The organism is Streptomyces sp. NPDC033165, from assembly GCF_055577965.1.
Genome location: NZ_JBVIPK010000008.1, coordinates 286,639 through 341,839 on the forward strand (window position 1 = coordinate 286,639; position 55,201 = coordinate 341,839).

Here is a 55,201-nt window from a genome sequence, read left to right on the forward strand (position 1 = left end):
CCCATCTCGACCACGATCGTGTCCGGGCGGGCCGCCAGCAAGGCGTCGAGCGCCCTGCCCATCCAGGCGTGCCGGTGCTCGTCGCGGACGACGGCGACGATGCGACGGTCCCCCGCCGCCGCCAGGGCCGCGGCCACCGGGTCGGCGCTCTCGTCGGTGTACGTGTCCGCTTCGGTACCGGGCAGCAGACCGGTCAGGGCGGTCGCGATGCCCCACGGGGTCTCGGCGCCGACCGCGATGTTCGCCACCGGGCTGAACGTGGCGACGTACGCCGCCTCCGTCAGCCGGTCGCCGGAGCCGGTCACCCGGACCGCGCGGCGGGCGGCCACCAGGCCGATGTCGGAGCTGACTCCGGTGCCGGGCGCGGTCCCCTCCTGCACTTCCGCGCCCGGCTCCGGGACATCCCCCCGGGCCCTCTGCGTCCAGGACGCGAGGGCTCGTACTCGGGCGGCCGCGTCCGCGAGCCGCTCTTCGGCCAGTTCCCCGCTGCGTACGGCGCCGACGATGGCGTCGCGGAGCCGCAGCACCGTCTCCTCGTCGCACAGACCGCCGCCGACACAGATGGCGTCGCAGCCCGCGGCGATGGCGAGGACGGAGCCGCGCTCGATGCCGTAGGTCTTGGAGATGGCCTCCATCTCGATGCCGTCCGTGACGATCAGGCCGTCGTAGCCCAGCTCCTGGCGCAGCAGTCCGGTGAGGATCTGCGGGCTGACCGTGGCCGGGCGGTCGGGGTCGAGTGCGGGAAGCAGGATATGCGCGCTCATCACCGATTGGGAACCGGCGGCGATGGCCGCCCGGAAAGGCACCAGCTCACGGGCGTGCAGGGTGTCGAGATCCACATCGATACGGGGGATCGCGTGGTGCGAGTCGACCGCGGTGTCGCCGTGTCCGGGGAAGTGCTTGGTGCAGGCGGCGACGCCGGCGGCCTGGAGACCCTCGACGTACGCCGCGGTGTGCCGGGCGACCAGCTGGGGGTCGGCGCCGAAGGAACGTACGCCGATGACCGGGTTGCCCACGTTGGCGTTGACGTCGGCGGACGGCGCCCAGTTGAGGTTGACGCCGCACTCGGCGAGCCGACGGCCCAGCTCCTGGGCGACGGACCGGGTGAGGTGGACGTCGTCCACCGAGCCGAGGGCGTAGTTGCCGGGGAACGAGGACCCGTGCACGACCTCCAGGCGGGTCACGTCCCCGCTCTCCTCGTCGATCGCGACGAGGATGTCCTCGCGCTCCGCGCGCAGCCGCTCGGTGAGCGCGGCGAGCTGCTCGGGCGAGTGGACGTTGCGGCCGAAGACCCCGACGGCTCCGAGGCCCTCTCCGACGCGGCGCAGCAGCCAGTCGGGTGCGGTGGTTCCGGCGAATCCGGGCTGGAGCACCGCGAGCGCGTCGCGGGTCAGGGTGTCGGAGCCGTGTACGAGTGTGGTCATGAGAAGCCCTTTATCCCTTCACCGCGCCGGCGGTCATGCCGCCGACGGCCTTGCGCTGGAGGAAGAGGAAGACGACGAGCACGGGGAGTGAGAAGAGCGCGGAGGCGGCCATGGTGGCGCCCCAGTCGTTGCCGAACGCGGTCTGGAACTGCGTCAGCCAGCGCGTCAGGGTCTGCGCCTCCTTGTCCTTGTTCAGGACCAGGACCATCGCGAACTCGTTCCAGGCGGTGATGAAGCCGAAGAGCGAGGTCGACATCAGGCCGGGGGCGAGCAGCGGGAAGATCACCTTGCGGAAGGCCTGGCCGCGGGTGCAGCCGTCGATCTGCGCGGCCTCCTCCAGCTCGACCGGGACGGCGGCGATGAAGCCGCGCAGGGTCCAGATGGTGAAGGGGAGGACCATCACGAAGTAGATCATCGTGAGCAGCGGGATGCTGTTCAGCATGCCGCCGTCGCGGGCGATCATGTACATCGCGATGACCATGACCTCCCAGGGGGCCATCTGCGCCATCATCACGATGAGGACGATCCCCTTGCGGCCCTTGAACTTCATACGGGCGATCGCGAAGCTCGCGGCCAGGGCGACGAGGAGGGCGAGGATCACCGCGCCGAGGGTCACCAGGAGGCTGTTGGTGACGTACGTCCAGAACAGGTCGACGCCGGTCGCCGTCGTGTAGTTCTCGAAGGTCGGTGTGAAGACGAAGACGGGGTCCTTGGTGAGGATCTCCTGCTGCGGCTTCAGCGAGGACGAGACCATCCAGTAGACGGGGAAGATGAAGAGCCCGGTGAGGAGGAGGGCGGCGAGGTTCTTCGCCACCGCGGCCGGCCGGAGGGGCTTGCGGGTCCGCAGCTTCTGGGGGGTCTGCGCGGTCTGCGTGGTACTCACTGCTCATCCTCCTGCTTCAGGATCAGGCGGAAGTAGAAGGACATGGCGACGATCAGCATGATGATCGTGAGGATCGAGATGGCCGCCGCGAGGCCGTAGTGCTGCTGTCCGAGGCCCTCGATGTAGGCGTAGACGGGCAGGGTCTCGGAGCCGCGGTCGGGGCCGCCCTGGTTCATGGCGTAGACCTGGGCGAACGCCTTGAAGACCCAGATGATCTCCAGGAACGTGGTGATCAGGAAGAACGGCTTCAGGTTCGGGAAGACCACCGACCAGAAGGTGCGCCAGCCGCTCGCGCCGTCCATCTTGGCGGCCTCGTACAGCTCCGACCCGACGGTGGTGAGGGCCGCGTACATGTTGAGGGCGACGAAGGGGACCGAGCCCCAGACGAGTAGCACCAGGACGATGGTGAGTGCGTCGAAGCCGGTCTCGAACCAGTTGTGCTGCTCGTAGCCCGAGAAGCCGAGCGTGCGCATCACCCAGTTGGCGACGCCGAACTGCTCGTCGAAGAGCCATCGGAAGACGGTGACCGAGGCGATGATCGGCATGGCCCAGGCGAACATCAGGCCCAGGGAGAGGACGAGCCGCATCTTCTTGCCCAGGCGGTTGAGCAGCAGGCCGATCAGGGAGCCGACGACCATGATGAGGGCGACGTTGATCGCGGTGAAGACGACCGAGCGGACGACGACGGTCCAGAAGTCGGGGTCGCTCAGGAGCTTGGTGTAGTTCTCGAAGCCGACCCAGGGCGTCTCGCGCCGGATCATCTCCCGCTTGTTGACCCCCTGGAAGGAGAGGACCACGTTCCGGAACAGCGGGTAAAGCAGCAGCACCGCCATGGACAACAGTGCCGGCGCGACGAGCAGGTACGGCAACAGCCCGCTGGGCAGGGAGCGTCTCCCGCGCGAGGGCTTAAGGACTTCCTTCGGGCCGGAAGGGGGTGGCGGAGTCTGAGACTTCCCTGCCGCCCTCCCGGGCGCGTCCTGGGTAGCGGCATCCGCCGCCCCCTGGGAGTCCACGGTCATGGTCTTATTCCTCGCGGTTCTGGGGCTCCCGCGCCCACCGGGACGCGGCCCGGGGGAACGGGCCTCTGATCACTGCAAAGCACCGGTGGTGCGGCCGCTGAGTAACCGGCCGCACCACCGGACTGCGAACTACTGCTGGTTGACGCGCTCGTTGATGACCTTGTCGGCCTCCTCGGCCGCGGCCTTGGCGTCCTGCCCCTTGAGGACCTTGGTCATGTAGTCCTTGATCGGGTTCGGGTCGGTCTCGACGTTCGCCCAGCCCGGCGTCACCGGGGTGATCTTGCCGGAGACGGAGGAGAGGGCCATGGCTTCGGCGAAGGAGCCGGCGGCGGGCTTGAACTGCGCCGCGTCGCTGTTCGGAAGCAGCGCGCCCTCGGTGGCGGCGGCGTACTTCGTCATGAACTCCTTGCCCGCGGCGAGGGCCAGCCACTCCTTCGCGAGTTCCTTGTTCGGGGAGCGCTCGGCGATGGCGAGGTTCGAGCCGCCGAAGAACACGGATCCCGGCTTGTCGGCCGTCTTGCCCGGGATCGGGAAGTAACCGAAGTCGGCAGTCTTGCCGGCCTTCTTCATGGCGTCGATCGCGCCGCCGGCCTCCCAGCCGAGACCGATCCAGGACGCCACGCCGCCCTTGGGGATGATGTCGGTGGACTGCTGCGGGGTCGCCTCGTCCTTGTCCTTCGGAGCGGTGGAATAGGACGCCAGCTCCTTGTAGAAGTTCATGGCGCTGAGGGCCTCGGGGGAGGACAGGTTGCCCTTCCACTCGTCGCCGTCCTTGACCGCGAGGTCGCTGCCCTCGTCCCAGACGAATCCGGCGAGAACGTACCAGCTCTGGCCGGGCAGGTAGATCGGCTGGGTCTTGGCGTCGGCGGCCTTGAGCTTCTTCAGGCCCTCGATCCACTCGGCGCGGGTCTTCGGCGGGGTGACGCCCGCCTTCTCGAAGGCCGCCTTGTCGTAGACCACGACACGGTTGGCGGCGTACCACGGGGCGGAGTAGAGCTTGCCGTCCAGTTCGTTGGACGCCACCATGCCCTTGTTCCAGCCGTCGTAGCCCAGCGCGGCCTTGTCGCCGGTCAGGTCGGCGAGGCCGCCGGTGTCGGCGTAGCCGGCGGTCTGGGTGTTGCCGAGCTCCAGGACGTCCGGCGGGGTGTCCTCGGAGAGGGAGGTGGTGATCTTCTCCTGGATGCCGTTCCAGACCTGCTTCTCGACCTTGACCTTGACGCCCGGGTGCTTGGCCTCGAAGGCCTTGTTCACCTCGGCCATCCATGCGTCGGGGGCGGAACCGTCCATGACCCAGACGGTCAGGGTCTTGTCTCCACCGGACGCCTTGCCGCCGTCCTTGCCCGTGTCGCCGTCCGTACCGCACGCGGCGATAGAGACCATCATGCCCGCGGCACCGATAGCCGCGATGAGCTTGCGCTTCACGTCAAACCCTCCTCAGGGATGCTGCAACCCCACCCACCGTGAAGACTTTCGACGAGTTCCACCGGGGCTGGACCTGGTCTTTAATGGTTTAGACCAGTACCGGGAGCTTGGCCTAGACCTTTGGGGGTGTCAAGGGTGTATAAGAAGTGCACTCGCGTCCGTTATCGGACCGACACCTGAGGGAGGGCGAGGACCCGTGACCGGACCGTGCCACCATGTGAGCCGCAACAGACGGAGGAGCCGGTGACGGCAGCAACGCAGCAGTCGGGAAGGCGGGCCATGGGTGCCGACGGGGGCAGTACGGGGAACGAGGCGGGTACCGGTACGCGCACGGCGCGCGTACCGAAGTACTACCGGCTCAAGCGGCATCTCCTCGACATGACGGACACCCTGCCGCCCGGCACCCCGGTGCCGCCCGAACGCACCCTGGCCGCCGAGTTCGACACCTCGCGCACCACCGTGCGCCAGGCCCTCCAGGAGCTGGTCGTCGAAGGCAGGCTGGAGCGCATCCAGGGCAAAGGCACCTTCGTCGCCAAGCCGAAGGTCTCCCAGGCCCTCCAGCTCACCTCGTACACCGAGGACATGCGCGCCCAGGGACTGGAGCCGACGTCCCAGCTGCTGGACATCGGCTACGTCACGGCGGACGACACGCTCGCCGGTCTGCTGGACATCTCGACGGGCGGCCGGGTGCTGCGCATCGAGCGGCTGCGGCTCGCCAGCGGGGAGCCGATGGCGATCGAGACCACCCACCTTTCGGCCAAGCGCTTCCCGGCGCTGCGCCGTTCGCTGGTGAAGTACACCTCGCTCTACACCGCGCTCGCCGAGGTGTACGACGTCCGCCTCGCCGAGGCCGAGGAGACCATCGAGACCTCCCTGGCCACCCCGCGCGAGGCGGGTCTGCTGAGCACGGACGTGGGCCTGCCGATGCTGATGCTCTCCCGTCACTCACTGGACGCCCAGGGCGAGCCGGTCGAGTGGGTGCGGTCCGTCTACCGCGGCGACCGGTACAAGTTCGTGGCCCGCCTGAAGCGCCCCAACGACTGAGCGGAGCCGCAGGACCGGACGAGGGGGGCGCCGAACCCACGGCGCCCCCCTCCTTTCGCTTTTCCGGCCACGCACGCGCCGGACCCGGCCGCACCCGCCCCCGGAGCCTCGGCACCTTGTACCCGGCAGGAACGTGACACCACCCGCGATCGCCCTGGTGGGGCCGTCCCGGGACGGGAGGCCGCGAGGTGGCGCCAAACGCCCGGGCGGTTACTGCCAGCGGTGGACGCTGACACTCCGGCCCCGTTCGAGCATTCTTGAACATGTCGAAAGGGCCCCACGAACGGGCAATCGACACATTCCGCAGAATCCCGAACCCCAGAGGTGTCTCCGTCATGCGCTCTTCCGCCCGCCGTCTCGTCCTCGCCGCCGCCCCGCTCGCCGCCCTCGGCGCCCTGCTCGCCACCGCCGGACCGTCCGCCGCCGCCACGGCGGGCCCGGACGCGACCACGCCGCGGGCCGTCGCCACCACCTCGGCGGCCGATCAGGCCCCGGCGCCCACACCGGCGCCGTCCGCCTCATCCGACGGCTTCTCGTGGGGCTGACCGGCACACGTCGCGCCCGGCCGGCACTACGCTCCCCGCAGGACCCGCCATCTACCTCATCGGCATATCGATGTCCGCGCCCGCCGCGGCGGACCCCGAACACCCCACCCCCGGCGGCGTGCTGGCGGCGCTGTACCGGTCCATCGAGCCGACGGAACCGGTCGAGACCGCCCGCGCGCTGGTCGGGGACCGCTCCGTCCGGATCGCACTGTGCCTCGACTGCCCGGACGAACTCGAAGCCATCGGGCGCGCGCTGGGTATCTGCCTGCGCATGCTGGCGCGCTCCCCCGAGGTCAGCGGCTACGGCATCACCGACTGCAGGCTCCTGTGAGACCTCCCGCCCCCTCCCGCAACCCCTCCGCCGGTCCGGCACAGGACGTGCCGACCGGAGAGAACAGAGAAGTGAACGGGGAATTCAGCCGTGTTCGTCCATATTCTGGGCCCCCTCCACGCCACCGTCACCGACCGTCCCGTGCCCCTCGGGGGCAGACGGACGCAGACCGTCCTGGCCGCTCTCGCGCTGGAGGCCGACTGGGCCGTCTCGGTCGAGGGCCTCGTCGAAGCGGTCTGGGGCCCCCACCCCCCTGCCAGCGCCCGTGCCCAGATCCGCATCTGCGTCTCCGCGCTGCGCCGGGCCTTCGCCGCCGCCGGAGCCCCCGGGCTGATCGAGACCCACTCGTACGGCTACCGTCTCCGCCTCGGCCCCCACGACCTGGACTCCGCCGTCTTCGAGAGCCGCGTGCAACGCGCCCGCGTGCTGTCGGGCGAGGGCCGCAGGGCCGAAGCCGCGCTGGAGCTCCGCAACGCGCTCGCCCTGTGGAACGGGCCCGCGCTCGCCGGGCAGACGAGCCCGGCCCTCGACCCGGGTATCCGGCGCCTTGAGGAACTGCGGATCCGGGCGACCGAGGAACGCCTCAGCCTCGAACTGGACCTCGGATGGCACGAGGACGTCGTCGGCGAGCTGATGGCCCTGACGTCGACGTACCCCTTCCGCGAGCGGTTGCACGCCCAGCTGATGCTGGCGCTGCACCGCTCCGGCCGGACGGCCGAGGCGCTGGCCGCGTACCGGCGCATCCGTCTGACCCTCGTCGAGGAGCTGGGGATAGAGCCCGGTCCGAAGCTCAGCTCGATGGAGCGGTCCATCCTCCTCGGGGAGCGCCTGAGCGCGTGACCGTCCCGGCGCGGGCGGCCCCGCTCCCCCGCCGGACGGCTCAGAAGGAGATCCACAGGTCCTGCATCCGGTGCTCGGACAGCCCGTCGGTCGGCACGAACGCGTACCGGTGCGCCTCGGCCCCGCCTGCCGTGAAGGCCCAGTCCAGACGGAAGAACGGCAGGGGCCGGTCGAGTACGCCTCCCAGGGAGAACTCTCCCGGGGAGGCGTACTTCCAGCTCAGCGGGAGGAACTCGTCGCTCACCGGAGTGGCGTCCGTGGCGGTGGCGCGCAGCCCGTCGAGCGCCCTGCTCGCGGCGGTGGTGTTGAAGTCCCCGGCGATCACCGACGGGTGGGGGTTGGCCGCCACGTCCCGTTCCAGTCCGCGCAGCTCCTCCCGCCGCCAGGCGTCCTTGCGGCGGAAGTAGGCGTCGTGGTCGAACTCCGAGAAGGGGTTCAGGTTGTCCAGGGCCATGGGCACGGTGATGTGCACGTTGTACGTGCTGAGCACCCGGTCACCGACCGCGAGGTCGGTCCGCAGCACCTTCTCCCGCAGGAACTCCCGGCCGAAGTCGTCCCTCCCGTCGGTGGCGGGAGGGACGCCCACGGAGGTCTGCGACAGGACGGGGAAGCGCGAGAGGGTGAGGAGCTCGCCCCTACGGGCGATGTGGTAGCCGGGGAACTGCCGGCGCAGCGCCTCGTCGTCGTCGAGCCGGGCGTAGCCCTCCTCCCCCAGGCCCGGGGTCCAGGCGACGTGCTCCTGGAGCAGGTAGACGTCGGCCGGGTGCTCGCGCAGGAAGGCCCGGAGCCGGTCGGTACCGGCCGCCTTCCCCCAGTACTGGGTGTTCAGCGACACCACGCGCAGCGCGCCGGGCGGTACCGGGCCGGGATCGCGCCAGAGGGCGGGCCAGTTCAGGCCCGAGCCCGTGGTCAGGGCCAGCGCCAGGGCCAGGCCGGCCGTGCCTGCCGCGAGGGGGCGGCGCCGGCCGCACGCACCGGCGGCCGCGACCAGGAAGGCGGCGGGGACACCGAGCAGGAGGAGCGGTGGTACGGCGTCGAGGACGAGGGACCAGTGCCAGCGGTCGCTCAGCAGGACCCGCGTCACGGCGTACAGCAGCCACAGCACCGCGCTGACGAGGACGAGCCTGCCGTACCAGAGCCTGAGGAGGCGGGCGATCCGGCGCGGACGACCGGGGTCCTCCCCCGCCACCGCCGTGCGTGCCGCCCCGGCCGTCCTGTCCCCTCCGGCTGCTTCGGCGGGTGCCGCGTCCCCGGTGTCCACCGCGTGCGCGGGCGGGGTGCTGCCCGCGGTCATGCCAGGCTCTCCTGCGGCTGGTACATGCGCCGGAAGCGCCGGCTCGCCGCGTACTGCGCGAGACCGACGGCGAGACCCGCCACGACCGCCGCGTTCACCAGCAGGTGCGCGCCGGTGAAGAACGCGGTGAAGAGCGGGCCGCGCTCACGGAGCGCGAAGCGGTACTGCCCGAGGTCCGCGACCACGGACCCGGTGAGGGCGGCCAGCGTCACCAGGAGGGCCGCCGGATGGAGGAACCCGAACGGCAGGGCCGCGACGGCGAGGCCGCCCAGCGCGGAGGCGACGGCACGGCCGCCGGTCTCCATGCCCTGCATGGCGCGGCCCCGGTCGAAGTAGAACGGCACCCGGAGCCGGCTGCGGACGAACGCCTTGCGCAGCAGGGGCCGCATCCGGCTCTCGTCGGACAGCCGGCCCCTGATCCGGGACGTGAGCAGCATGGGCCGCCGGGCGGCGAGCCGTTCCGCGTGGTCGATCTCCTCGGTCTGCCGCAGCGCGGTATTGAACCACCCGGCCTCCATGAAGGCGGCCCTGCTGACCGCGCCCAGCGCGTAGAAGCCCCCGCTGACCAGGCCTTCGGCGCTCTTGCGCCAGTAGTGGTACTGGAGGATGCGGTACTGGCCGACGAGCGGCTCGTCGAACAGCGGCTCCTTGTCGGGGATGCCGAACACCGCGCCGTACGAGGGGTTCTCGTCGAACAGCGCGACGGCCTCGGCGACCGCCTCCGGGTGCATGGTCAGGTCGGCGTCCAGGAAGAAGACGATCTCGCCCCTGGAGCGGCGGACGCCTTCGTTGCGGGAGGAGCCGGGTCCGCCGTTCTCCGGGACGCGGACGAGCTGGACGGGGTGGGTGGCGGCGATCTCCGCGCAGCCGTCGGTGCTGGCGTCGTCGACGACGATCACTTCGATGTGGGGGTAGCTCTGCTCTGCTATGGAACGCAGGCAGAGGTCGATGGTCCGGCGGTCGTTGTACATCGGGACGACGACCGACACGAGAGGTGCTGACATGGGATTCCTCGTCGGTGGTGGAGGGGCTGGGGCGGTGCGGCGCGGGGGTCAGAGGACCAGGTGCGGGACCAGCAGGGCGCCCCAGATGGCGGAGTTGACCAGCATGATCCGGTCGCGCAGGAGGGTCTTGACGGGCTCGCCCCCGCCGCCGTCCACGATCACGATCTGGAGGTAGCGGAAGAGGGCGAAGAGCGCGCACACGGCCGTGAGCAGGGCGTACGGTCCAAAGCCCGACTCGGTGCGCAGATAGAGGAGGTAGCCGAAGAGGGTCAGGGCCGAGCACAGGACCAGGACGAGGTCGAGGAAGTGGGCCGAGTAGCCGACGAGGGCCGGCCGGTGCCCGGTGCCGGAGACGCTCAGCTCGTGCCGCCGCTTGCCCAGGATCAGGACCAGGCAGGACGCCAGCACGGTCAGCACCAGCCACATCTCGACCGGGCGTTGGGCGGCCTCGTAGCCGCCGAGCAGGCGGAGCACGAAGCCGGCGGCGACGACGAAGACGTCGAGGAGGGGAAGGTGCTTGAGCTTCCAGCTGTAGGCGCCGTTCACGGCGAGGTACAACAGGATGATCAGGGCGGACTCGGGCCCGAGGGTCAGCAGGGCGGGGACGAGCAGGGCGCCCAGCACGAGGGCCGTGGTCACGGCCGAGGCCATGCTCATCTGCCCCGAGGCGAGGGGACGGTGACGCTTGACGGGGTGCCGCTTGTCGCGCTCCACGTCGGCGATGTCGTTCAGGACGTAGACGAGGGATGAGGCGAGGACGAAGGCGCCGAGCGCGACGGCGACCCGGACGGCCGTCGTCGCGTCCGGGGCGCCGCCGAGCAGGGCCAGGGGCACCACGAGCAGGTTCTTGGGCCACTGACCGGGTCTGAGCAGGGCGAGCGGCGCGGGCAGCCTTCCTGTCCGTACCGGTGCCGGGGCGCTGGTGGGTCCGGCTAGCTGGGTCATGGCACGGCCTCTCAGAAGAAGATCTTCGCGGTGGACAGCAGGCCCTGACTCCACGGGTCGCGGCTGGTGCGGCCGGAGGCTCCCGTCTGCGGGGCGGTGTGGCGGGCGGTGCGCCACCACTCGTAGGTGCGCAGGACGGCGTCCGCGTTCGACAGGCGCGGGGAGAAGCCGAGTTTCGCCTTGGCCTTGTCGATGCTGACGTAGGAGTCGTCCATCAGCTTGTGGAGGAGCCGGCCGTAGACCGGCGAGAGCTTGGCCCGCTGGAGGACGTTGAGGAGGGTCAGGGCGGGGCGCGCGGGCAGGCCGATGACGCGCTTGCCGTGTCCCGCCGCGTCGAGCACCGCCTGGAAGTCCTCGCGGAGGGTGCCGAACTCGGCCGCGGCGAGGTTGTAGGTGTCGTTCGCGACCTCGTCGGGTGCGGTGAGAACGGTGACGACGGCGTCGACGAGGTCGTCGACGGCGAACATCTGGATGCGTACGTCGCCCTTGCCGAGGACGGGGAAGTGGCGGCCTTCCTCGGCCCATTCGAAGAGCATCGAGAACAGGCCCATGCGGCCGGGGCCGACGAAGGTCTTGGGCCGCAGGATGGGGACGCACATGCCCCCGGCCCGGTACCGCTCGGCGATCTCCTCGGCCGAGGCCTTGGCCCGGCTGTAGGTGTCGACCGGCTCGCGGGGGTACTCCTCGGGAGTGGGCACGATCGTGGGCAGGCCGTAGACCGCGGTCGAGGAGATGTGCACGACGCGGGGGGTGCCCGCCGCCCCGGCCGCCGCGAAGACGTTCTCGGTCCCGCCGACGATGATGGAGCGGATCTGTTCGTCGGGGTAGCTGGGCAGGGCGGCCGCGGCGTGGACGAGGACGTCGGCCCCCTCCAGGGCCTGGTCCATGAGCTCCCGGTCGCGGATGTCGCCGGTGAGCAGGACCAGGGGGCCGGGCCTGAGGTCGACGCCCCGTACCTCGTGGCCGTCGGCGAGGAGCCGTTCGGCCAGCCGGGAGCCGAGCATGCCGGCCGCGCCGGTGATCGTGATCACCACTGGGAGCTCACCTTCTGCTTGATGAAACGGGCCACGAGACCGGTCAGGCCGCGGCTGAGGACGTCGTCGAGGGCGTCGACCACGCGCTGGGCCTCCTCCGGTTCGGTGACCAGGGAGGGGCCGATGACGAGGGGGTTGTCGCCGTTGAGCGTGTAGTACGTGAAGATGCCGTGGTCCTGGTAGAGCGCGTTGATCACGGCGCAGGTGACGACCTTCGTCTTGAACCGCGGGTCCCTGGCCATCCCGCCGGGCGCGAGCTTCGCCACGAGGTCGAGGATTCGCGGGCCGCCCTCGATGAACACCCCCCACAGGGCACCGGCACCCGCCACGCGGCCGATCGCTTCGGGGTACTGCTCGGCGAGCCGTTCGAGACCGGGTCCGAGTACTGCTCCGAGTGCGCGGGCCCGCGCCGGATAGTCGTCCTCCATCGCGATGTTGACGGCTTCGAGGGCGGTGACGCACTCCTCGCCGAAGCCGTAGTAGGTGGTGGACGTGGACTGGAGCAGGGCGTCGCCGAGGCTGTCGTACGCCTTGCGGAAGACCGGCTCGCGGGCGACGAAGGCGGAGATGGAGGACTTGCCGCCGCCGAAGGACTTGGACGTGGTGAGCACGTCGGGGATCAGGCCCGGATAGCGCATGAAGTGGAAGAGGGAGCCGGTCTTCCCCCACCCCGTGTAGATCTCGTCGAAGATCAGCACGATCTTCTCGCGGTCGCAGATCTCGCGCAGGCCCCGCAGGAACTCCTCCGAGCACCACTGGATGGTGGAGGCGCTGAACGGCTCGATGAGCAGGGCGTACACGTCGCCGCGGTGTGCGGCGACGACCCTGCGGACGGAGTCGAGGTCCCCGTAGCGGAAGGTGTCCACGCCGGGGATGGTGGGGAAGGCGAACTGGGCCTGGCCGGTCAGGCCGCCCGAGCCGAGCAGCTTGCCGTGGAAGGCGCGGTCGGCGCGCAGGACCGTGTTCCGCTTGCCGTTGTGGTACTTGTACGCGAGCTTCACCGCGCCCTCGACCGCCTCGGCTCCCGAGTTCGGCAGGAAGGCCATGTTCAGGTCACCGGGCAGGACCTCGGCCAGGTTGTGGCCGAGGGCCGCGAGGTAGGGCGAGAAGTAGGTCTTGTGCACCTCCATGCGCCGGTCGCGGGCGAAGCGTTCGCGGGCGGCGAGGATGCGCGGATGGTTGTGGCCGTGGTTGAGGACGCCCACGCCGCCGGTCAGGTCGAGGATCCGCCTGCCGTCGTCGAGGGTGAGATAGGCGCCCTCGGCGCTCCGGACGAGCTCGCGGCCGAAGCCGAACGAGGTCATCAGGGACACCTGGCTCTTGTTCACGTAGCGGCGGTAGAGGTCGTGGACCTCGTCGACCTGGAGCTTCTCGACGTCGTCAAGGGTGTACACGGGCTTCTTCTCCCATCGGGGCGCTCGGGGCGCCGGGGGTGGTCGGGGTGACGAGGGGGGTACGGGGGACACGGGGCCCCGCGGCTGCCGGGGCGGACGCAACGGCCTCGGTGGACCCGGCGGCAGCGGTACGGGCGGCCCGGGAGGCTTTGACGTCCCTGGCTCGCGACCAGGCCAGGACCACCGCCGAGCTGGCGAGTTCGGCGACGACGCACACCAGCCGGCTGGCGATCGCCGCGGTGGCGGCCAGGCCGCCGGGCAGGACGGTGGAGAGGGCGGCGGTGAGGGTCAGCTCGCGCACGCCCCAGCCGTCGGGCACGATCAGCGCCAGGCTGCTGATCACGGTGGCCAGGGCGAAGCCGCCGACGGCCGCGCCGAGTCCGGCGAGGGGCGGCGCTCCGACGGCCAGGAGCAGGAACCACAGGTGGAGTCCGGAGGCGGTCCAGGAGGCGATCGCGAGCAGCACGGCCTTGCGGACGGCACCGTCCGGCGGTGGTACGACCGGCCGCTTCACCAGCCGGGCCGCGGCCACGACCGGCCGGGTGATCAGGGAGGGCCGTACGACCCCGGCGAGGAAGAAGAGCGCCGGCGGACACAGCCACATCCAGTGGCCGGGCAGTGCGGCGGGCGCCGCGACCAGCCCGACCGCCGCTCCGGTGAGCAGGGTCAGCGCCAGGCTCAGGACGTAGGCGGAGGTCATCTGGGCGCCGGGCACACCGGCCTCGCGGCCGTGCGCCACATGGGTGATGACACCCCAGACTCTGCCGGGCACGTACTTGCTCAGCTGGCCGAGGAAGTAGATCTTCGCCGCGCGCAGGCCGCGGATGGGGTGGTCGCCGGGGATGAGGGCCCGCCAGGCGTGCACGGCGAGGACCAGTCCGCCGATGTTGGCGACGACCGAGGCGACGATCAGGGGTACGGCGTCGGCGTGGGCGAACGCCTCGACCGCCTTGGGTCCTTCGCCCCGGACGAGGAGGAACACGCCGACCAGCGCGGCCACCACGACGACCGGGGTGAGGAGCCTGCGCAGCCACACGGTCATCGCGCCGCCGCCCGCTCGGGGCTCCGTCGGCCGCCGGTGGCGGTCCGGCCGGCCGTGAGGGCGCGGACGGCACCACTCGCGGCACCGGCCAGCAGCGCGGCGTGGTTGGCGAGGTGGACGCCTGTGAAGAAGGGGACGAAGGAGGCTCCCCGCCGCCGGGCCGCGAAGCGCAGCAGCCCGAGGTTGGCCAGGCAGAAGGCGAGCAGCCCGGCGACGGGGAGGGCCGACAGGACCGGCCCGGCCGGAGTGCTCCACGACAGGAGGAGGGCCAGGAGCGGCAGCGGCACGGAGCCAAGGCACAGGGCCGCGGCGAGGACCGACGCGGGGCTGTTGGCCGTCAGGTTGCTCCGGCCCCCGCGGCGGGCCGAGAGCAGGGCGGGCACGAGCAGCAGGGCCCTGCGGTACGTCTCCGAGAGGAGGGGACCGAGACGGTGCTCCTCGTCGTGGCGGGCCATCACCCTCTCGGTGAGCACGATGCGGTAGTGCGGGGCGAGCCGGTCGCTGAACTCCAGGTCCTCCGAGTCGCGCAGCCGCTCGTCGAAGCCTCCGAGCACCTCGAAGACCTCGCGGGGGACGGCCGCCTGGGCGAAGAAGGCGGTCTCCACCACTCCGGCGCCCCGGGCGCGCCACCAGTACGCGTGCAGCACCTTGTACCACTCGACGGGCCCGTCGTCGAAGAGCGGCTCGGGCGCGATGACGCCGTGCACACAGCCGCAGGAGGGATCGTCGCGCAGGATCTCCAGCGCGTTGGCCACCGAGTCCGGGGTGAGCGCCTCGTCGGAGTCGAGGAAGAAGAGGACGTCGCCGGTGGCGGCGGCGATTCCCGCGTTCCGGGCCGCGGAGACCCCGCGGTTGCCCCCGCCTCCGATGAGGACGCACGGATGGTTCCGGGCGATCTCGGCGGTCCCGTCGGTGCTGCCGTCGTCGACGACGATGACCTCGTGGACGGGGTGGGTCTGCGCCTGGACGGATCTCAGACATGCGTCGAGGGTGCGTGAGGAGTTGTAGGCCGGTATGACGACCGACACGGTTCGCGTCATGGGGAGAGGACACCGGGCCCTCGTATTGACGGCATATCGATCGCGTATCGCGTCTTCTCGCAGTCTGAGACGACCAACAAACCTTGAAAGAAAGGAAGTTGAGAGCTGCTAGCGTTCCCGGCCGTGAGCCCCCGAACCCTCCCCGGCGCCCGTGACGAGACCGCCGGGAGCGCCTCCGCGAACGCCTCGCCGCACTCCGTTCCGCGTCCGGTTCCAGCCACTCGCGGAAGACGGCGTGCCACCGGTCTCCTCATCGGCGCCACGGCCGCGTGGGCGCTCCTCCTGGGCCTCGGACAGGTGCTGAGCGGCCGGTGGTGGCTGTGGCTGCTGCCGGACCTCGCTCCGCCACCGGCCTTCGTCGCGGTGCCCGTCCTGCTGATCGCCCTGTCCTGCGCCGTGGCCACCCGGCGCGCCCGCCGGTGGCTGCTCCCCGTCCTCGCGGTGCTGCTGGCGGCGGGGGTGGGGAGGGCGGGGCTCCACTGGGGGGCGCTGGTGCCCGTCGGGGGCCCGGGCCCCGCCCCGGCGGGCGCGCTCAAGGTCTTCTCGTGGAACACGCTCTACTGGGACACGACCGACGATCCGGCAGCGTTCCACCGCTATCTGCGGTCCAAGGACGCCGACGTCTACCTGCTCCAGGAGCACCTGACCCGGGAGGACGGCAGGCATAGGGAGATCGACCGGCTCGACCGGCTGCGCGCCGAGTTCCCCGGCTACCACCTCGTGGCGCGCGGGGAGCTGGTCACCCTCTCGCGGTACCCGGTCGTCGCCGCGCCCGAGGTGGGGCCGGGCCGCCCGCCGGGCCCGTCGTCGTCCTGGCGGGAACGGTTCGAGTGGCACAAGGTGCTGCGCACCGACGTGGACGTCGACGGCACGGTGGTGTCGTTCTACAACGTGCACATCCCCGTGCAGCTGGACATCGAGCGGAGCTGGCTGAGTTCCGGCTTCTACCGGGTGGTCCGCGACACCGACGCCGTACGGAAGGAGCACTACGCGGCGCTGCTCCGCGACGCGCGTGCGAACCCCCATCCGCTGCTCATCTCGGGCGACTTCAACACGACCCCGGCCATGGGCGATCTGGACGGGCTACGGGGGGAGTTCCGCGACGCGCTGCCCGCCGGCTCGTCCTTCCTTCCCGGCACATGGGGCGGTGAGGGGCTGCCGCTGTGGCGGCTGGACTGGACGTTCACCGACGAGCGGCTGCGCGTGCACCGCTACGCACTGGTGTCCGCCTCCGGCCTCTCCGACCACAGGGGCCAGGAGCTGCTGGTCTCCCCGGCCCGCTGAACCGGGGCGCGGGCGGGGAGGGTCACGGGCCCGGACCCGCGCCCTCCGCGACCCTCCCCCGGCCACGGGCCCGGGCCCGCCGTCCGTGCCCGCGCCCGTGGCTCCCTCAGGTGCCCGCCTCGTCCAGTCGGCGCCTCTGCTCCGGGTCGAGGGTGAGGTCGAGCGCTCCCATGGCCTCCTCCACCTGCTCGACCCGGCTCGCCCCGACGACGGGCAGCACGGTCGGTTCGCCGTCGAGGAGCCAGGCCAGCACCACCTGATTGACGCTCGCGCCGAGCTCTCCGGCGACCTCGCGCAGCGCCGCGAGCCTCGGGGGGGTGCCGGGGTGGTCGTACGCGGCGGGTATCCCCACCTCGGGGCGGGTGTAGCCGCCGGAGAGCAGCGCGCTGTACGCCCACAGCGTGAGGTCGCCCTCGCTGCGCGCGAAGTCGAGGAGTTCCCCGGTGACATGGACGTGTCCCGACGAGGGGAGGGCCTTGTCGAAGCGGGGCTGGAGGTAGGAGTGGCGGTACTGGAGGTGGGTGTAGCGCGGGCGCTCGCCGGCGAGGGCGCGGGCGCGCTCGACGCGCCAGACGGCGTGGTTGCTGACGCCGAGTTCGGCGGTCTTCCCCTCGTCGACGAGGTCGGCCAGGGCCGCGACGGTTTCGCCGAGCGGGACCGTGCGGTCCTCCAGGTGGGCCCAGAAGACGTCGACCCGGTCGACGCCGAGCCGGCGCAGGCTGCCCTCCAGGGCGCTCCTGACCGCCTTCTCGGAGAGCCCCTCGGCGTCCGGGGAGCCGGGGGCGGCGGGCCTGCCGCCGCACTTGGTGGAGAGGACCAGGCCGTCGCGGCCGCCGCGCGCGGCGAGCCAGCGGCCGACGGTCTCCTCACTCTCGTCCCCGGTGCCCCCTTCGGCCCAGTACGCATAGTTGTTGGCGGTGTCGATCACGGTGCCGCCCAGTTCGGTGAAGCGGTCGAGCACGGCGAACGAGGTGGCCTCGTCGACGGTCGTACCGAACGGCAGGGCGCCGAGTATGAGGGTGCGCTGCGGGATCGCCATGGATACAGTCCTTCTCGGAGGCACTTGGACTAGACCATCTTGGATCATCCGCGCGGGCGGCGCAGGCGTTTGGCCGGTCAACCCCTGTCCGACGCAGGGGATTTCACGCTGCCCCCCACGGGGCGTTTCAATTGGTCTAGACCTACAATCGGCGGCGGCCTGCCATCACGGCTCGGCGCACGTCGGCACGGACAGTCAACGGCACGATGGGGTTCACCAGGGGGAGATCGCCTTGCTGGAGGCGCTGGGAATAGCACAGTCCGCCGAGATCGTCTATCGGCTCATGCTCGAACGGCCCGACTACGGGGTGGCGGACATGGCCCGCCGGCTCGGCTGGACCGAACAACGGGTCCGCGAGGAACTGGGCCGGCTCACGGAGGCACGGCTCATCGCCATGGAGGACGACTCCGGGGAGATCCTGCCGTTCGATCCCGAGGTCGGGTTCTCCTTCCTCCTCTCGCGCGCCGAGGCCGAACTGAGCCGCCGTCGTCGACAGGTCGAGCGCGCCGAGCGGGCGGTGGCCGACATCCTCGCCGCGCGCCCCGACCGCGCCGACGCCCGCCACGACGTGGTGCACCGGGTGGTGGGCCTGGAGACCGTCCGCCGGCGCCTGGAGGACCTCGCCGCGAACGCCCGCACCGAATGCCTCTCCCTGCTCCCGGGCGGGGCGCAGCTGCCCGACACGATGGACGCGAGCCAGCCGCTCGACCAACTCTGCCTGGAACGCGGGGTGCGGATCCGCTCGATCTACCAGGACAGCTTCCGCAACGACCCCCCGACCGTCGACTACGTGCGCTGGTACTGCGACCTCGGCGGCGAGGCGCGGACCGTGCCCGTGGTCCCCATGCTCATGGTGATCGTCGACCGTGAGGCCGCGCTCGTCCCGGTCGACCCGGAGGAGGGGCGCGCCGGCGCCCTCGAAGTCCGCAGCCCCGGCCTCGTGCACGCACTCGTGGTCCTCTTCGACCAGCTCTGGGACACGGGCACCCCCTTCGGCGAGGCACCGCGTCGCGACGAGCACGACCTCTCCCCGCGGGAGCGGGAGTTGCTCATGCTGCTCGGCATCGGCTGCACCGACGACCTCGCCGCCCGGCGGCTCGGGATCTCCCTGCGGACCGTACGCCGGATGAGCTCGGAGCTGCGGGACCGGCTCGGCGCGCGCAGCCGGTTCGAAGCGGGGGTGCGGGCCGTCAAGGAGGGGTGGCTCTGACCTGCGGTGGTCCCCCCGTTTCCGTACCGATATGCGGACGGGGGGTTACGCACGGCGGTCACAGGATCTAGATTTCGCGCACGTTGAGCCAGTGATCGCGCGAGGGGACGGATCGTCATGCCGCAAACGCCCACACCAGCCCCGCCGGAACAGGGGCAGCGGGCCTTGTCCCCGAAGTCCGTCGCCATCTGGGTCTCGGTCGCCCTGGTCGGCGGCATCGGATGGGCCATCCTCGCGCTCTCGCGGGGTGAGGAGGTCTCCGCCGCCTGGATGCTGGCGGCGGCCCTGGGCTCGTACGCCATCGCCTACCGCTTCTACTCCCGGTTCATCGCCAACCGGGTGCTGCGGGCCGACAAGAACCGCGCGACCCCCGCCGAACGGCTCGACAACGGTGTCGACTTCCATCCCACCGACCGCCGGGTCCTCTTCGGCCACCACTTCGCCGCCATCGCGGGCGCCGGGCCGCTGGTCGGTCCCGTACTCGCGGCGCAGATGGGCTACTTGCCCGGCACGATCTGGCTCGTCGTCGGCGTCATCTTCGCCGGTGCCGTCCAGGACATGGTGACGCTCTTCTTCTCCACCCGCCGCAACGGCCGTTCGCTGGGCCAGATGGCGCGCGACGAGATCGGGCCGGTCGGCGGGATCGCCGCCCTGGTCGCGGTGTTCATGATCATGATCATCCTGCTCGCGGTTCTCGCGCTGGTCATCGTGAACGCGCTCGCCCACTCGCCCTGGGGCGTCTTCTCCATCGGCATGACGATCCCGATCGCGCTCTTCATGGGCGTCTATCTGCGAATCCTGCGCCCCGGCAAGGTCAGCGAGGTCTCGCTCATCGGCGTCGCGCTGCTGCTGCTCGCGATCGTCGCGGGCGGCTGGGTGGCCGAGTCGTCCTGGGCGGACTTCTTCACGCTGGAACCGGGCACGCTGGTCGTCTGGATGATCGTGTACGGGTTCCTCGCCTCCGTGCTGCCCGTGTGGCTGCTGCTGGCGCCGCGCGACTACCTCTCCACCTTCATGAAGGTCGGCACGATCGCCCTGCTGGCCCTCGGTGTGGTGATAGCGCTGCCCACCCTGAAGATGCCCGCGGTCACCGACTTCGCGAGCAGCGGCGCGGGGCCCGTCTTCGCGGGCTCGATGTTCCCGTTCGTCTTCATCACGATCGCCTGCGGCGCGCTCTCCGGCTTCCACTCCCTGGTCTCCTCGGGCACCACCCCGAAGATGGTCCAGAAGGAGACCCAGATCCGGATGATCGGCTACGGCGCGATGCTGACCGAGTCGTTCGTGGCGATCATGGCGATGATCGCCGCCTGCATCATCGACCCCGGCCTGTACTTCGCCATCAACGCACCGGCCGGTGTGATCGGTGACAGCGTCCAGGCCGCCTCCGAGGCCGTGGCCGGCTTCGGCTTCTCCATCTCCCCCGAGGCGCTGGCCCAGGCGGCCAAGGACGTCGAGGAACAGAGTCTGCTGTCCCGGACCGGTGGCGCACCGACGTTCGCGCTCGGCATGGCGGAGATCTTCTCCGCGGTGATCGGCGGTACCGCCATGAAGGCGTTCTGGTACCACTTCGCCATCATGTTCGAAGCGTTGTTCATCCTCACCACCGTCGACGCGGGCACCCGCGTCGGGCGCTTCATGCTCCAGGACATGCTCGGCAACGTCTACAAGCCGTTCCGCGAGGTCAGCTGGAAGCCTGGCGTGTGGTTCGCCAGCGCCGTCGTCGTGGGCGGATGGGGCTACTTCCTCTGGGTCGGTGTGCACGACCCGCTGGGCGGCATCAACCAGCTCTTCCCGCTGTTCGGCATCGCCAACCAGCTGCTGGCCGCGGTCGCGCTGGCCGTCTGCACCACGCTGCTGGTGAAGTCCGGCCGGCTGAAGTGGGCCTGGGTCACCGCGGTGCCCCTGGCCTGGGACGTGGCGGTCACACTCACCGCGAGCTGGCAGAAGATCTTCTCCGAGGACGTGAAGATCGGGTTCTTCGCCCAGCGCGACAAGTACCAGGCGGGCATCGACGCCGGCGAGGTGCTGGCCCCCGCCAAGAACATGGAGGAGATGCGGACCGTCGTCACCAACTCCACTGTCGACGGGGTGCTGTGCGCGCTCTTCGCGGCCCTCATCATCGTGGTCCTCGTGGACGCCGGGCGGGTCTGCTTCAACGCCATCCGCGACCCGGAGAGCGTCAAGCTCCACGAGGCGCCGTTCGTCCGGTCCAGGCTGGTCGCCCCGGCGTCGATCCTCGCGACCAAGGAGGAGAAGGCCGAGCTGGTCGCGGCGGGCGTCGGCCCCGAGGGCGGCATCCGCGTGGAGGACGGCGGTACGGACCTGACGAAGGCCCGGACATGAGTGTGCGGGACGTCCGCCGGATCGCCGGCCGCATCCGCTGGTACGTGCGCGAGCTGACCGGCGAGTCGGCCTACGACCGTTACGTGGCGCACGCGCGGGCACACGATCCGGACACACCGGTCATGACCCGCCGCGCCTTCGAGCACAGCCGCACCGACGCCCGCGAGGCGGACCCCCGCGAGGGCTTCCGCTGCTGCTGATCGCCACCGGTCCGCAGGGGCCGCCGTACCCCTCCCAGGGGCGTGGCGGCCCCTTTTCGCGCCCTCCTGCCGGCCCGTCCGCTCCGGGCCGAACCGGAGAAAAGCCGGGCGAAGAATCCACACCGCCCCGGAAAAGTTATGTCGGCCGACACAACATGTGGGGGCTTCCTCATCAGGCGGCCCCCACATGTATGCTCGACCTCGCTGTCGTCGCAGGGGAATCCGGTGCGAATCCGGAACTGTCCCGCAACGGTGTGATCAGTGTGCTTTTGCACACCTGAAGTCCGAAGACCTGTCGACAGTGCGTCCGGATCGACCGAACCGGATGCCAGACGTCCGGGCCTCGCGGATAGGCCGGTGGACGCCGTCAGCAGTGCTGCCCCGACCCGGGCTTCGCGCTGCCCGGCTCCCCTGCCTGCTGCCGGCCCCCAGCCGAGCGAGGGAAAGCCCAGTGACCATCGCGCCCGCCGATCCGGTTTCAGCCACCGAATCCGCAGTGTCCACCACGTCCGGAGACGCCTCGAACGACGGACCCGGGACCGCCCTGCTGCGGGCCCTGACCGACCTCACCGTCGATCTGCCCGACACCGACCCCGGACGGGTCGCCGCTGCCGCGTTGCGCGGGCGCAACGCCCGCTCCGACGAGGCCGAGCTGCGCTCGCTGGCCACCGAGGCCGCCGCGGGGCTGATCTCCGAGGACCCCGCGTACTCCAAGCTCGCCGCCCGGCTGCTGACCCGGACGATCGCCGACGAGGCCGCGAGCCAGGGCGCCACGTCCTTCTCCGCCTCGGTCGCCGTCGGCCACCGCGAGGGCCTGATCGCGGACCGCACGGCCGCCTTCGTCGAGCTGCACGCGAAGGCGCTGGACGAGCTGGTCGAGCGGACGCTGTCCGAGGGCGCGGACGACCGTTTCGGCTACTTCGGCCTCCGTACGCTGCACAGCCGCTACCTGCTGCGCCACCCGCACACCCGCCAGGTCATCGAGACCCCGCAGCACTTCATGCTGCGCGTGGCCGCGGGCCTGGCCGAGGACGAGTCGGTGCGGGCGCTGGACGAGGTCGCCTCGCTCTACGGGCTGATGAGCCGGCTGGACTACCTCCCCTCCTCCCCCACGCTCTTCAACTCCGGCACCCGTCACCCGCAGATGTCCTCCTGCTATCTGCTGGACTCCCCCAAGGACGAGCTGGACTCGATCTACGACCGCTACCACCAGGTGGCGCGGCTCTCCAAGCACGCGGGCGGCATCGGTCTGTCCTACTCCCGCATCCGCGCCCGGGGTTCGCTGATCCGGGGCACCAACGGGCACTCCAACGGCATCGTGCCGTTCCTCAAGACGCTGGACGCCTCGGTGGCGGCGGTGAACCAGGGCGGTCGGCGCAAGGGCGCTGCGGCGGTCTACCTGGAGACCTGGCACGCGGACATCGAGGAGTTCCTTGAGCTCCGCGACAACACGGGCGAGGACCAGCGGCGTACGCACAACCTGAACCTGGCGCACTGGATCCCGGACGAGTTCATGCGCCGGGTCGACGCCGACACCGAGTGGTCGCTGTTCTCGCCCGCCGAGGTGCCCGAGCTGGTCGACCTGTGGGGCGACGAGTTCGACGCGGCCTACCGCGCGGCCGAGGCCAGGGGGCTGGCCCGCAAGACGATGCCCGCGCGTGAGCTGTACGGCCGGATGATGCGTACCCTCGCGCAGACCGGCCAGGGCTGGATGACGTTCAAGGACGCCTCCAACCGGACCGCGAACCAGACCGCCGAGCCGGGCCGGGTCGTCCACTCCTCGAACCTGTGCACCGAGATCCTTGAGGTCACCAACGACGGCGAGACGGCCGTCTGCAACCTGGGCTCGGTCAACCTGGGCGCGTTCGTCGCCCATGGCTCGATCGACTGGGACCGCCTGGACGCCACGGTCCGTACGGCCGTGACCTTCCTCGACCGGGTCGTCGACATCAACTTCTACCCGACCGAGCAGGCCGGACGCTCCAACTCCCGCTGGCGGCCGGTCGGTCTGGGCGCCATGGGTCTCCAGGACGTCTTCTTCCAGCTGCGCCTGCCCTTCGACTCGCCCGAGGCCCGCGCGCTCTCCACGAAGATCTCCGAGCGGATCATGCTGGCGGCGTACGAGGCGTCCTGCGACCTCGCGGAGCGGTCGGGCCCGCTGCCCGCCTGGTCCGAGACGCGGGCCGCGCGCGGTGTGCTGCACCCCGACCACTACGACACCGAGCTGAACTGGCCGGAGCGCTGGGACGCCCTGCGCGCCCGGGTCGCGAAGACCGGTATGCGCAACTCGCTGCTGCTCGCCATCGCGCCGACCGCCACGATCGCCTCGATCGCCGGTGTGTACGAGTGCATCGAGCCGCAGGTCTCCAACCTGTTCAAGCGCGAGACGCTCAGCGGTGAGTTCCTCCAGGTCAACGCCTACCTGGTGGACGAGCTGAAGAAGCTCGGCGTGTGGGACGCCCGCACCCGTGAGGCGCTGCGCGAGGCGAGCGGCTCGGTGCAGGGCTTCGCCTGGATTCCGGAGGACGTGCGGGCGCTGTACCGCACCGCGTGGGAGATCCCGCAGCGCGGCCTGATCGACATGGCGGCGGCCCGTACGCCGTTCCTCGACCAGAGCCAGTCGCTCAACCTGTTCCTGGAGACGCCGACGATCGGCAAGCTCTCCTCGATGTACGCGTACGCCTGGAAGCAGGGGCTGAAGACGACGTACTACCTGCGTTCGCGCCCGGCGACCCGGATCGCCCGTGCCGCGTCCGGTCAGGCGTCGGCCGCCGCCCCCATTCCCGTACAGCAGGCGTCGGCTCCCGACGCGGACGCGATCGCCTGCTCCCTGGAAAACCCTGAGTCCTGCGAGGCCTGCCAGTAATGAGCACCGACGACAACAAGAACCTGCTCGACCCGGGATTCGAGCTGACCCTGCGTCCCATGCGCTACCCGGACTTCTACGAGCGCTACCGGGACGCGATCAAGAACACCTGGACCGTGGAGGAGGTCGACCTCCACTCGGACGTCTCCGACCTCGCCAAGCTGTCGCCGGGCGAGCAGCACATGATCGGCCGGCTGGTGGCGTTCTTCGCGACCGGTGACTCGATCGTCTCGAACAACCTCGTGCTGACGCTGTACAAGCACATCAACTCCCCCGAGGCGCGGCTGTACCTGTCGCGGCAGCTCTTCGAGGAGGCCGTGCACGTCCAGTTCTATCTGACGCTGCTGGACACCTATCTGCCCGACCCGGACGACCGGGCGGCCGCGTTCGACGCGGTCGAGGAGATCCCCTCGATCCGTGAGAAGGCGCAGTTCTGCTTCAAGTGGATGGACTCGGTCGAGAAGATCGAGCGGCTGGAGACAAAGGCGGACCGCCGCCGCTTCCTGCTCAACCTGATCTGCTTCGCGGCCTGCATCGAGGGGCTGTTCTTCTACGGCGCGTTCGCGTACGTGTACTGGTTCCGCTCGCGGGGTCTGCTGCACGGTCTCGCCACCGGCACCAACTGGGTGTTCCGTGACGAGACGATGCACATGAACTTCGCGTTCGAGGTCGTGGACACCGTCCGCAAGGAGGAGCCGGACCTCTTCGACGACGAGCTCCAGCAGCAGGTCACCGACATGCTGAAGGAGGCCGTCGACGCCGAGCTCCAGTTCGGCCGCGACCTGTGCGGCGAGGGCCTGCCGGGCATGAACACCGAGTCGATGCGCGAGTACCTCCAGTGCGTCGCCGACCAGCGGCTCGCCCGCCTCGGCTTCCCGACGGTGTACGGCTCGGAGAACCCGTTCTCCTTCATGGAGCTCCAGGGCGTCCAGGAGCTGACGAACTTCTTCGAGCGCCGCCCGTCCGCCTACCAGGTGGCCGTCGAGGGCTCGGTCGGGTTCGACGACGACTTCTAGCCGCCCGGGATCCGTCAGATCCTGGCCCAGCTTCTGAGGTAGGGGCGCCGCGCAGCCGTGACCGGTCGCGCGGCGCCTTCCGTTTCCGGGGGCCCTGCCGTCCGCGCCTTCCGTTCCGCCTCCCGCAGTTCGCGGTCGATCCGGCGCTCGCGGGCGAGACCGACGACGGCCGGAGCCGCGACCAGGGCGAAAAGTGCTGCTACGACCAGGTAGTTCAGGAATGTGTTCATGCCTCTACTCTGGTCCACCCGGGCAGAAATCATCAGTGGCAGCACTGCCATGGAACATCCAATTACTGCCACACTGAGTCCATGCTGACCAATGTCGCCGCCCTGCTCCTGGACGAGGTCCACCCCTTCGAACTCGGCGTGCTGTGCGAGGTGTTCGGCCTCGACCGCAGCGACGAGGGCCTGCCGGTGCACGATTTCGCGGTGGTCTCCGCCGAGGGCCCCGTCCTGCGCACCCACGCGGGCTTCACCATCAGCACGCCCCATGGCCTGGACCGGCTGGAGGAGGCCGACCTCATCGCCGTACCGGCGGGCAGCCACTTCATGGAGCGGGAGTATCCCGAGGAGGTGCTCGCAGCGCTGCGCCGGGCCGTGGAGCGCGGCTCCCGGGTGCTGAGCGTCTGCTCGGGGGCGTACGTCCTCGGCGCGGCCGGGCTGCTGGACGGCCGCCGCTGCACCACGCACTGGCGGCACGCGGCGGAGCTGGCCCGGCGCTACCCGAAGGCGATCGTGGAGCCGGACGTGCTGTACGTGGACGAGGGCCCCGTGATCACCTCGGCCGGCACCGCCGCCGGGATCGACGCCTGCCTGCACCTGGTCCGCCGGGCGTACGGCCAGGAGGCGGCCAACACCATCGCCCGGCGGATGGTGGTGCCCCCGCACCGGGACGGCGGCCAGGCGCAGTACATCAACCGCCCGCTGCCCCGGAACGCGTGCGACACGGTCGGCGCCACCTTGGCGTGGATGGAGCACCATCTCGACCAGGAGCTGACCGTGGAGCAGCTGGCGGCGCAGGCGCACATGTCGCCGCGCACCTTCGCCCGGCGGTTCCAGCAGGAGACCGGGACCACGCCGTACCGCTGGCTGCTGCGGCAGCGGGTGCTGCTGGCCCAGCACCTGCTGGAGACCTCCGACCTGACGATCGACACGATCGCGGGACAGACGGGCTTCGGTACGGCGGCGACCCTGCGACACCAGTTCGTACGGTCGCTGGGGACCACACCGAACGCCTACCGCCGCGCCTTCCGGGGCCCGTCGACCGCGGCCGTGCCCGACGTCGCCTGAGCGCCGCCGGGCCGGGCACCGGGAGGGGCCGGGGTCAGATGCCGCACCGGGACGCCGACCAGAAGCGGTTGGGCCCCTGGTTGACGTGCACGTGGTCACCGTGACCGGCGTAGCCCGGGCCGAGGATTCCCCTGAAGCCGTGGTAGCGGGCCTGCTTGGCCAGCGTGCACAGGGAGTGCGGCGAGGCGCCGAGGTCGACCGCGTCGCCGTACAGATGGCGGCTGTTGGAGGCTCCGCCGACGGCCGCGTTGCAGGAGACGGAGCGGAAGCCGCTGGTGACGCGGATGGGCTGGTCGCCCAGCGCGTGGCGCAGCGCCTCCAGCTTCCACATGCTGCTCAGCGCGTTGGCCCTGGCCGTGCCCGCCGAGACCTTCCCGCCGGCCCAGGTGCTGTTGCACTTGTTCAGCTCGGGGTACGTGAAGTGGATCGGGGTGCAGTCGCTGTCCTGGAGCGCGTAGATCTTGGCCTGGGTGGCCGGGCCCGCGATCCCGTCGGCGGCCAGGCCGTAGGCCGCCTGGAACCGCTTGACGGCGGCGGTGGTGGCCGGACCGTAGACGCCGTCGATGGCGAGCACGGAGTTGTAGCCGGGCCAGCCCGCCACCCGGATCTGGAGCTGGGTGACGTCGTTGCCGGTGGCTCCGGAGGAGAGTGTGCGGGTCCAGGTGTAGCAGCCGTCGGCCTGCGCGGGGCCGGCGGTCAGGACCGCCCCGCCCAACGCGAATGTGATGGTCATGACAAATCCGAGCAGAACGCGTGCGGTACGTCTCAGCACAGGGGGTCTCCCTCTGAACGTCACGGGCGGTGTCCAGGTGAGCCTGGCCCAGGAGTCGACGCGCGTCAACTACCTCTGAGCAAACGGCAGTTATCCGCCCGGTGGTATCCGGAAAGCCAAGGGGCCCGGCGCCCGGGAACGGCGTCGGGCCCCTGCGGCGCGGCCTCAGCCGTTGGGCACGGTCTCGTAGCGCGGCGTGCCCTCTTCCATCTGCCGCAGCGCGTCCTTGCGGTCCCGCTTGGAGAGCCGGTCGATGTACAGGTAGCCGTAGAGGTGGTCCGTCTCGTGCTGGAGGCAGCGCGCGAAGTAGCCGGTGCCCCTGACCCGGATCGGGTTGCCCTTCGCGTCCTGGCCGCGCACCACCGCATAGTCGGGGCGGGCCAGGGAGGCGTACGCGGTCGGGACCGAGAGGCAACCCTCGTTGGAGTCGTCCAGCACCCGCCGCTCGGGGGCGAGCTCCTCCAGGACCGGGTTGCAGACGACCCCGGTGTGCCGCTTCCCGTCGTCGTCCGGGCAGTCGTAGACGAAGACCTTGAGGTCCACACCGATCTGGTTGGCCGCGAGGCCCACGCCCTCGGCCGCCTTCTGGCTGGCGAACATGTCGTCGATCAGCTGCGCCAGCTCGTCGCCGAACTCGGTGACGTCCTTGCACTCCTTGTGCAGCACCGGGTTGCCCACGACCGTGATCGGACGGGAGGTGCCGCGCTCGCGGTACGCGGCCTCGCGCGCCTCACAGTCCTCGGTGTCGACGATGAACCCCTCGTCGTCCACGCCGATCGTCCCGTCCGTCTCCTGCTGCGACATGTCCGCCGTACGCCTTCCTGCAAAACCTGAACTCGGTGAACCCCGCCGAACCCGCCGGAAACCGGGAACCACGGGAGGAGCAGCACCGCGATCGGTGCGCGTACAGCCTACGGGCAGCGGTCAGCAGACTTCTTCGAGATCCCGCCACTCACGGCTGTCGGGGCTGTCGGCGACCCAGCCGTCCAGCAGTCCGCGCACCAGCCCGGCGGGGGCCGCGAGACCGCACTCGCGCTCCGGGACCCACAGGTCACCGGCGCCCGCGGTGCGGTGGCCCAGCGGGCCCGGGTGGCCGGGCTCGCTGTGGTCGTGCGGGTCCAGGTGCTCCCCGTCCCCCTCGTCGCTCTCCATCCGGCTCTCCGAACAGGCCCGGCACAGCAGCCGTACGGAGGAGGACCAGTCCTCGGCGGCGAACCCGGCGTCCGAGGCCAGCTTCTCCAGGGCGTCGCGGTCGTCCTCGGTGGCCGCCTCCAGCAGCACCACCCAGGTCGGCACCGGCGAGGGCGCCCACAGCTCGATCTCGTCGAACACCGGATAGGCGGGCCCGGCCGCGGTGACCCGCTCGCCGTTGGGCACCCCGTCGTGCAGGACGACCTCGCCCCAGCGCCGCCCGGAGGACGGCAGCGGAATGGACAGCACCTCGATCCGGGCCGGGTCGAGCCGACGGCCCCAGACCACCTCGGCCTCGCCCTCCGGCGAGAGCCGCACCGCCGCGCTGCCCAGCTCCATGCCGGTCGGCTCGGTGGTCGCCGCGCTGTGCTGGCCGCTGCCGGGGACCTTGAGGCCGTACGCCTGCCAGGCCCGGCGCGCCAGTGGCCAGTCCTGGAGCGCGGTGGCCGCGATGCCGACGTTCCACCAGTCCGGGGCGCCGGACTCGCGGTCCAGCAGCGCGACCGCCCGCAGGCCCGCCGCGCGCGCCTGCTCCCAGTCGTGCCGGAACTTGTGCAGCAGTGCCAGATTGAACCAGGACTCCGAGAGCCAGGGCTCCAGATCCGCCGCGCGCGTCAGCAGCGCCCCCGCGTCCTCGTACCGGCCGTCGCCGATCAGCGTGAACGCGCGGTCCGTGGCCTGCCGCCAAGAGGCGGACGGACGATGCCGTACCTTCCCGAAGATCCTCACGATTCCCGCCTGTCCCGACTGGACACCCTCGTTATCCGCTCTGCTTTCGCATCCAACCATGCCCGGCCCGACGCCCGCTCATTACCCATGGGTTACCCAGCCCCGGCCGGGGTCAGACCGCCCCGCGCCAGGACTCGTCCCAGCGCCTCCACCACCTGCGGCTGGTGGTCGTGCCCGGTGCCGAGCCTGAGGAGCTCCAGTGCGCCGAGCGGCCCGCTCACGCTTTCCCCGCACAGGTCGTCGTATGCGTTGACCGTCCTGACGATCCTGGCGGCGGGCAGTTGTTCCCGGTACGGATCGGCCTGCTGCTCGACCACCGCGGCCACCGCCGGGTCCACACCGGTGCGCCGGACGACCGCCCCGCCGAGCAGGGCGATGCGGCGCTGCTCGGCGGCGGGCAGCCGGGCGGTGGCCCCGCCCGCGACCGGGTCGAGAAGGGAGAGCTGGCCGATGTCGTGCATCAGGGCGGCGTGCTCCAGGACGGTCAGCTGCCGTCCGGTCAGCCCCAGCTCCCGGCCTACGGCGGTGGCGAGCGCGGCGACCCGGCGGGCGTGGCCGGGCGGGGTGTACCCGGCGATCTCGGTGGCGCGGGCGAGCGAGGAGACGGTCTGGCGGGAGGTCGTGCGCGCGGCCGCGTACCGGCGGAAGGAGACCTGCGTGAGCAGCAGCGGCCCGCACAGCACGGGCAGCGCCCAGAGCCCGGCGACCGCGACGCCCAGCGCCAGCACGACGCCGGTCGCCCCGACCGCCGGCCCGATCCCGGCGAGCGCGCGCAGCTCGTCACCGAGGAGCGGTGCGTACGGAGGCGGGGCGCCGGGACCCGCGGGCCGGTCCGCCGAGCGGGCCAGGAGGGCGGCCAGCAGGGCGTCGCACAGCACGGTCAGCGCCAGCAGGACGAGCAGGAACAGGGCGAAGGCCAGCCCCTCGCCGAACCAGCGGACCGCCTGCCCGGAGTTGTACAGCGGCTGGAAGCAGACGGCGGCGAAGCCCACGGTCAGCGTCCGGCGGGCGGCCCGGTCCGCGTCCACGCGGTGGCCGCGCGCCGCCCTGGGCACGGCGGCGAGCGCCTGCGCGGCGACCACCACGGCGACCACCTGGAGCGCCCCGTGCCCGGTCGGCCGCCCGGCGCTGTCCCCGAGCAGGGCGTACGCGAGCGCCCCGGCGGCGCCGAGCGGCGCTGGCTCCCGTTCCCCGGGGTGCGCACCCCGGCGCGCGGCCTCCCCCAGGACCACGAGCAGCCCGAAGGCCAGCGCGTGTCCCGGCCCGACGAGTCCCTGCACCAGAGTGTGCGTGAACGCGACGAGGGCGAGGGCGAAGGCCGTCCCGCGCACCGCGAGGGCAGCGGGGGCGGGCGTGGCGGCCGCGTACCCGCCGCTCACCGACGGCCTCCGGGGGACGGGGACGGGCGGGGGGCGGGGCCCGGCGCGGCGTGCCCCGCCGACCGCGCGCCGGGCACCTGGGCCGCCTCCCGGCGGCTCCCCTCCACCGCACCTCCCGGTTCGTCCGCCGTGACGGCGGTGTCGGCGGCGCTCCAGCCGTGCCGGTCCAGGGCGCGGCCCAGCGCCCGCACCATGCGCGGGTCGAACTGGCTGCCCGCGCACCGCTCCAGCTCGGCGAGCGCGGCGGCCACGGGCCGGGCGCGCCGGTAGGAGCGGTTGGAGGTCATCGCGTCGAAGGCGTCGGCGACCGCGACGACCCGGGCGGACTCGGGGATGCGCGAACCCCTGAGTCCGTAGGGGTATCCGCTGCCGTCGAGCCGTTCGTGGTGGTGCAGGATCGCCTCGCGCGCCTCGTCCAGGAAGGCGATGCCCCGGACGATCTCGTGTCCGTACTCCGGGTGCAGCTCCATGATCCGGCGCTCCTCGGGGGTGAGGGGGCCGTCCTTGCGGAGCACCCGGGTGGGTACGCCGAGCTTGCCGATGTCGTGCAGGATCCCGGCGAAGCGGAGTGCCTCCAGCCGGCTGTCGTCCATGCCGAGTTCGCGGGCGATCAGCACGGAGGCCCGGCCGACCCGCTCGCTGTGGCCCCGGGTGTAGGTGTCCTTGATGTCGACGGCGTGGACGAGCGCGCGGATGGTGGCCCGGTGGGCGGCCCGCTCGCGGTGGTACTGGGCGAAGACCCAGCAGGAGACGGACATCGGCAGCAGGACGAGGAGCGCGGAGACCGGCCCGTACGAACTGCGCCACAGGACGGCCATCAGCAGCCCGGAGAGCGCGTGCACCAGGTGGGGGCCGAGCGCGCGGAAGCAGCCCGCGCCAGGTGCGGTGTACGGGCCGCCGTTCCGCCGCCGCGAGGATGACCCCGTCGAGCGCGGTCAGGACCGTGCTGAAGGCGACCGACGCGGCGCAGACGGGAAGCAGGGCGAGCGGGAAGTCCGGTGCCAGGCCGGGGCCGCCGAGGGTCGCCGGTCCGCCGAGGGCGGTGTGGACCCAGGAGGCGGCGGCACAGGTGAGGGCGAGCTGGGCGGCCCGCCAGATCCGGCGGGCGGCGTACGGCGGCCGCTCCACCTTCCCGGTCAGCGCCCCCGGGACCGCCACCAGCGCGGCGGCGGCGGGCGGCAGCAGAAAAGCCGCGGCGAGGAGCAGCGGAACGGACGATCCGGCGCCGACGGTCAGGGAGCCGCCCGCGTGACGGCGACGGGAGGCCAGCTCACAGCCGAGACCGAGTGCGGCGAGCAGCGCCGTCGTGCCCCACGGGACCGGGACCTCAGCGGCGTACCCGGGGAGCGTGCAGCAGACCGCGCTGAGGACCGCGACCAGGATGCAGACGCGCGCCGCCGCCGGTGTGCCCCTCACGCCCGCACTCGCCCCCCAGCATGGTCGATGGAGGCGCCACGCTAGCGAGTTGTCCGGCTCACCGAGCCGCTACGGGTCCGATTAGCACATTCGGGTGACTATTCGGTAGCGGTCGCCGACCGGTCCGTGCTGTGCACGGATACATCCTGGTCGGGTACGGCCTCGCCGGCCCGGATCAGATCGATCCGGCCCATCACCTTGGAGCGCAGGTCGGCAGGGACGTCGTCCTGTCCGCAGCAGCGCTTCACCAGCTTCTTCACGGCCTGTTCGAGGCCGTACTTCTCCAGGCACGGGGAGCACTCCTCGAAGTGCACCTCGAACTTGGTGCAGTCGCCCGCGGGCATCTCCCGGTCGAGAAACTCGTAGAGATGATCGAGCACCTCCGAGCAGTCCGTCTCGTGCGGCTCTCCGCAGCTCATGAGGCCGAGCCCTTCCGATCGTCCGAGTCACCGGCACCGGCTGCGACGAGCCCGCGCTCACGGGCGTAGTCCTCCAGCATGCCGCGCAGCTGGCGGCGGCCGCGGTGCAGCCGGGACATCACCGTACCGATGGGAGTCCCCATGATGTCCGCGATCTCCTTGTAGGCAAAGCCCTCGACATCGGCGAGATACACGGCGATGCGGAACTCCTCGGGGATCGCCTGGAGCGCCGACTTCACGTCGGAGTCCGGGAGATGGTCGAGGGCCTGGGACTCGGCCGAGCGCAGACCGGTCGACATGTGCGACTCGGCGCGGGCCAGCTGCCAGTCCTCGATCTCCTCGGCGGCGCTGCGCTGGGGCTCGCGCTGCTTCTTGCGGTACGAGTTGATGAAGGTGTTGGTGAGGATGCGGTACATCCACGCCTTGAGGTTGGTGCCCTCGCGGAACTGGTGGAAGGAGCCGTACGCCTTGGCGTAGGTCTCCTGGACCAGGTCCTCCGCATCGGCGGGATTGCGCGTCATGCGCAGCGCGGCCGAATACATCTGGTCGAGAAAGCCCAGGGCGTCGCGCTCGAAGCGCGCGTTGCGCTCGGCGGGCGTCTCCGGTGCGCGGCCGTCGTCGGTCCCTGTGTCGGTCCCAGTGACCGGACCCACCTCCTCCAACGATGTGGCGGAGCCGAAACCGGACCCGCTCGCATCGGAGAATAGTCGACCCTGCTGGGAGACGGCCTGTCGATTACCGCCGCTCAGGGGCCGCTCGGGGGTGGTCCTCGCCGCGGGCAGCACGCTCCACTCCAGGTCAGCGGTGTTCGAGCGGCTCGGGCAGATGGTCGAACCCATGCGACGGACTCCCTCTCCACGTACGACGTTGTTGTACCGACGTCCCGAACAACAGCGCCCCCGTGCGGAGCATTCCCGTGGCCCGTGTCACCCGAGTGACGTGAGCCACCCGGTGACCGCCTCGGTGAGGATGCCCATCGTCTGCTCCTCGCTCTGCCCGGCCTTCTTCGGTACGGCGAAGCCGTGGTCCCCGTACGGCACTTCGGCCAGCTCGTACGGGCCGGGCGGGAACTCCTCCGGCCGCCCGAACGGGTCGTTGCCGCCCTGCACCACGAGGGTGGGCACCCCGGCACCGAGGAGCTCGTCGGCGCGGGACTTCTCGGGCCTGCCCGGGGGGTGCAGCGGGAAGCTGAGCGCGAGGACGGCCGCAGCGCCCAGCTCGGTGGCGGTGCGGCAGGCGACCCGGGCCCCGGCGCTGCGTCCCCCGGAGACGACGGGCAGTCCGGGCTCGGCCAGGGCGGGCCACAGTCCGCGCCAGCCGGTGTCCAGGGTCTTCGGGGCGGGCGCCACCTTCTTGCCCGCCACCCGCCATGGCTGCTCCACCAGGGCGACGGTGACGCCCTGTCCGGGCAGGGCGGCGGCCAGGGCCTTCAGATCGCGGGCCTCGATGCCGCCGCCCGCCCCGTGGCTCACGGCCAGCACGAGGCGGGCCCGCGCACCGGTCGTGGCGGGGAGCCAGGTGATCCGGGCCTCTCCGGCGTCGGTGGGGATGCTCTGCACGCTCTTCTCACGGCTCACGCGTCCCATCCTGCCTCCCCTCCCGTTCAGAACAGCGTCGACTCCTCCGGCGCGGCCAGCTCCTCCAGCAGCTCCGGTCCGTTGTTGCGGACGTTGCTGACGGCGGTGGCGACCGGGTAGGCCCGCATCAGCCCGCCGGGCGGCGGCTCCAGCAGCGCGCGCAGCTCGTCGAGGCCCGTGCGCGAGGGGTCCAGCCAGGCGTCCCAGCGGTCCGGGGTGAGCATCAGCGGCATCCGGGGGTGGATGTCGGCGAGGGCGCCGGGTCCTTCGGCGGGGGCGACCGCCAGCGGTGCGGTCTCCGCCTCGGTGGTGATCACCGAGCAGGTGACCCACCAGGCCAGCTCGTGGTCGCCGGGCAGGGTCGGGTCGCGCCAGAACTCGTACAGTCCGGCCATCGCGAAGACCGAGCCGTCGGCGGGGGTCACGAAATACGGCTGCTTGCGCGCCCGCTTCCTGCCCTTCTTCTCCTCCAGCTGCCGTTCCTCCGCGCCGGTGACCCACTCGTAGTAGCCGTCGGCGGGCAGGATGCAACGACGCTGAGCGAAGGCGTTCCGGAAGGAGGGCTTCTCGTGGACGGTCTCCGCGCGGGCGTTGATCATCCGGGCGGCGCCCTCGGGGCTCTTCGACCAGGACGGGACGAGCCCCCATTTCAGGGTGCGCAGCTGGCGAACCGGACGCCGGTCGTCCGCGTCCTTAACAGGACGCTCCAGAACCGCGTAGACCTCTTTGGTCGGCGCCACGTTCCAGTCCGGCTCCAAGGCCTCGGTGGGTTCCCACTTCTCGACGCCGAAGAGTCCGGTCAGGTCCTCGGGCTTCCGACTCGCTGCATACCTTCCGCACATAAGTGCCACACTGCCACGACCGACCGCCCCGACCGCAAGGAGTCGCCCGGCCGATGAACAGCACCGAATTGGGCGATCTGTGGGATCGCGTGACCGGCACCCAGCCCGCGCCGGAGCAGTGGCTGGTGGTGGTGACGGCCACGCTCGCGCTCATCGCCGTCGTACCGAACCCGATATGGCGGCTGGCCCGCAACACGATCACCATCGCGCACGAGGGCGGCCACGGCCTGGTGGCCCTGCTCACCGGACGGCAGCTCTCCGGCATCCGGCTGCACTCGGACACCAGCGGACTGACCGTCAGCCGCGGCAAGCCGACGGGGATCGGCATGATCCTCACCGCCGCGGCCGGCTACACGGCACCCTCGCTGCTGGGCCTGGGCGGCGCCTGGCTGCTCACCAACGGCCGGATCACCCTGCTGCTGTGGGTGGCGACGGCGCTGCTCGCGGTGATGCTGGTGATGATCCGCAATGTGTACGGGGCGCTCACCGTCATCCTGACCGGCACCGCCTTCCTGCTGGTGTCCTGGCTGGCCGCCTCGGACGTCCAGTCGGCGTTCGCGTACGCGGTGGTGTGGTTCCTGCTGCTGGGCGGGGTGCGGCCGCCGTTCGAGCTCCAGTCCAAGCGGCGCTTCGGGGGTGCCCCGGACTCCGACGCGGACCAGTTGGCCCGACTGACCCACGCCCCGGCCGCGCTGTGGCTGTTCCTCTTCCACGCGGTGTCGCTGTGCTCGCTGATCGGCGGAGGGCGATGGCTGCTGGGCTGGTGAGGCGTGCCCGGCCGCTCCGGCCCGTACCACTCTTTCGTTACGGACCGGTTTCCGCCCTTTTCATCAGGATCCTGGTTCGCGCGGAACCACTAAAGTGATGGCCATGACCGAGAGTTCCGTGCACCCCGCCCTCTGGCCCGCCCCCCACGCGAGCGGAGCCGTCGACGCGACCGTCACCGTGCCCGGATCGAAATCGGTCACCAACCGGGCGCTCGTCCTGGCCTCGCTGGCCTCCGAGCCGGGCTGGCTGCGCCGCCCGCTGCGCTCCCGCGACACCCTGCTGATGGCCCAGGCGCTCCGCGCGATGGGCGTCGGCATCGAGGAGACGGTCTCCTCGTCCTCCGCGACCAGCCCCTCCGCCGCGAGCGGCCCGGACGCCTCCGGCGAGGCCTGGCGGGTCATCCCGGCCGGGCTGCACGGCCCGGCCACCGTCGACGTCGGCAACGCCGGCACGGTCATGCGCTTCCTGCCGCCCGTCGCCACGCTCGCCGACGGCCCGATCCGTTTCGACGGCGACCCCCGCTCCTACGAGCGGCCCCTGACCGGCGTGATCGAGGCCCTGCGGGCACTGGGCGCGCGGATCGACGATGACGGGCGCGGGGCGCTGCCGCTGACCGTGCACGGGGGCGGGGCGCTGGACGGCGGCCCGGTGGCGATCGACGCGTCGTCGTCCTCGCAGTTCGTCTCGGCGCTGCTGCTCTCCGGGCCGCGCTTCAACCAGGGCGTGGAGGTCCGGCACACCGGTTCCGTCCTGCCCTCGATGCCGCACATCCGGATGACCGTCGACATGCTGCGGGCCGTCGGCGCGCAGGTGGACGAGCCGGAGACGGGCGGCGAGCCGAACGTATGGCGGGTCTCCCCCTCCGCACTCCTCGGCCGGGATCTGACGGTCGAGCCGGACCTCTCCAACGCCCAGCCGTTCCTGGCCGCGGCGCTGGTGACCGGGGGCAGGGTCACCATCCCCGACTGGCCGGAACGCACCACACAGCCGGGTGACGCGCTGCGCGAGATCTTCACCGAGATGGGCGGCAGCTGCGAGCTGACCGAACGCGGTCTGACCTTCACCGGCACGGGCCGTATCCACGGCATCGACGTGGACCTCGGCGAGGTCGGCGAGCTGACCCCGGGCATCGCGGCGGTCGCGGCGCTGGCCGACTCGCCCTCCACCCTGCGGGGCGTGGCCCATCTGCGGCTGCACGAGACGGACCGGCTGGCGGCGCTGACCAAGGAGATCAACGAGCTCGGCGGCGACGTCACCGAGACGGCCGACGGGCTGCACATCCGCCCGCGCCCGCTGCACGGCGGCGTCTTCCACACGTACGACGACCACCGCATGGCCACCGCCGGTGCGGTCATCGGCCTCGCGGTGAAGGGCGTGGAGATCGAGAACGTGGGCACGACCGCCAAGACCCTGCCGGACTTCCCGGACATGTGGACCGGAATGCTCGGGGCCTAGGGACCATGCGCCGCTACGGGAAGAACCCCGACGAGGACGACATCCGCGTCCGCCCCAACCGCAAGGGCAACCGGCCGCGCACGCACATCCGGCCCAAGCACGAGGACGCCGAGGACGGCATGGTCCTCACCGTCGACCGGGGCCGGCTCACCTGCCTCGTCGACGGCCGGACCGTGGTGGCGATGAAGGCCCGCGAGCTGGGCCGCAAGGCCGCGGTGGTGGGCGACACCGTCTCCATCGTCGGGGACCTGTCCGGCGAGAAGGACACCCTGGCCAGGATCGTGCGGATCGGCGAGCGCCGCACGGTGCTGCGCCGCACGGCGGACGACGACGATCCCTACGAGCGGGTGGTCGTCGCCAACGCGGACCAGCTGGCGATCGTCACCGCGCTGGCCGACCCCGAGCCGCGTCCGCGCATGATCGACCGCTGTCTGGTGGCGGCGTACGACGGCGGGCTGACCCCGCTGCTGGTGCTCACCAAGTCCGACCTGGCCCCGCCGGACAAGCTGCTGGAGGCGTACACCCCGCTCGGCGTCCCGTACATCGTGACGAGCCGCGAGGAGCTGGAGACCGGGGACGCGGCGGACCGGGTGCGCGAGCAGCTTGAGGGCCGGGTCACCGCCTTCGTCGGCCATTCCGGGGTCGGGAAGACGACCCTGGTGAACGCCCTGGTACCGAAGGACCGGCGGCGCACCACGGGCATCGTCAACGCGGTCACCGGCCGGGGCCGGCACACCACCACCTCCGCCCTCGCGCTGCCGTTGCCGGGCGACCGGGGCTGGGTGGTCGACACCCCGGGCGTCCGCTCCTTCGGGCTGCACCACGTCGACCCGACGCGCGTCATCCACGCCTTCCCCGACCTGGAACCGGGCACCGGGAACTGCCCGCGCGGCTGCACCCACGACGAGAACCAGCCCGAATGCGCACTGCCTGCCTGGGTGGCCGGGGGGCACGCGGATCCGGCCCGGCTGGACTCCCTGCACCGGCTGCTCGCGACACGGGAACGGCGCGAGGGCGACTGACCGGAATCGTTCGGTGCGTCCCCTGGGACGTTTGCGCGATTCAACGACTGGTAAAGGCATAATCGCACCGAGCGGGACGAAGCCGTCACCTATCTGGAGGGCACCGACGATGCCGTGGCTGCTGGTCGTGGTCGCTGGACTGCTGGAGACCGGCTTCGCCGTGTGTCTGAAGCTCTCCCACGGGTTCACCCGTCTCTGGCCGACGATCGCGTTCGCCGCGTTCGCACTCGGCAGCTTCGGCCTGCTGACCATGGCGCTGAAGAAGCTGGACGTCGGCCCGGCGTACGCGGTGTGGACCGGGATCGGCGCGGCCGGTACGGCGATCTACGGCATGGTCTTCCTCGGGGACGTCGTCTCGACGCTGAAGCTGGTGTCGATCTCCCTGGTGATCATCGGGGTCATGGGCCTCCAGCTGTCCGGCTCCGCGCACTGACCCGGGCGGCACCGGCCGCCTGGTGGTGGTCGGCGGTGCCGGACGCCTGCCGTACGAGCCGGAGCGCGTGACCGTCCGCCGCGTCGTCCCCCGGCACCGGGGCGATCACACAGGACAGTGCGATCCGTAACGCGATCTCGTAGCGCTCGGTGTCGTCGGTGGCGTAGCCGCGCTCGGCTGTGCTGCCGGGCGCCGGGGGCTGGGCCGCCCGCACCCGGTCCCGTACCAGCGCGAGCAGCACCCCGGGGGCCGGGGGCCGCTTCGGGCGGGGCAGCCCGTCCTCCCAGAACCCCGTGAGGAGGGCCTTGACCAGCGCGTCCTGGCGGGCCGCCCGTACGGTCCAGAGCGCGACGGCGGCCGGGCGGTCGGGCGCGGGGGCGGTCAGGGCGCGGTCGACCCCGGCCAGGTAGCCGTCGGCGGCCCGCCGCAGCAGGGCCCCGGCCAGCCCGTCCTTGGTGCCGAACTCGTTGTGGAGGGTCTGCCGGGACACCCCGGCCAGTGCGGCGACCTCGACCAGGCGCACCGTGTGCCAGGGCCGGTCGGCGAGCGCTCTGAGGGCGGCGTCCAGCAGGGCCTGCCGCGCTGTCGGCATCATCGCCTCCCCCGCCCCGGAACTGCGATTCAGAGTTGACGTGCTCCCGGGGGCTGTCAAGGGTCCGCGCGCGGGCCGGAGGGCGGGCCGGGGGGGGCGGGCCGGGGGTGCTGTAGCCCGCGGCCCGCGGCGCTGGATACTGTGACGGCATGCCCGACTACCACGATGATCTGCGCCTTGCCCATGTACTGGCCGACGCCGCCGACGCGGCCACGATGGAGCGGTTCAAGGCTCTCGACCTGAAGGTCGAGACCAAGCCGGACATGACGCCGGTGACCGAGGCCGACAAGGCCGCCGAGGCGTTGATCCGGGGCCACTTGCAGCGGGCCCGCCCGAGGGACGCGATCCTGGGCGAGGAGTACGGGGTCGAGGGCAGCGGGCCCCGGCGCTGGGTGATCGACCCGATCGACGGCACCAAGAACTACGTACGCGGTGTGCCGGTGTGGGCGACGCTGATCTCGCTGATGGAGGCGGGGGAGCAGGGCTTCCAGCCGGTGGTCGGAGTGGTCTCCGCGCCCGCGCTGAACCGGCGCTGGTGGGCGGCGAAGGGCGCGGGCGCGTTCTCCGGCCGCAGCCTCACCTCGGCGACCCGGCTCCAGGTGTCGAAGGTGGAGAACATCGCGGACTCCTCGTTCGCGTTCTCGTCGCTGTCCGGCTGGGAGGAGAAGGGCCTGCTCGACGGGCTCCTCGACCTGACCCGGGCCTGCTGGCGGACGCGGGGCTACGGGGACTTCTGGCCGTACATGATGGTCGCGGAGGGTTCCGTGGACATCTGCGCGGAGCCGGAGCTGTCGCTGTGGGACATGGCGGCGAACGCGATCATCGTCCAGGAGGCGGGCGGCCGGTTCACCGGCCTGGACGGGGCCGACGGTCCGGGCGGCGCCGATGCGGCGGCCTCGAACGGGCTGCTCCACGACGAGTTGCTGGGCTATCTCAACCAGCGCTACTGAGTTCCGCGTGCGTGCGCACTCCCCCGGCGCACGCCCGGTCCACCCCTTGTCGACCCGCCCCAAGGGTGCAACTCTGAGAGTCCCCCCACTTGTGAACTTGTGAATCGACTCACACAGTCGGCTCACCGAGGAGGTGGCTCGTTTCATGCTCGTCCGTGACGCCATGAGCACGGTGGTCCTCACCATCGGCCCCACCCACACGCTCCGCCAGGCGGCCCGGCTGATGTCGGCCCGGCGCATCGGAGCAGCCGTCGTCCACGACCCGGACACCTGCGGGCTCGGGATCATCACCGAGCGCGACATCCTCGACGCGATCGGATCCGGCCAGGATCCCGATCGGGAGACCGCGTCCGCCCACACCACCACCGACGTGGTGTTCGCCGCCCCGGCCTGGACGCTGGAGGAGGCCGCGGAAGCCATGACGCACGGAGGTTTCCGGCATCTGATCGTGCTGGACGACGACGGCCCGGTGGGGATCGTGTCGGTGCGCGACATCATCCGCTGCTGGGCGCCCACCCGTCGCGCGGTCGCCACGGCGGGCTGACGCCCGCTCCTCGCTCGGACGACCGGTGGGCCGGACCCCCGTGAGGGGATCCGGCCCACCGTCGACGACAGGCGTCCGGTCAGCCGCGAAGGGCCTGGACCGCGGCTTCCAGCCGCTTGCCGAAGTCACCGTCCGCCTGGCGGAAGTTGTTGATCGCGCGCTCGGCGATGTCGTCGCGCGAGACCTGGGCGATGAACCCGGCGAGGTTCTCGATCAGCCGGGACTTCTCGTCCTCGGAGAAGAGCCGGTAGAGGTTGCCCGCCTGCACGAAGTCGTTGTCCTCGGCGTGGCTGGGGGCCTCGTGGTTTCCGGTGCCGCCGGTGACCGGCAGCGGCTGCCACAGCGGCCGGTCGGTCTGGCGGGGGCCGCCGAAGCTGTTCGGCTCGTAGTTCTTGGCGCCCTTGTGGCGGCCGTCGTAGAGGAAGCCGTCCCGGCTGTTGGTCCGCGCCTCGGTGGCGTGCGGGCGGTTCACCGGCAGGTGGTCGGCGTTGATGCCGACGCGGTAGCGGTGGGCGTCGCCGTACGCGAACAGCCGGCCCTGGAGCATCTTGTCCGGGGACGGGCCGATGCCCGGGACGAAGTGCGCGGGGCTGAAGATCGACTGCTCGACCTCGGCGAAGATGTTCTCCGGATTCCGGTTGAGCTCCAGCGTGCCGATCTCGATCGGCGGGTAGTCCTCGTGCGGCCACACCTTGGTGAGGTCGAACGGGTTGAAGCGGTAGGTGGCCGCTTCCGCCGCGGGCATGATCTGGACCTGCACCGTCCAGGACGGGAACTCACCGCGCTCGATCGCCTCGCGCAGATCGCGCTGATGGCTGTCGGGGTCCTCACCGGCGAGCTTGTTGGCCTCTTCCTGGGTGAGGTTCTTGATGCCCTGGTCGGTCTTGAAGTGGTACTTGACCCAGAACACCTCGCCCGCCTCGTTGTTCCACTGGAACGTGTGCGAGCCGTAGCCGTTCATGTGGCGCAGCGTGGCAGGGATGCCCCGGTCACCGAAGAGCCAGGTCACCTGGTGCGTCGACTCCGGCGACAGGCCCCAGAAGTCCCAGACGTTGTCCGCCTCCTGCGAGCCGGTGTACGGATCGCGCTTCTGGGTGTGGATGAAGTCGGGGAACTTGATGGCGTCCTTGATGAAGAACACCGGAGTGTTGTTGCCGACGAGGTCGTAGTTGCCCTCTTCGGTGTAGAACTTCAGCGCGAAGCCGCGGGGGTCCCGCACGGCGTCGGCGGAGCCGAGGTTGCCCGCGACGGTGGAGAAGCGCAGGAACGTTTCGGTCTGCTTGCCGACCTCGGAGAGGAACTTCGCCCGGGTCCACTGCGAGACATCGCGGGTCAGCGTGAACGTGCCGTACGCACCGGCGCCGCGGGCGTGCACGATGCGCTCCGGTATGCGCTCACGGTTGAAGTGGGCGAGCTTCTCCAGCAGCGCCTGGTCCTGGACGAGAACCGGACCGCCGGCACCCGCCGTCTCACTGTTCTGGTTGTCGGCGACCGGAGCCCCGGCCTCCGTGGTGAGCGGTCCCTGCGTCATGTGCGCCTCCTGCGTCATGTCCCTGCGCAGCGGTCCTTATCTGCACAGCTTCCGTACAGCCCTGCCCCTTGGCCAATACCGCTTCCGATCCTACAATGGACAATGTCTAAGTCAAGCGAGCATCCAAAGTCACACCCGATCGGGACTCCGTTCCCCCACTGTTAGGCTGGGCCCCATGAGCGACCTGCTGGAACGACTTCGTGGACGCGGCTGGCGCATGACGGCGCAGCGGCGTGTCGTGGCCGAGGTCCTCGACGGGGACCACGTGCACCTGACGGCGGACGAGGTCCACGCGAGGGCTGCCTCCAGGCTGCCCGAGATCTCGCGCGCCACCGTCTACAACACCCTCGGCGAGATGGTGTCCCTCGGCGAGGTGCTGGAGGTCTCCACCGACCGCCGGGCCAAGCGCTACGACCCGAACGCGCACCGCCCCCACCACCACCTGGTGTGCGCCCGGTGCGGCGCGATCAGGGACGTGCATCCCGCGGGCAACCCGCTGGCGGACCTGCCGACGGACGAGCGCTACGGCTTCACGGTCTCCGGCGTGGAAGTGACGTACCGCGGCGTCTGCCCGAACTGCGCCGCCACAGCCTGAGCACTTCCCATCCGAGCACTTCGGGGCCCGCCTCGCACGAGGCGGGCCCCGCGCTCTTCCCGGCCCTCTTCCCTCCGGGAATGACGAAGGCCCGGATCCCATGGGATCCGGGCCTTCGTCTTTTCAGTAGCGGGGACAGGATTTGAACCTGCGACCTCTGGGTTATGAGCCCAGCGAGCTACCGAGCTGCTCCACCCCGCGTCGATGAATGCAACATTACGTCAGCAGGTCGAACAGCGCAAATTCATTCAGCCGGCCCCCAGGGCCGTCCGGCGATCGAGCCTTTCGGCGATGCGGGGCCGTCCAGCGGTCCAGCCCTTCCGGGCGTTACGCGGTGAGCTCCTGGTGGAGCGCCTCGCGCAGCCGGGCCGCCCGCTCCGCCACCTCGGCCGGGCCCAGCTCGACGGCCCGCGCACACCAGCGCTGGCCCTCGGTGAGCTCGCCCCGGCGGGCGGCGAGCAGCGCCAGGCGCAGGGCCGCACGGCCGTGGCCCGCGTTCGCCGCGTGGCTCCACCACAGGGCGGCCTCGCGCTCGCTGCCCTCACGGGCGAGCAGCAGCCCGAGGTTGAACGCCCCGTTGCGGCTGCCCGCCTCGGCGGCCTCCCGGTACCAGTGGGCGGCGCTCTCCATGTCCCCGCGGGCGGCGGCGAGCATGCCGACGCGGACCTGGGCGCGGCGGTGGCCCTGCTGGGCGGCCCGCTCGTACCACTCCTCGCACTCGGTCTTCTCCGGCATCGGCTCGCCGAGCGCGGGCGGTCCCGGCGGAGGCTGGCGCGCGTCCAGCACCCCGGCGAGCCGGAACGCCGCCTCGGCGCTGCCGCCACCCGCCGCGCAGCGCAGGTGCCGCTCGGCCTCGCGGTCCTCGCCGTCGCGCAGCAGGGCCATGGCGACCTGGAGCGCGGCGTCGGTGTGCCCGGCAGCGGCCGCCCGCTGGTACCAGCCGAGCGCCGTACGGTCCTCGTCGCGCCCGGCGTGCAGGATGCCGAGGTTGAACGCGGCGTCCACGCTGCCCGCCTCGGCCGCCTTGGAGAACCAGGGCTCGGCCCCGGTGTGGTCCCCTGCCTGGAGGAGCAGCACGGCGAGCGCGTTGGCGGCCTCGCGGTGTCCCGCGTACGCGGCCCGGCGGTACCACTGCTCGGCCTGCGGGGTACGGTCCTGGGCAGCGCAGAGCAGCCCCAGGTTGTACGCACCGTTGACGTCTCCGGCGTCCATGGCCGCCCGGTACCAGCGCTCGGCGGTCTGCTGCTCACCGCGCGCCGCGTGCAGGGCCCCCAGCGCGTTGGCGGCGTTGCCGTCGCCGTCCTGGGCGGCGCGCAGCCACCACACGGCGGCGCTCTCCTCGTCGCCCGCGTCGCGCAGCAGGAAGCCGAGGGCACAGGCGGCGCGGGGCTCGCCGTCCTTGGCGGAGGTGAGGTACCAGCGGCCCGCCTCCTTGAGCTCGCCGCGCTGCTCCAGGATCGCGCCGAGGTGCAGCGCGGCCCGCCGGTGACCGCGGGCGGCTGCCTGGCGGTACCACTGCTCGGCCTCGCCGACCCGGCCGGCGGCGGGCCCCGCCACGGGGCTGTCGCCGTCGCCCGCGCTCCTGGCGTTCCTACCACTCTTGGCCTGCGCCGCGTTCGCCACGTTCCCCGCGCTCTTCGCGTCGGCGGCGTTCCCGGCGTTCGCCGCACCCGCCTCACGGACATCGGCCACGGGCACAGCCGGATCGCCGGGAAGGCCGAGGCCTGTTCCGGTCCTTCCGGAACCGGTGCCCCGGCCCAGGCCGAAGGCGTCGTGCGGGTCCTCCACGGCGTTCCGCTCCAGCGCGCGGGCCAGCCGGTAGGCCGCCTCGCGGTGGCCCTGCTCGGCGGCAGCACGCAGCCAGCGCTCGGCGCCGACGTCGCCACGGTGCTCCAGGAGGTCCGCCAGCGCGTAGGCGCCCAGCGCGTGTCCCTGCTCGGCGGACTGGCGCAGCCAGTACTCGGCACCCGGCTCGTCCCCGCGCTCGCGGAAGTGCCGGCCCAGGGCGTGCGCGGCGGCGGCGGACCCGGCCACGGCAGCGATGCGCCACCAGCCCGCGGCCTCGTCCGGGTAGCCGCGCTGGTGCAGCAGGACGCCCAGGTTGTTCGCGGCGGCCCGGTCCCCGTCGGCGGTGGCGGCGCGCAGATACTTCTCGGCACCGTCCAGCTCGCCCCGGCGCAGCAGCAGTGCGCCCAGGACGCTCATGGACGCGGTGTCCCCCGCGTCGGCGGCGCGTCGGTGCCGCGCCTCGGCCTCGGCGCTGTCCGCCGCGTCGACCGCGTCCGTGGTGGTCCCGTCGGAGGCTCTCGCCTCCAACGCGGCGGCTTCCCCCGCGGGTGTGCTGATACCCGGCACGGCCGCGCCGGCGATGGCGGCAGCGAAAGCCGCATCTACCGTGTTTTCCGCCTCTTGGCCGTGCCGCTGCACAAACCGCCCTGTCTCCAACAGAGTTGCCCTGTCCCCCATAAATACCATCGTCGCACCACCTGCAACCCGCGTACACCTGGTATACCGCGGCCAGTGAGGTCACTTCAGCGTTTTGTCGACATGCCCACAGGGAGACAAGTCAAACACGTCCGGACCCAACTGGTGCCCAGCGAACCGCACTTCACGCCCTCGACTCGCGAAAGACACGGCAGCGCGGACGACGGCATGACGAAGGCCCGGATCCCATCGGATCCGGGCCTTCGTCTTTTCAGTAGCGGGGACAGGATTTGAACCTGCGACCTCTGGGTTATGAGCCCAGCGAGCTACCGAGCTGCTCCACCCCGCGTCGTTGTGTTCAAACCGTACCACGACGCGGAGTGGGTCATTCTCAGCTGCCCTGGGCGCTGCCCTCCCCGGCTCCCTCGGCGGGCGCCGGCCTGCTGACGCTCGCGGGCTTGGCCGAACTCTCCGGCTCGGCATCGCCGTCCGGCTTGTCCGCACCGTCCGGCTTGGCGGCGTCGTCCGCCTTCTCGCCCTCGCTGCCCGGCTTGGGCTGCGCGGCGGCGGCCCGCTCAAGAGCCTCCTGGAGAGCGTCCTGCGCCTTGCCGTAGGCGGGCCAGTCCTGCTCCTTCAGCGCCTTCTCACCGTCCGTGTACGCCTTCTGGGCGTCCGCGATGGCCTTCTTGAGCGCCTCGTCGCCGGTGGCCGGGGGCTTGGTGGGCTCGTCCGGCTCACTGGGATCGGGCGGTGTCGTGTCCGAATCGCCGTCGACCCCGAAGACCGCGTTGAGCGCGTCTCCCAGATTGTTCTCGAAGACGATCTCCGAACCGTACGATGCGGCCACCTTGCGCAGCAGCGGGTAGTTCTGCGTGCCACCGCGCGTGTAGACCGGCTCGATGTAGAGGAAGCCGCCTTCGAGGGGAACCGTCAGCAGGTTTCCGTACTCGATGTCCGAGTCGGTGCCCTTGAGGTTCCTCACGAACTCGGCGACGTCGTCGTTACCGTTGAGCTCACTCTGTACCTGGCCCGGGCCCTTCACCGTTGAGGTGACCCGCAGGAGCCTCATGGTGCCGTAGTCCTTGCTGGCCGCGTCCGCGTTCACCGCCATGAAGGCCCCGAGGTTCGGGCGCCCCCTCGGGGTGAACGTGGTGGTCAGGGAGAACTCCTGCTCGCTCTGGCCCGGCATCTTCATGCTCAGGTAGTACGGCGGGACGGAACCCGGCTCCTTGTTCGTCGGGTCGTCCGGCACCTGCCACGCGTCGGAGCCGCTGTAGAACTGCGCGGGGTCCTCGACGTGGTAGCGGGTGAGCAGCTCACGCTGGACCTTGAAGAGGTCCTGGGGATACCGCAGGTGGTCCAGGAGGGTCTGCGGGATCTCCGAACGGGCCTCCACGGTGCCCGGGAACGCCTTGCGCCAGGTCTTGAGGACCGGGTCCTTGGTGTCCCACTCGTAGAGCTTGACCTTGCCGTCGTACGCGTCGACGGTGGCCTTCACCGAGTTGCGGATGTAGTTGACCTGGTTCTCCTGGGCGACGACCGCGCGCTGGTTGGTGGTCAGCGAGTCGGCCGTGGTGTCACCGAGCGTCGTACGGGACGCGTACGGGTAGCCGTTGGTCGTGGTGTAGGCGTCGACGATCCACTGGATCCGGCCGTCGACGACCGCCGGGTAGGCGTCGCCGTCGATGGTCAGCCACGGGGCGACCGCCTCGACGCGCTCCTTGGGCGTGCGGTTGTACAGAATCCGCGAGCCGTCACCGATGGCTCCCGAGTACATGATCTGCGGCTCGCTGAAAGCGACCGCGTACGCGGCACGGTTGAAGCCGTTGGAGAGGCTGACCCCGCTGTCGCCCTTGTAGCTGGTGGTCTTCTCGCCATCCTCCTCGTAGTCGAGCTCCTTCTGGGGCCCGCCGACGATGGAGTACTGCTCGGTCTTCTCGCCGTAGTAGACCCGCTGCTCGTACTTCCCGAACTCACCGGTGGACGGCAGACCCGACTCGGTGAAGTCCGGGGACCCCGTCGGGTTGGTGCCGGTGGTGGTGCCGCGGGCCGCGATGGCGCCGTAGCCGTGGGTGTACGTGAAGTGGTCGTTGATCCAGTTCCGCTTGGGCAGGCCCTGGATGTTCAGCTCACGCAGACCGATGATCGTGTCCTGCTCCTTGCCGTCCGCGCCCTTGTAGCGGTCGACGTCCAGCGTCTTGGGGAACTGGTAGTAGTTCCTGCGCTGCTGGAGCTGCTGGAAGGCCGGGGAGACGACGTTGGGGTCCATCACGCGGTAGCTGGCGGCCGTGTTGGCGGCGGCCCGCAACTTGGTGCCGTCCCCCTTGGTGGCCTGGCCCGCGTAGTCCTCCATCACCGCGTCGTCGATGTCGTACGCATCGCGTGTCGCGTCGATGTTCTTCTGGATGAACGGCGCTTCCTTGGCCTGCTCGTTCGGCTGGACCTGGAACTTCTGCACGATCGCCGGATAGAGCCCGCCGATCAGGATCGCCGACAGCACCATCAGGCCGAAGCCGATGACCGGCAGCTGCCAGGTGCGGCGCCACAGCGTCGCGAAGAACAGCACGGCACAGATCGCCGCGATGCAGAACAGGATGGTCTTCGCCGGGAGATAGGCGTTCGCGTCGACGTACCGCAGGCCCGTCCAGTTGTCCGCGGCCTTGAAGTCACTGGACTTCACCGCCAGGCCGTACCGGTCGAGCCAGTACGCCACGGCCTTCAGGGCGACGAAGATGCCGAGCAGCACCGAGAGGTGGCCGGTGGCCGCCGCGGTGGCACGGGCGCCGGGGCTGGTGATGCGCAGCCCGCCGTACAGGTAGTGGGTCAGGGCGGCGGCGATCAGCGACAGCACGGTCGCCGCGAAGCCGAAGCCCAGCAGGAAGCGATACCACGGCAGGTCGAAGGCGTAGAAGGCGACGTCCAGATTGAACTGGGGGTCCTTCTGGTTGAACGGCACGCCGTTGACATACATCAGCCACGTGCGCCACTGGCCGGAGGCGGATGCTCCGGCGATCAGCCCGACGAGTGCCGTGACGGCGAGCAGCACCCACTTCTTGAAGGGGGCGATGCTCATGCGATAGCGGTCCAGGCTCTGCTGCTCCAGGGACATCGCGCTCAGCGGCGGCCGGAGCCGGTGCGCGAGCCAGATGTTCACACCGATGGCCACGGCCATCAGCAGTCCGAAGACGAGGAAGAGCCCGATCTTGGTCCACAGGGTGGTGGTGAAGACGGATGAATACGCGACCGACCTGTACCAGAGCCAGTCCGTCCAGAACCCGGCGAACATGACGAAGGCCATGGCGAGGACCGCCAGGACGCCCAAAGTCATGAGCAGGGTTCGGGCGCGCCGGGACGGGCGGCCAACTCTGATCCGTGGCCCGGTCGGGCCTCCGCCGCGGTCCGGCATCTGGAAAGCCAACGTGCGCACCTCGAAGTTCGCGGTCGTGTGGAACAGGCCCAGCGATCCTAGAGCCCACCTATGCAACTTACTGAAGCTTTACCTAGTTCCCGTCTCCGGGGTAGGACGAGGCAGGATATTGCCCATGCCCAACGTTTCCCCCGCAGGACCCCCGATGGCCGCGAGTCCGCTCACCGTCGCCGTCCTCGAAATCGACGCCTACGCCTCCACCCTCGGCTGGGACCGGCCCGCGCGGCTGTTCGCCCTGGTCGACACCGACCGGCTGCGGTCCCAGGAGCCCGGCCTCGCCTCTCAGCTCGGCCTGGACGACCCCGGGTCCTCCGTCGCCGCCCTCACCCCGATCGAGCAGGACGAGCTGCCCCCGGGCACCGCGCTGGACGATTTCCTCGCCACCATCGCCTGGCCCGATGCGGTGGTCGGCTGCGCCATGACAGTGGAGCGGCTGATGCTGCCGCCGTCCGCCGAGGCCTCCGTACCGGAAGGGCTCAGCGACAAGCAGCTCACCCAGTGGGTGGCCAAGCACCCCGACCGGCAGGAGGTGCGGATGACCGTGGCCGTCCTGCGGGACGGGGCGCGCGAGTCCGCTGTCCGGCTGCGCGAGAAGGACTCCCCCACCGAGGTGCTGACGGGCGCCGGTCTGGTACCCGGTCTTGCCGAGGCGCTCGCGGCCACGTTCGAGTCCTGACCGGGCCGCCGCCCGGGTCCGTGGTACGGGGCCCGGGCGGCGCGGCCGTCAGCCTGCCGAGCAGCTCGGCAGGGCGCCGGTCTTCCCGGCGCGGATCTGCTCCAGCGACTTCTTGGCGTCCTCGATGGTCTTGACCCGGACCAGGGTGAGTCCGCTCGGGGTGTCGGCCGCGGCCGAAGCGCAGTTGTCGTCGGGGGTGAGGAAGTAGCGTGCGCCGGCCTCGCGGGCGCCGACCAGCTTCATGGTGATGCCGCCGATCGGGCCGACCTTGCCCGCGTCGTCGATCGTGCCGGTGCCCGCGACGAACTTCCCGCCGGTCAGATCGCCCGGGGTGAGCTTGTCGATGATGCCCAGGGAGAACATCAGCCCGGCGCTCGGCCCGCCGACGTCCGCCAGCTTGATGTCGATCTCGAACGGGAACGTGTGGTCCGTCCCGGCCGCGATCCCGACGATCGCGCGCCCCTCCTCACCGCCGTCGCCGCCGTCCTTGGAGGCGGGAGCCTTCGCGGTGGTGATGGTGATCTTCTCTTCGCCCTCGGGGGTCCGGCCCGCCTTCTCTGCCGCCACCGCCTCCTTGGCGGGGACGATGGTGAAGATGACGTCCTCGCCGGGCCGGTGCTCGGTGACCAGCTTCGCCACATCACCGGGTTCCTTGACCGCCGTGCCGTCGACGGCCCTGATCACGTCGCCCGCGTGCAGCTTGCCCTGGGCGGGACTGTCCTTGACCACCGAGGAGACCACGACCTGCGTGGACACCGGGATCTTCAGCTCCTTCAGGGCGGCCACCTTGGCGCTCTCCTGGGACTGGCTGAACTCCTCGGCGTTCTCCTGGGTGGACTCCTCCTCGGTCTTGCCGTCCGGGTAGAGGGTGTCGTGCGGCACCACGACGCTGTCGTGGGCCATCCAGCCGTAGACGGCCTCGACGAGGTTCATCCGGTACTCCGCTCCGGTGACGCGGACCGTCGTCATGTTGAGGTGCCCGGAGGTCGGGTACGTCTTGCGACCGGAGATCTGCAGTACGGGCTCGCCACGCGCTTCGCCCAGGGTGTTGACCGTCGGTCCGGGAGACATCTCCGCATACGGCACTTTGATCAGCACGCCGACGCAGAGCAGCGCGATGAGGACGAGGGTGGAAGCGAGCATCGTCGCGGTGCGGCGTGGCATGGAACGACAGTACGGGAAGGGCCTGTCAGTGCACCGCCGGGGCCGGTCCGTACGGGGAGACCGGTACGCGGCGGCAGGGCCTCACGCGGCGTTCGACGGTCTTCAGAGAGCCTCGGAACCGGAGTGCGACTTCTCCATCGCGTCACGGAACCTGGCGTAGCCGGCGAGTTCGGTGACATCGCCGGTCGTGCGATTACGAGCAGCCCAGCTCGCCCATATCGCACCGCCGACAGCAGCAAAAAACGGAATCAGCAGCCAAGCGAGTGCTCCCATCACGACCTCCCTACCCCATGAGCGACCGGATGCCCGATCAGCAGATTAACGATCCGGAAGACCAACGCTCGCGGCGGGGGTGCGGTTACGCAAATCGGGGCTGATCCGCCCCGGTCCGGTTTGCGCTCAGCAGGCTCCGACCCACTCCTCCGTACCGTCCGAGAAGCGCTGGTGCTTCCAGATCGGAACTTGGTGCTTGAGGTCGTCGATGAGCTTGCGGCAGGCCTCGAAGGCCTCGCCGCGGTGCGGGCAGGCGACGGCCACGACCACGGCCAGATCGCCCACCTCCAGTTCACCCACACGGTGGACTGCTGCCAGGGCCCGGACCGGGAAGTCGGCCACGACCTTTTCGGCCACCCGGCGCAGCTCGTCCCCGGCGGAGGGGTGGCAGGAATAGCCGAGGGCGCCGACGTCCTGTCCCGCGTCGTGGTTGCGCACGGTGCCGACGAAGAGCGCGATGCCGCCCGCCGCGTCGTCCCCGACAGCGCGGAAGATCTCGTCGACGGAGAGCGGGGTCTCCCGGATCGCCAGCAGCCTGATGGGGTCCGAAGCCGCCAGCTCACCGGGGTGGTCGTGGGTGCGTGCCATGCCTCCATCGTGCCGTACGGCACTGACATCCCGGAATTGCGTGTTCGCCCGGCGGCAGGCCTCCCGGGTTGGAGCCTCCTACAGGGACCCGCCCAGCGGCCCGCTGCGGTGTGGCCGGTCAGATGCGGCGGCGGGCCTTGCGTGCGCGGCGGACCACTGCGGCGGCGCCGAGCAGGGCGACCGTGGCTCCGGCGGCTCCGGCGGCGGTGGCGTCCTTGCGGCCGAGGCGGCGTCCGGCGAGCGTGTGACGGCCCTCGACCTCTTCGAGGAGGGCGCCGAGCACCTCCTCGTTCGTCCACTTCGGCCGCCATCCCGCGTCGTGCAGCCGGCTGACGCTGACCACCCAGGGGTGCATCGTGTACGCCAGGTCACCGGCCGGGGAGGGGGTGAGGCCGATCCGGTGCAGCCGGGCGGCGGCCCCGAGAGCGACGGCGGAGGGCAGTTCCATCCGGCGTACGCCGCTGAGCTCCTCGACCTCCTCCTGTTCCAGCCAGCCGTCGCAGCCGACCGCGAACTCGCCGTCGATCCTCTCCAGGGCGGCGTACTCCAGGGCCGTCACCAGGTCCTCGACGTGGCAGAACTGCCAGGTGGGCCGCGATCCGGCGACGACCAGAAGGCGCGGCGACTCGAAGTAGCGGGTCAGGGCGGTGTCGGTGCCGCCGACCAGGACGGTGGGGCGCACGACGGTGACGTTGAGCCCGGGGTGGGCGCGGGGCGCGCGGCGGCCCAGCCGCTCGATCTCCAGGAGGTCGCCGACGCCGGTGGCCTCCGCGGTGGCGCGCAGCTCGGCGTCCTCGGAGAGCGGCACATCGTTGTCGGCCAGCGCCCCGTAGACCATCGCGGAGGTGCACAGCACGACCCGGTGAACCCCTGCGGCCGCCGCGGCGGTGAGGACCGTCTGGGTGCCCCGTACGTTGTACGCGGTACGGGCGGCGGGGTCGGTCTCCAGGTCGAGATCGAGGGCCAGGTGCACGACGACGTCCGCGCCGCGCAGCTTCTCGGCGATGGCCGGGTCCCGGACGTCCAGGATGTGCCAGGTCGCCTCGGAGACCTCGCCGCGGCGTTCGTCGATCGCGATGACCTGCTTGATCGCGTCGGATGCGGCGAGGTGCGCGGTCAGCAGCTCGCCGATGCCGGTCGCGGCGCCGGTGACCGCGACGACGGGGCCCCGGTTCCTGGGGGTCCTGGGACGTTTCTTTTCGGTTGTGCTTTCGGGCGAGGGGTCGGTCAGGTTTCGCGCTGCGCGAACCTGCGGATCTGGGGAACTCACCGGGCGTCTCCAGCGGTTGTCTTCAGTACGTACCCGAATGACGCGTACGTACCAGGTGGCGTCCATCCTGCCGCAGGCCGGGAGTCGGCGGAGCACTGAGGCCCGAAGCGGGCGTGGTGTCTACGCTGGATGGTGATGTCGGGCAGTCGCCGTCGGTTCGAGCCGGCGGCCCTAGGAGCCGAGGAAACCCGTGAGTGACACCCCATTCGGATTCGGCCTTCCGCCGGAGGAGCCGGAGAACGGCGACGAGGGCAAGAAGAAGGACCCCACCGAGGGTGGGCAGAGCGCGGGCGGGATGGGAAACCCGTTCGGCTTCGGTCCGGGAGCGGGCAGCGACAACCCGTTCGCCGCGATGTTCGGCTCGATGAATCCGAACGATCTCGGCGCGGCCTTCCAGCAGCTCGGTCAGATGCTGAGCTACGAGGGCGGTCCCGTGAACTGGGACATGGCCAAGCAGATCGCCCGCCAGACGGTCTCGCAGGGCACGCCGGACGGCACCAAGGACGCCAGTGTGGGCCCGTCGGAGCGCACGGCGGTCGACGAGGCGCTGCGGCTGGCGGACCTCTGGCTCGACGGCGTGACGTCGATGCCTTCCGGTTCGGTCTCCACCGTGGCGTGGAGCCGCGCGGAGTGGGTCGAGGCCTCGCTGCCGGCCTGGCAGCAGCTGGTCGACCCGGTGGCCGAGCGGGTGGGCCTGGCGATGGGCGATGTGCTGCCCGAGGAGATGCAGGCCATGGCGGGCCCGCTGATCGGCATGATGCGGTCGATGGGCGGCGCCATGTTCGGCCAGCAGATCGGCCAGGCCGTCGGTGTGCTGGCCGGTGAGGTGGTCGGTTCCACCGACATCGGGCTGCCGCTGGGCCCGGCGGGCAAGGCCGCGCTCCTCCCGCTGAACGTGGCGCGCTTCGGCAAGGACCTCAGCGTCCCGCAGGACGAGGTCCGGCTGTATCTGGCCCTGCGCGAGGCCGCTCACCAGCGGCTCTTCGCCCATGTGCCGTGGCTGCGGTCGCATCTGTTCGGTGCTGTCGAGGCGTACGCCCGTGGCATCAAGGTCGACACCAGCAAGCTGGAGGACGTCGTCGGCCAGTTCGACCCCTCGCAGCCGGAGCAGTTGCAGGACGCCCTTCAGCAGGGCATGTTCCAGCCCGAGGACACGCCTGAGCAGAAGGCGTCCCTGGCCCGGCTCGAAACGGCTCTCGCCCTGGTGGAGGGCTGGGTGGACGCGGTGGTCCACGAGGCCGCGAAGTCCCGGCTGACCTCGGCCGACGCGCTGCGCGAGACGATGCGCAGGCGGCGTGCCTCCGGTGGTCCGGCCGAGCAGACGTTCGCCACGCTCATCGGCCTCCAGCTGCGCCCGCGGCGGCTGCGGGACGCCTCGCGGCTGTGGGCCTCGCTCACGGACGCCCGGGGCCTGGAGGGCCGCGACGCGCTGTGGGCGCACCCGGACATGCTGCCGACCGCCCGCGACCTGGACGACCCGGACGGCTTCGTGCACCACGAGCAGGCCGACTTCTCCGAGCTGGACAAGATGCTCGGCGAGGCGGCGAAGGGCCCGCGGAAGCCCTCCGAGAACGATGAGGGCAAGGAAGACGGCAAGGACGGCCGCGACCAGTGACGCTGCACGACGACGCCACCCTCGTACTGAAGGGTTACGCCCCCGAGCACGGGACCGGCGACGGCCAGGCGGAGCTGCGCCAGGCCTATCTGGACCATCTGGCGCTGCACGGCGACGGCATGTGGAAGGCCTGCGAGGCCGGGCACCTGACGGCCAGCGCTCTGGTCATCGATCCCGAGCACGGCCGGGTGCTGCTCACGCTGCACCGGAAGCTGCGGATGTGGCTCCAGATGGGCGGACACTGCGAGCCGGGCGACGCCACGCTGGAGGCTGCGGCGCTCCGTGAGGCCACGGAGGAGTCCGGCGTACCGGGGCTCACGCTGCTGCCGGGCGGACCGGTCCGGCTGGACCGGCATCCCATTCCCTCCCCCTGCAACTGGCACCTGGATGTGCAGTACGCGGCGCTGGCCCCGGCCGGTGCGGCGGAGCGGATCAGCGAGGAGTCACTGGAGCTGCGCTGGTTCGCCTACGACGAGGTGGCCTCGGTGGCCGACACCTCCGTCGTACGGCTGCTGGAGGCGACGCGGTCCCGGCTGTAGCGGCAGGTTGAGAGATGTGTGTAAGGGGCGGCCTCTGTGGAGGCCGCCCCTTACGGCTGTGCTCTGCGGGTGCCGGTCAGTTCCAGGCGTTGTTCTGGTTCTGGCCGTGGGAGCCCTGCTGGCCCATGCCGAACTGGGCGCGGGCGCCCTCACCGATCTGGGCGTTCTGCGGGGGCATGACCTCGCTCGGCTGGACCAGGGCGAAGCCCTGTCCGAGGAAACTCAGCTCCCAGCCCTCCCCCGTGTTGCCGCGGCGCCGGAAAACACCCGTGGAGTGCGTCTGGGCCTGCATCTGTACCCGCAGGGAGCTGGACCAGGCGACGATCGCGTCGGCGTCGGCGCTGACGTACTTCTCGGGCGTGACCTGCATCATCAGGGGCTGGCCCGAGGTCATGAGGGCCACCTTGCCGCTGCCGGAGATGTTGAGCTGGTACTTGCCGCTGCCGGAGATCCCGTACTGGCTGTCCACCGCGATGACCTCGGTGTGCAGCGAGGAGTC

At 71.1% G+C, this 55,201-nt stretch carries 53 protein-coding genes, 2 tRNA genes and 1 riboswitch (2 of these 56 running past the window's edge); of the genes, 22 read left to right on the plus strand and 33 right to left on the minus strand.

Annotated elements, in window-relative coordinates; genetic code table 11:
• The 4 genes from ACZ5WC_RS21080 to ACZ5WC_RS21095 form a co-directional block, all read right to left on the minus strand.
• Positions 1-1,424, minus strand: partial view of a glycoside hydrolase family 3 protein gene (locus ACZ5WC_RS21080; RefSeq protein ID WP_468542225.1) — the 5' portion only. The gene continues 106 nt to the left of window position 1, outside the view; only the first 1,424 of its 1,530 coding nucleotides appear in the window; the start codon lies at positions 1,422-1,424; the stop codon falls past the left edge of the window.
• A gap of 10 nt (positions 1,425-1,434) precedes the next feature.
• Positions 1,435-2,271: a carbohydrate ABC transporter permease gene (locus ACZ5WC_RS21085; RefSeq protein ID WP_468542307.1), complete on the minus strand. Its 837-nt coding sequence runs from the start codon at positions 2,269-2,271 to the stop codon at positions 1,435-1,437.
• 32 nt (positions 2,272-2,303) lie between these two features.
• Positions 2,304-3,326, minus strand: coding sequence for a carbohydrate ABC transporter permease (locus ACZ5WC_RS21090; protein WP_468542226.1), 1,023 nt, complete (start codon positions 3,324-3,326; stop codon positions 2,304-2,306).
• Positions 3,327-3,455: 129 nt separating this feature from the next.
• Positions 3,456-4,748: an extracellular solute-binding protein gene (locus ACZ5WC_RS21095; protein ID WP_468542227.1), complete on the minus strand. Its 1,293-nt coding sequence runs from the start codon at positions 4,746-4,748 to the stop codon at positions 3,456-3,458.
• A 279-nt stretch (positions 4,749-5,027) separates the two neighbouring features.
• Here ACZ5WC_RS21095 and ACZ5WC_RS21100 point away from each other — a divergent pair, with 279 nt between their 5' ends.
• From ACZ5WC_RS21100 to ACZ5WC_RS21115, 4 genes are all read left to right on the plus strand, one after another.
• A complete protein-coding gene (locus tag ACZ5WC_RS21100; protein ID WP_468542308.1) occupies positions 5,028-5,792 on the plus strand; it encodes a GntR family transcriptional regulator in 765 nt (254 codons plus the stop codon).
• A 335-nt stretch (positions 5,793-6,127) separates the two neighbouring features.
• Positions 6,128-6,337 carry a hypothetical protein gene (locus ACZ5WC_RS21105; RefSeq protein WP_468542228.1) on the plus strand — a complete coding sequence of 70 codons (210 nt, stop codon included), beginning with the start codon at positions 6,128-6,130 and terminating at the stop codon, positions 6,335-6,337.
• 70 nt (positions 6,338-6,407) lie between these two features.
• Positions 6,408-6,668 carry a hypothetical protein gene (locus tag ACZ5WC_RS21110; protein ID WP_468542229.1) on the plus strand — a complete coding sequence of 87 codons (261 nt, stop codon included), beginning with the start codon at positions 6,408-6,410 and terminating at the stop codon, positions 6,666-6,668.
• Between the two features lie 90 nt (positions 6,669-6,758).
• On the plus strand, positions 6,759-7,508 hold the full coding sequence (locus ACZ5WC_RS21115; protein ID WP_468542230.1) for an AfsR/SARP family transcriptional regulator: 750 nt from the start codon (positions 6,759-6,761) through the stop codon (positions 7,506-7,508).
• A 40-nt stretch (positions 7,509-7,548) separates the two neighbouring features.
• On the opposite strand, the gene ACZ5WC_RS21120 is transcribed toward ACZ5WC_RS21115, so the two are convergent.
• The 7 genes from ACZ5WC_RS21120 to ACZ5WC_RS21150 are packed head-to-tail and all read right to left on the minus strand — an operon-like array spanning position 7,549 to position 15,261.
• On the minus strand, positions 7,549-8,802 hold the full coding sequence (locus tag ACZ5WC_RS21120; protein ID WP_468542231.1) for an endonuclease/exonuclease/phosphatase family protein: 1,254 nt from the start codon (positions 8,800-8,802) through the stop codon (positions 7,549-7,551).
• Positions 8,799-9,806: a glycosyltransferase gene (locus ACZ5WC_RS21125; RefSeq protein WP_468542232.1), complete on the minus strand. Its 1,008-nt coding sequence runs from the start codon at positions 9,804-9,806 to the stop codon at positions 8,799-8,801. Before ACZ5WC_RS21125 ends, ACZ5WC_RS21120 begins: the two co-directional genes overlap by 4 nt.
• Before the next feature lie 48 nt (positions 9,807-9,854).
• Positions 9,855-10,751, minus strand: coding sequence for a UbiA prenyltransferase family protein (locus tag ACZ5WC_RS21130; protein ID WP_468542233.1), 897 nt, complete (start codon positions 10,749-10,751; stop codon positions 9,855-9,857).
• Between the two features lie 11 nt (positions 10,752-10,762).
• Positions 10,763-11,785, minus strand: coding sequence for an NAD-dependent epimerase/dehydratase family protein (locus tag ACZ5WC_RS21135; protein ID WP_468542234.1), 1,023 nt, complete (start codon positions 11,783-11,785; stop codon positions 10,763-10,765).
• Positions 11,779-13,179, minus strand: a complete 1,401-nt coding sequence (locus tag ACZ5WC_RS21140) for an aspartate aminotransferase family protein (RefSeq protein WP_468542235.1) — start codon at positions 13,177-13,179, stop codon at positions 11,779-11,781. The genes ACZ5WC_RS21135 and ACZ5WC_RS21140 overlap by 7 nt, the downstream gene beginning before the upstream one ends.
• Positions 13,166-14,221, minus strand: coding sequence for a lysylphosphatidylglycerol synthase domain-containing protein (locus ACZ5WC_RS21145; RefSeq protein WP_468542236.1), 1,056 nt, complete (start codon positions 14,219-14,221; stop codon positions 13,166-13,168). The genes ACZ5WC_RS21140 and ACZ5WC_RS21145 overlap by 14 nt, the downstream gene beginning before the upstream one ends.
• Positions 14,218-15,261 carry a glycosyltransferase family 2 protein gene (locus ACZ5WC_RS21150; RefSeq protein WP_468542237.1) on the minus strand — a complete coding sequence of 348 codons (1,044 nt, stop codon included), beginning with the start codon at positions 15,259-15,261 and terminating at the stop codon, positions 14,218-14,220. Before ACZ5WC_RS21150 ends, ACZ5WC_RS21145 begins: the two co-directional genes overlap by 4 nt.
• A gap of 123 nt (positions 15,262-15,384) precedes the next feature.
• Here ACZ5WC_RS21150 and ACZ5WC_RS21155 point away from each other — a divergent pair, with 123 nt between their 5' ends.
• Complete coding sequence (locus ACZ5WC_RS21155) at positions 15,385-16,545, plus strand: endonuclease/exonuclease/phosphatase family protein (protein ID WP_468542238.1); 1,161 nt, start codon at positions 15,385-15,387, stop codon at positions 16,543-16,545.
• Between the two features lie 106 nt (positions 16,546-16,651).
• On the opposite strand, the gene ACZ5WC_RS21160 is transcribed toward ACZ5WC_RS21155, so the two are convergent.
• The gene (locus tag ACZ5WC_RS21160) at positions 16,652-17,584 is read right to left on the minus strand and encodes an aldo/keto reductase (protein ID WP_468542239.1); all 933 of its coding nucleotides are present in this window, start codon (positions 17,582-17,584) and stop codon (positions 16,652-16,654) included.
• Between the two features lie 232 nt (positions 17,585-17,816).
• On the opposite strand from ACZ5WC_RS21160, the gene ACZ5WC_RS21165 reads away from it, so the two are divergent.
• The 5 genes from ACZ5WC_RS21165 (at position 17,817) to ACZ5WC_RS21185 (ending at position 25,219) form a co-directional block, all read left to right on the plus strand.
• Positions 17,817-18,794 (plus strand): helix-turn-helix transcriptional regulator, encoded by a 978-nt coding sequence (locus ACZ5WC_RS21165; protein ID WP_468542240.1) that lies wholly within the window; start codon positions 17,817-17,819, stop codon positions 18,792-18,794.
• A 117-nt stretch (positions 18,795-18,911) separates the two neighbouring features.
• Complete coding sequence (locus ACZ5WC_RS21170) at positions 18,912-21,137, plus strand: carbon starvation CstA family protein (RefSeq protein WP_468542241.1); 2,226 nt, start codon at positions 18,912-18,914, stop codon at positions 21,135-21,137.
• Positions 21,134-21,337 (plus strand): YbdD/YjiX family protein, encoded by a 204-nt coding sequence (locus tag ACZ5WC_RS21175; protein WP_096625955.1) that lies wholly within the window; start codon positions 21,134-21,136, stop codon positions 21,335-21,337. Before ACZ5WC_RS21170 ends, ACZ5WC_RS21175 begins: the two co-directional genes overlap by 4 nt.
• Before the next feature lie 191 nt (positions 21,338-21,528).
• Positions 21,529-21,651, plus strand: a riboswitch (cobalamin riboswitch).
• A gap of 137 nt (positions 21,652-21,788) precedes the next feature.
• Positions 21,789-24,203 carry a ribonucleoside-diphosphate reductase subunit alpha gene (locus ACZ5WC_RS21180; RefSeq protein WP_468542242.1) on the plus strand — a complete coding sequence of 805 codons (2,415 nt, stop codon included), beginning with the start codon at positions 21,789-21,791 and terminating at the stop codon, positions 24,201-24,203.
• Complete coding sequence (locus ACZ5WC_RS21185; protein ID WP_468542243.1) at positions 24,203-25,219, plus strand: ribonucleotide-diphosphate reductase subunit beta; 1,017 nt, start codon at positions 24,203-24,205, stop codon at positions 25,217-25,219. Before ACZ5WC_RS21180 ends, ACZ5WC_RS21185 begins: the two co-directional genes overlap by 1 nt.
• 14 nt (positions 25,220-25,233) lie before the next feature.
• On the opposite strand, the gene ACZ5WC_RS21190 is transcribed toward ACZ5WC_RS21185, so the two are convergent.
• Complete coding sequence (locus ACZ5WC_RS21190) at positions 25,234-25,449, minus strand: hypothetical protein (protein WP_468542244.1); 216 nt, start codon at positions 25,447-25,449, stop codon at positions 25,234-25,236.
• A gap of 81 nt (positions 25,450-25,530) precedes the next feature.
• Here ACZ5WC_RS21190 and ACZ5WC_RS21195 point away from each other — a divergent pair, with 81 nt between their 5' ends.
• Positions 25,531-26,511, plus strand: coding sequence for a GlxA family transcriptional regulator (locus ACZ5WC_RS21195; RefSeq protein ID WP_468542245.1), 981 nt, complete (start codon positions 25,531-25,533; stop codon positions 26,509-26,511).
• A gap of 34 nt (positions 26,512-26,545) precedes the next feature.
• Here the strand turns inward: ACZ5WC_RS21195 and ACZ5WC_RS21200 are convergent, their stop codons facing one another.
• From ACZ5WC_RS21200 to ACZ5WC_RS21220, 5 genes are all read right to left on the minus strand, one after another.
• Complete coding sequence (locus tag ACZ5WC_RS21200; protein WP_468542246.1) at positions 26,546-27,283, minus strand: D-Ala-D-Ala carboxypeptidase family metallohydrolase; 738 nt, start codon at positions 27,281-27,283, stop codon at positions 26,546-26,548.
• Positions 27,284-27,448: 165 nt separating this feature from the next.
• Positions 27,449-28,087, minus strand: coding sequence for a peptide deformylase (gene def, locus ACZ5WC_RS21205; RefSeq protein ID WP_468542247.1), 639 nt, complete (start codon positions 28,085-28,087; stop codon positions 27,449-27,451).
• A gap of 120 nt (positions 28,088-28,207) precedes the next feature.
• Entirely contained in the window at positions 28,208-29,203 is a 996-nt protein-coding gene (locus tag ACZ5WC_RS21210; RefSeq protein WP_468542248.1) for a tetratricopeptide repeat protein, read from the minus strand.
• 92 nt (positions 29,204-29,295) lie between these two features.
• The gene (locus ACZ5WC_RS21215) at positions 29,296-30,582 is read right to left on the minus strand and encodes an HD-GYP domain-containing protein (protein ID WP_468542249.1); all 1,287 of its coding nucleotides are present in this window, start codon (positions 30,580-30,582) and stop codon (positions 29,296-29,298) included.
• Positions 30,579-31,424, minus strand: coding sequence for an HD-GYP domain-containing protein (locus ACZ5WC_RS21220; RefSeq protein WP_468542250.1), 846 nt, complete (start codon positions 31,422-31,424; stop codon positions 30,579-30,581). Before ACZ5WC_RS21220 ends, ACZ5WC_RS21215 begins: the two co-directional genes overlap by 4 nt.
• Before the next feature lie 101 nt (positions 31,425-31,525).
• Here ACZ5WC_RS21220 and ACZ5WC_RS21225 point away from each other — a divergent pair, with 101 nt between their 5' ends.
• Positions 31,526-31,834 (plus strand): hypothetical protein, encoded by a 309-nt coding sequence (locus ACZ5WC_RS21225; protein WP_468542251.1) that lies wholly within the window; start codon positions 31,526-31,528, stop codon positions 31,832-31,834.
• Between the two features lie 262 nt (positions 31,835-32,096).
• On the opposite strand, the gene rsrA is transcribed toward ACZ5WC_RS21225, so the two are convergent.
• The 4 genes from rsrA to ACZ5WC_RS21245 all read right to left on the minus strand — a co-directional run bounded on the left by rsrA (position 32,097) and on the right by ACZ5WC_RS21245 (position 34,836).
• Positions 32,097-32,417: a mycothiol system anti-sigma-R factor gene (rsrA, locus tag ACZ5WC_RS21230; protein ID WP_468542252.1), complete on the minus strand. Its 321-nt coding sequence runs from the start codon at positions 32,415-32,417 to the stop codon at positions 32,097-32,099.
• Positions 32,414-33,070 (minus strand): sigma-70 family RNA polymerase sigma factor, encoded by a 657-nt coding sequence (locus ACZ5WC_RS21235; RefSeq protein WP_010061546.1) that lies wholly within the window; start codon positions 33,068-33,070, stop codon positions 32,414-32,416. The genes rsrA and ACZ5WC_RS21235 overlap by 4 nt, the downstream gene beginning before the upstream one ends.
• Positions 33,071-33,343: 273 nt before the next feature.
• Complete coding sequence (locus ACZ5WC_RS21240) at positions 33,344-34,003, minus strand: alpha/beta hydrolase family protein (RefSeq protein WP_468542253.1); 660 nt, start codon at positions 34,001-34,003, stop codon at positions 33,344-33,346.
• A gap of 17 nt (positions 34,004-34,020) precedes the next feature.
• Entirely contained in the window at positions 34,021-34,836 is an 816-nt protein-coding gene (locus tag ACZ5WC_RS21245) for an SOS response-associated peptidase (RefSeq protein ID WP_468542254.1), read from the minus strand.
• 53 nt (positions 34,837-34,889) lie between these two features.
• Between ACZ5WC_RS21245 and ACZ5WC_RS21250 the strand changes: the two genes are divergently transcribed.
• From ACZ5WC_RS21250 to ACZ5WC_RS21265, 4 genes are all read left to right on the plus strand, one after another.
• On the plus strand, positions 34,890-35,603 hold the full coding sequence (locus ACZ5WC_RS21250; RefSeq protein WP_468542255.1) for a M50 family metallopeptidase: 714 nt from the start codon (positions 34,890-34,892) through the stop codon (positions 35,601-35,603).
• 103 nt (positions 35,604-35,706) lie between these two features.
• On the plus strand, positions 35,707-37,059 hold the full coding sequence (gene aroA / locus ACZ5WC_RS21255; RefSeq protein ID WP_468542256.1) for a 3-phosphoshikimate 1-carboxyvinyltransferase: 1,353 nt from the start codon (positions 35,707-35,709) through the stop codon (positions 37,057-37,059).
• Positions 37,060-37,064: 5 nt separating this feature from the next.
• Entirely contained in the window at positions 37,065-38,081 is a 1,017-nt protein-coding gene (gene rsgA / locus ACZ5WC_RS21260; RefSeq protein ID WP_468542257.1) for a ribosome small subunit-dependent GTPase A, read from the plus strand.
• A gap of 109 nt (positions 38,082-38,190) precedes the next feature.
• A complete protein-coding gene (locus ACZ5WC_RS21265; protein WP_468542258.1) occupies positions 38,191-38,514 on the plus strand; it encodes a DMT family transporter in 324 nt (107 codons plus the stop codon).
• Here the strand turns inward: ACZ5WC_RS21265 and ACZ5WC_RS21270 are convergent.
• Positions 38,480-39,106 carry a TetR family transcriptional regulator gene (locus tag ACZ5WC_RS21270; protein ID WP_468542259.1) on the minus strand — a complete coding sequence of 209 codons (627 nt, stop codon included), beginning with the start codon at positions 39,104-39,106 and terminating at the stop codon, positions 38,480-38,482. The genes ACZ5WC_RS21265 and ACZ5WC_RS21270 overlap by 35 nt on opposite strands.
• A 149-nt stretch (positions 39,107-39,255) precedes the next feature.
• On the opposite strand from ACZ5WC_RS21270, the gene hisN reads away from it, so the two are divergent.
• A complete protein-coding gene (hisN, locus tag ACZ5WC_RS21275) occupies positions 39,256-40,056 on the plus strand; it encodes a histidinol-phosphatase (protein ID WP_468542260.1) in 801 nt (266 codons plus the stop codon).
• Positions 40,057-40,201: 145 nt separating this feature from the next.
• On the plus strand, positions 40,202-40,600 hold the full coding sequence (locus ACZ5WC_RS21280; RefSeq protein ID WP_096625776.1) for a CBS domain-containing protein: 399 nt from the start codon (positions 40,202-40,204) through the stop codon (positions 40,598-40,600).
• 79 nt (positions 40,601-40,679) lie between these two features.
• Here ACZ5WC_RS21280 and ACZ5WC_RS21285 read toward each other — a convergent pair whose 3' ends face one another.
• On the minus strand, positions 40,680-42,131 hold the full coding sequence (locus ACZ5WC_RS21285; protein WP_468542261.1) for a catalase: 1,452 nt from the start codon (positions 42,129-42,131) through the stop codon (positions 40,680-40,682).
• Between the two features lie 175 nt (positions 42,132-42,306).
• On the opposite strand from ACZ5WC_RS21285, the gene ACZ5WC_RS21290 reads away from it, so the two are divergent.
• Positions 42,307-42,726: a Fur family transcriptional regulator gene (locus tag ACZ5WC_RS21290; RefSeq protein WP_468542262.1), complete on the plus strand. Its 420-nt coding sequence runs from the start codon at positions 42,307-42,309 to the stop codon at positions 42,724-42,726.
• 127 nt (positions 42,727-42,853) lie between these two features.
• Here the strand turns inward: ACZ5WC_RS21290 and ACZ5WC_RS21295 are convergent.
• The 4 genes from ACZ5WC_RS21295 to ACZ5WC_RS21310 all read right to left on the minus strand — a co-directional run bounded on the left by ACZ5WC_RS21295 (position 42,854) and on the right by ACZ5WC_RS21310 (position 48,556).
• Positions 42,854-42,927 (minus strand) — tRNA-Met (locus tag ACZ5WC_RS21295).
• A 126-nt stretch (positions 42,928-43,053) separates the two neighbouring features.
• The gene (locus ACZ5WC_RS21300) at positions 43,054-45,201 is read right to left on the minus strand and encodes a tetratricopeptide repeat protein (RefSeq protein WP_468542263.1); all 2,148 of its coding nucleotides are present in this window, start codon (positions 45,199-45,201) and stop codon (positions 43,054-43,056) included.
• Positions 45,202-45,425: 224 nt separating this feature from the next.
• Positions 45,426-45,499 (minus strand) — tRNA-Met (locus tag ACZ5WC_RS21305).
• 42 nt (positions 45,500-45,541) lie between these two features.
• Entirely contained in the window at positions 45,542-48,556 is a 3,015-nt protein-coding gene (locus tag ACZ5WC_RS21310) for a UPF0182 family membrane protein (RefSeq protein WP_468542309.1), read from the minus strand.
• Positions 48,557-48,692: 136 nt separating this feature from the next.
• Between ACZ5WC_RS21310 and ACZ5WC_RS21315 the strand changes: the two genes are divergently transcribed.
• Positions 48,693-49,253 carry a PPA1309 family protein gene (locus ACZ5WC_RS21315; protein ID WP_468542264.1) on the plus strand — a complete coding sequence of 187 codons (561 nt, stop codon included), beginning with the start codon at positions 48,693-48,695 and terminating at the stop codon, positions 49,251-49,253.
• Between the two features lie 48 nt (positions 49,254-49,301).
• Here ACZ5WC_RS21315 and ACZ5WC_RS21320 read toward each other — a convergent pair whose 3' ends face one another.
• The 4 genes from ACZ5WC_RS21320 to ACZ5WC_RS21335 form a co-directional block, all read right to left on the minus strand.
• Positions 49,302-50,417 (minus strand): YlbL family protein, encoded by a 1,116-nt coding sequence (locus tag ACZ5WC_RS21320; protein ID WP_468542265.1) that lies wholly within the window; start codon positions 50,415-50,417, stop codon positions 49,302-49,304.
• Positions 50,418-50,519: 102 nt separating this feature from the next.
• Positions 50,520-50,690: a hypothetical protein gene (locus tag ACZ5WC_RS21325; protein WP_311121437.1), complete on the minus strand. Its 171-nt coding sequence runs from the start codon at positions 50,688-50,690 to the stop codon at positions 50,520-50,522.
• Positions 50,691-50,816: 126 nt separating this feature from the next.
• On the minus strand, positions 50,817-51,278 hold the full coding sequence (locus ACZ5WC_RS21330; protein WP_468542266.1) for a molybdenum cofactor biosynthesis protein MoaE: 462 nt from the start codon (positions 51,276-51,278) through the stop codon (positions 50,817-50,819).
• A gap of 118 nt (positions 51,279-51,396) precedes the next feature.
• Complete coding sequence (locus ACZ5WC_RS21335) at positions 51,397-52,548, minus strand: SDR family oxidoreductase (protein ID WP_468542267.1); 1,152 nt, start codon at positions 52,546-52,548, stop codon at positions 51,397-51,399.
• A gap of 190 nt (positions 52,549-52,738) precedes the next feature.
• Between ACZ5WC_RS21335 and ACZ5WC_RS21340 the strand changes: the two genes are divergently transcribed.
• Entirely contained in the window at positions 52,739-54,163 is a 1,425-nt protein-coding gene (locus ACZ5WC_RS21340; protein WP_468542268.1) for a zinc-dependent metalloprotease, read from the plus strand.
• Positions 54,160-54,702, plus strand: a complete 543-nt coding sequence (locus tag ACZ5WC_RS21345) for an NUDIX hydrolase (protein WP_468542269.1) — start codon at positions 54,160-54,162, stop codon at positions 54,700-54,702. The genes ACZ5WC_RS21340 and ACZ5WC_RS21345 overlap by 4 nt, the downstream gene beginning before the upstream one ends.
• A 76-nt stretch (positions 54,703-54,778) precedes the next feature.
• On the opposite strand, the gene ACZ5WC_RS21350 is transcribed toward ACZ5WC_RS21345, so the two are convergent.
• A protein-coding gene (locus tag ACZ5WC_RS21350) for an AIM24 family protein (protein WP_468542270.1) crosses the window boundary here: on the minus strand, positions 54,779-55,201 show its 3' portion. It continues 333 nt past the right edge of the window; 423 of the gene's 756 nt are visible here — the last part of the coding sequence; its start codon lies off the right edge, out of view — the gene reads right to left on this strand; it ends in the stop codon at positions 54,779-54,781.

Bases quoted from the DNA above. Each gene is read 5' to 3' on its own strand.
- ACZ5WC_RS21310 (WP_468542309.1), bottom strand. From the start codon at position 48,556: ATGCCGGACCGCGGCGGAGGCCCGACCGGGCCACGGATCAGAGTTGGC.
- ACZ5WC_RS21110 (WP_468542229.1), top strand. From the start codon at position 6,408: ATGTCCGCGCCCGCCGCGGCGGACCCCGAACACCCCACCCCCGGCGGC.
- aroA (WP_468542256.1), top strand. From the start codon at position 35,707: ATGACCGAGAGTTCCGTGCACCCCGCCCTCTGGCCCGCCCCCCACGCG.
- ACZ5WC_RS21300 (WP_468542263.1), bottom strand. From the start codon at position 45,201: ATGGTATTTATGGGGGACAGGGCAACTCTGTTGGAGACAGGGCGGTTT.
- ACZ5WC_RS21265 (WP_468542258.1), top strand. From the start codon at position 38,191: ATGCCGTGGCTGCTGGTCGTGGTCGCTGGACTGCTGGAGACCGGCTTC.
- rsgA (WP_468542257.1), top strand. From the start codon at position 37,065: ATGCGCCGCTACGGGAAGAACCCCGACGAGGACGACATCCGCGTCCGC.
- ACZ5WC_RS21130 (WP_468542233.1), bottom strand. From the start codon at position 10,751: ATGACCCAGCTAGCCGGACCCACCAGCGCCCCGGCACCGGTACGGACA.
- ACZ5WC_RS21285 (WP_468542261.1), bottom strand. From the start codon at position 42,131: ATGACGCAGGGACCGCTCACCACGGAGGCCGGGGCTCCGGTCGCCGAC.
- ACZ5WC_RS21170 (WP_468542241.1), top strand. From the start codon at position 18,912: ATGCCGCAAACGCCCACACCAGCCCCGCCGGAACAGGGGCAGCGGGCC.
- def (WP_468542247.1), bottom strand. From the start codon at position 28,087: ATGTCGCAGCAGGAGACGGACGGGACGATCGGCGTGGACGACGAGGGG.
- ACZ5WC_RS21245 (WP_468542254.1), bottom strand. From the start codon at position 34,836: ATGTGCGGAAGGTATGCAGCGAGTCGGAAGCCCGAGGACCTGACCGGA.
- ACZ5WC_RS21280 (WP_096625776.1), top strand. From the start codon at position 40,202: ATGCTCGTCCGTGACGCCATGAGCACGGTGGTCCTCACCATCGGCCCC.
- ACZ5WC_RS21250 (WP_468542255.1), top strand. From the start codon at position 34,890: ATGAACAGCACCGAATTGGGCGATCTGTGGGATCGCGTGACCGGCACC.
- ACZ5WC_RS21195 (WP_468542245.1), top strand. From the start codon at position 25,531: ATGCTGACCAATGTCGCCGCCCTGCTCCTGGACGAGGTCCACCCCTTC.
- ACZ5WC_RS21100 (WP_468542308.1), top strand. From the start codon at position 5,028: ATGGGTGCCGACGGGGGCAGTACGGGGAACGAGGCGGGTACCGGTACG.
- ACZ5WC_RS21330 (WP_468542266.1), bottom strand. From the start codon at position 51,278: ATGGCACGCACCCACGACCACCCCGGTGAGCTGGCGGCTTCGGACCCC.
- ACZ5WC_RS21145 (WP_468542236.1), bottom strand. From the start codon at position 14,221: ATGACCGTGTGGCTGCGCAGGCTCCTCACCCCGGTCGTCGTGGTGGCC.
- ACZ5WC_RS21120 (WP_468542231.1), bottom strand. From the start codon at position 8,802: ATGACCGCGGGCAGCACCCCGCCCGCGCACGCGGTGGACACCGGGGAC.
- hisN (WP_468542260.1), top strand. From the start codon at position 39,256: ATGCCCGACTACCACGATGATCTGCGCCTTGCCCATGTACTGGCCGAC.
- ACZ5WC_RS21175 (WP_096625955.1), top strand. From the start codon at position 21,134: ATGAGTGTGCGGGACGTCCGCCGGATCGCCGGCCGCATCCGCTGGTAC.
- rsrA (WP_468542252.1), bottom strand. From the start codon at position 32,417: ATGAGCTGCGGAGAGCCGCACGAGACGGACTGCTCGGAGGTGCTCGAT.
- ACZ5WC_RS21270 (WP_468542259.1), bottom strand. From the start codon at position 39,106: ATGCCGACAGCGCGGCAGGCCCTGCTGGACGCCGCCCTCAGAGCGCTC.
- ACZ5WC_RS21125 (WP_468542232.1), bottom strand. From the start codon at position 9,806: ATGTCAGCACCTCTCGTGTCGGTCGTCGTCCCGATGTACAACGACCGC.
- ACZ5WC_RS21325 (WP_311121437.1), bottom strand. From the start codon at position 50,690: ATGGGAGCACTCGCTTGGCTGCTGATTCCGTTTTTTGCTGCTGTCGGC.
- ACZ5WC_RS21160 (WP_468542239.1), bottom strand. From the start codon at position 17,584: ATGGCGATCCCGCAGCGCACCCTCATACTCGGCGCCCTGCCGTTCGGT.
- ACZ5WC_RS21090 (WP_468542226.1), bottom strand. From the start codon at position 3,326: ATGACCGTGGACTCCCAGGGGGCGGCGGATGCCGCTACCCAGGACGCG.
- ACZ5WC_RS21315 (WP_468542264.1), top strand. From the start codon at position 48,693: ATGCCCAACGTTTCCCCCGCAGGACCCCCGATGGCCGCGAGTCCGCTC.
- ACZ5WC_RS21150 (WP_468542237.1), bottom strand. From the start codon at position 15,261: ATGACGCGAACCGTGTCGGTCGTCATACCGGCCTACAACTCCTCACGC.
- ACZ5WC_RS21240 (WP_468542253.1), bottom strand. From the start codon at position 34,003: ATGGGACGCGTGAGCCGTGAGAAGAGCGTGCAGAGCATCCCCACCGAC.
- ACZ5WC_RS21185 (WP_468542243.1), top strand. From the start codon at position 24,203: ATGAGCACCGACGACAACAAGAACCTGCTCGACCCGGGATTCGAGCTG.
- ACZ5WC_RS21290 (WP_468542262.1), top strand. From the start codon at position 42,307: ATGAGCGACCTGCTGGAACGACTTCGTGGACGCGGCTGGCGCATGACG.
- ACZ5WC_RS21105 (WP_468542228.1), top strand. From the start codon at position 6,128: ATGCGCTCTTCCGCCCGCCGTCTCGTCCTCGCCGCCGCCCCGCTCGCC.
- ACZ5WC_RS21320 (WP_468542265.1), bottom strand. From the start codon at position 50,417: ATGCCACGCCGCACCGCGACGATGCTCGCTTCCACCCTCGTCCTCATC.
- ACZ5WC_RS21190 (WP_468542244.1), bottom strand. From the start codon at position 25,449: ATGAACACATTCCTGAACTACCTGGTCGTAGCAGCACTTTTCGCCCTG.